This window comes from Streptomyces sp. NPDC039424 (genome assembly GCF_055639495.1).
The window spans coordinates 56,283-113,359 of the sequence record NZ_JBVKAI010000014.1 but is presented as its reverse complement, the minus strand read 5'-3'; the positions used below and the strand labels follow the sequence as shown (position 1 = coordinate 113,359).

Annotated in this window: 52 protein-coding genes (1 of these 52 only partly in view); 16 read left to right on the top strand and 36 right to left on the bottom strand. The window is 71.5% G+C overall.

The genetic code is table 11. From position 1 onward, the window contains the following. The 5 genes in view from ACZ7L0_RS30100 to ACZ7L0_RS30080 are tightly spaced (at most 28 nt apart) and all read left to right on the top strand, a layout consistent with a single transcriptional unit that may run on beyond the window. Positions 1-398, top strand: partial view of an AAA family ATPase gene (locus ACZ7L0_RS30100; RefSeq protein ID WP_471245659.1) — the end only. The gene continues 571 nt to the left of window position 1, outside the view; only the last 398 of its 969 coding nucleotides appear in the window; its start codon lies off the left edge, out of view; it ends in the stop codon at positions 396-398. Beyond that, positions 395-1,579 (top strand): DUF58 domain-containing protein, encoded by a 1,185-nt coding sequence (locus ACZ7L0_RS30095; protein ID WP_471245658.1) that lies wholly within the window; start codon positions 395-397, stop codon positions 1,577-1,579. Before ACZ7L0_RS30100 ends, ACZ7L0_RS30095 begins: the two co-directional genes overlap by 4 nt. Beyond that, complete coding sequence (locus ACZ7L0_RS30090) at positions 1,576-3,786, top strand: transglutaminaseTgpA domain-containing protein (protein WP_471245657.1); 2,211 nt, start codon at positions 1,576-1,578, stop codon at positions 3,784-3,786. The genes ACZ7L0_RS30095 and ACZ7L0_RS30090 overlap by 4 nt, the downstream gene beginning before the upstream one ends. Beyond that, positions 3,783-8,024 (top strand): nSTAND1 domain-containing NTPase, encoded by a 4,242-nt coding sequence (locus ACZ7L0_RS30085; protein WP_471245656.1) that lies wholly within the window; start codon positions 3,783-3,785, stop codon positions 8,022-8,024. The genes ACZ7L0_RS30090 and ACZ7L0_RS30085 overlap by 4 nt, the downstream gene beginning before the upstream one ends. A 28-nt stretch (positions 8,025-8,052) precedes the next feature. Next, a complete protein-coding gene (locus ACZ7L0_RS30080) occupies positions 8,053-8,469 on the top strand; it encodes an effector-associated constant component EACC1 (RefSeq protein ID WP_471245655.1) in 417 nt (138 codons plus the stop codon). A gap of 9 nt (positions 8,470-8,478) precedes the next feature. On the opposite strand, the gene ACZ7L0_RS30075 is transcribed toward ACZ7L0_RS30080, so the two are convergent. Together ACZ7L0_RS30075 and ACZ7L0_RS30070 are read right to left on the bottom strand one after the other, a co-directional pair. Next, positions 8,479-9,672 (bottom strand): polyamine ABC transporter substrate-binding protein, encoded by a 1,194-nt coding sequence (locus tag ACZ7L0_RS30075; protein WP_471245654.1) that lies wholly within the window; start codon positions 9,670-9,672, stop codon positions 8,479-8,481. 159 nt (positions 9,673-9,831) lie between these two features. Further along, on the bottom strand, positions 9,832-11,271 hold the full coding sequence (locus tag ACZ7L0_RS30070) for a gamma-aminobutyraldehyde dehydrogenase (protein ID WP_471245653.1): 1,440 nt from the start codon (positions 11,269-11,271) through the stop codon (positions 9,832-9,834). 166 nt (positions 11,272-11,437) lie between these two features. Here ACZ7L0_RS30070 and ACZ7L0_RS30065 point away from each other — a divergent pair, with 166 nt between their 5' ends. The 7 genes from ACZ7L0_RS30065 to ACZ7L0_RS30035 all read left to right on the top strand — a co-directional run bounded on the left by ACZ7L0_RS30065 (position 11,438) and on the right by ACZ7L0_RS30035 (position 18,047). Continuing rightward, entirely contained in the window at positions 11,438-11,953 is a 516-nt protein-coding gene (locus tag ACZ7L0_RS30065) for an Lrp/AsnC family transcriptional regulator (RefSeq protein ID WP_471245652.1), read from the top strand. Beyond that, positions 11,938-13,320: an aspartate aminotransferase family protein gene (locus ACZ7L0_RS30060; RefSeq protein WP_471245651.1), complete on the top strand. Its 1,383-nt coding sequence runs from the start codon at positions 11,938-11,940 to the stop codon at positions 13,318-13,320. Before ACZ7L0_RS30065 ends, ACZ7L0_RS30060 begins: the two co-directional genes overlap by 16 nt. 296 nt (positions 13,321-13,616) lie before the next feature. Beyond that, positions 13,617-14,357, top strand: a complete 741-nt coding sequence (locus ACZ7L0_RS30055) for an ABC transporter ATP-binding protein (RefSeq protein ID WP_471245650.1) — start codon at positions 13,617-13,619, stop codon at positions 14,355-14,357. Beyond that, positions 14,339-15,559, top strand: a complete 1,221-nt coding sequence (locus ACZ7L0_RS30050; protein WP_471245649.1) for a hypothetical protein — start codon at positions 14,339-14,341, stop codon at positions 15,557-15,559. The genes ACZ7L0_RS30055 and ACZ7L0_RS30050 overlap by 19 nt, the downstream gene beginning before the upstream one ends. A gap of 87 nt (positions 15,560-15,646) precedes the next feature. After that, positions 15,647-16,054, top strand: a complete 408-nt coding sequence (locus tag ACZ7L0_RS30045; protein WP_471245648.1) for a VOC family protein — start codon at positions 15,647-15,649, stop codon at positions 16,052-16,054. 36 nt (positions 16,055-16,090) lie between these two features. Next, the gene (locus ACZ7L0_RS30040) at positions 16,091-17,215 is read left to right on the top strand and encodes an LOG family protein (RefSeq protein ID WP_471245647.1); all 1,125 of its coding nucleotides are present in this window, start codon (positions 16,091-16,093) and stop codon (positions 17,213-17,215) included. Positions 17,216-17,330: 115 nt separating this feature from the next. Continuing rightward, the gene (locus tag ACZ7L0_RS30035) at positions 17,331-18,047 is read left to right on the top strand and encodes an LAETG motif-containing sortase-dependent surface protein (RefSeq protein WP_471245646.1); all 717 of its coding nucleotides are present in this window, start codon (positions 17,331-17,333) and stop codon (positions 18,045-18,047) included. A gap of 4 nt (positions 18,048-18,051) precedes the next feature. On the opposite strand, the gene ACZ7L0_RS30030 is transcribed toward ACZ7L0_RS30035, so the two are convergent. The 4 genes from ACZ7L0_RS30030 to rlmN all read right to left on the bottom strand — a co-directional run bounded on the left by ACZ7L0_RS30030 (position 18,052) and on the right by rlmN (position 23,184). Next, positions 18,052-19,140, bottom strand: a complete 1,089-nt coding sequence (locus tag ACZ7L0_RS30030) for an ABC transporter ATP-binding protein (RefSeq protein WP_471245645.1) — start codon at positions 19,138-19,140, stop codon at positions 18,052-18,054. Beyond that, positions 19,140-20,741, bottom strand: a complete 1,602-nt coding sequence (locus ACZ7L0_RS30025; RefSeq protein WP_471245644.1) for an ABC transporter permease — start codon at positions 20,739-20,741, stop codon at positions 19,140-19,142. Before ACZ7L0_RS30025 ends, ACZ7L0_RS30030 begins: the two co-directional genes overlap by 1 nt. A 44-nt stretch (positions 20,742-20,785) precedes the next feature. Beyond that, entirely contained in the window at positions 20,786-21,865 is a 1,080-nt protein-coding gene (locus tag ACZ7L0_RS30020; protein WP_471245643.1) for a thiamine ABC transporter substrate-binding protein, read from the bottom strand. A 212-nt stretch (positions 21,866-22,077) separates the two neighbouring features. Next, positions 22,078-23,184, bottom strand: coding sequence for a dual-specificity RNA methyltransferase RlmN (rlmN, locus tag ACZ7L0_RS30015; RefSeq protein WP_471245642.1), 1,107 nt, complete (start codon positions 23,182-23,184; stop codon positions 22,078-22,080). 270 nt (positions 23,185-23,454) lie between these two features. Between rlmN and ACZ7L0_RS30010 the strand changes: the two genes are divergently transcribed. Together ACZ7L0_RS30010 and ACZ7L0_RS30005 are read left to right on the top strand one after the other, a co-directional pair. Then, positions 23,455-23,628 (top strand): hypothetical protein, encoded by a 174-nt coding sequence (locus ACZ7L0_RS30010; RefSeq protein WP_471245641.1) that lies wholly within the window; start codon positions 23,455-23,457, stop codon positions 23,626-23,628. A gap of 64 nt (positions 23,629-23,692) precedes the next feature. Beyond that, positions 23,693-24,103 carry a VOC family protein gene (locus ACZ7L0_RS30005; RefSeq protein WP_471245640.1) on the top strand — a complete coding sequence of 137 codons (411 nt, stop codon included), beginning with the start codon at positions 23,693-23,695 and terminating at the stop codon, positions 24,101-24,103. A gap of 319 nt (positions 24,104-24,422) precedes the next feature. On the opposite strand, the gene ACZ7L0_RS30000 is transcribed toward ACZ7L0_RS30005, so the two are convergent. The 6 genes from ACZ7L0_RS30000 to rpsB form a co-directional block, all read right to left on the bottom strand. Further along, the gene (locus ACZ7L0_RS30000; RefSeq protein ID WP_471245639.1) at positions 24,423-25,649 is read right to left on the bottom strand and encodes a cytochrome P450; all 1,227 of its coding nucleotides are present in this window, start codon (positions 25,647-25,649) and stop codon (positions 24,423-24,425) included. Between the two features lie 163 nt (positions 25,650-25,812). Next, positions 25,813-26,982 carry a phosphatidate cytidylyltransferase gene (locus ACZ7L0_RS29995; protein ID WP_471245638.1) on the bottom strand — a complete coding sequence of 390 codons (1,170 nt, stop codon included), beginning with the start codon at positions 26,980-26,982 and terminating at the stop codon, positions 25,813-25,815. Beyond that, a complete protein-coding gene (gene frr / locus ACZ7L0_RS29990; protein WP_014675285.1) occupies positions 26,982-27,539 on the bottom strand; it encodes a ribosome recycling factor in 558 nt (185 codons plus the stop codon). Before frr ends, ACZ7L0_RS29995 begins: the two co-directional genes overlap by 1 nt. A gap of 141 nt (positions 27,540-27,680) precedes the next feature. Beyond that, positions 27,681-28,439: a UMP kinase gene (pyrH, locus tag ACZ7L0_RS29985; protein WP_471245637.1), complete on the bottom strand. Its 759-nt coding sequence runs from the start codon at positions 28,437-28,439 to the stop codon at positions 27,681-27,683. Positions 28,440-28,643: 204 nt separating this feature from the next. After that, a complete protein-coding gene (gene tsf / locus ACZ7L0_RS29980) occupies positions 28,644-29,480 on the bottom strand; it encodes a translation elongation factor Ts (protein WP_471245636.1) in 837 nt (278 codons plus the stop codon). 154 nt (positions 29,481-29,634) lie between these two features. Then, positions 29,635-30,558 carry a 30S ribosomal protein S2 gene (gene rpsB / locus ACZ7L0_RS29975; RefSeq protein ID WP_471245635.1) on the bottom strand — a complete coding sequence of 308 codons (924 nt, stop codon included), beginning with the start codon at positions 30,556-30,558 and terminating at the stop codon, positions 29,635-29,637. A gap of 283 nt (positions 30,559-30,841) precedes the next feature. Here rpsB and ACZ7L0_RS29970 point away from each other — a divergent pair, with 283 nt between their 5' ends. Then, positions 30,842-31,420: a peptidoglycan DD-metalloendopeptidase family protein gene (locus ACZ7L0_RS29970; RefSeq protein ID WP_471245634.1), complete on the top strand. Its 579-nt coding sequence runs from the start codon at positions 30,842-30,844 to the stop codon at positions 31,418-31,420. 20 nt (positions 31,421-31,440) lie between these two features. On the opposite strand, the gene ACZ7L0_RS29965 is transcribed toward ACZ7L0_RS29970, so the two are convergent. The 18 genes from ACZ7L0_RS29965 to proS all read right to left on the bottom strand — a co-directional run bounded on the left by ACZ7L0_RS29965 (position 31,441) and on the right by proS (position 46,050). Next, positions 31,441-31,998, bottom strand: a complete 558-nt coding sequence (locus ACZ7L0_RS29965) for a TetR/AcrR family transcriptional regulator (RefSeq protein ID WP_471245744.1) — start codon at positions 31,996-31,998, stop codon at positions 31,441-31,443. A 75-nt stretch (positions 31,999-32,073) separates the two neighbouring features. Further along, positions 32,074-32,916: an RNA polymerase sigma factor WhiG gene (whiG, locus tag ACZ7L0_RS29960; RefSeq protein ID WP_471245633.1), complete on the bottom strand. Its 843-nt coding sequence runs from the start codon at positions 32,914-32,916 to the stop codon at positions 32,074-32,076. A gap of 313 nt (positions 32,917-33,229) precedes the next feature. Continuing rightward, positions 33,230-34,390, bottom strand: a complete 1,161-nt coding sequence (gene dprA / locus ACZ7L0_RS29955; RefSeq protein WP_471245632.1) for a DNA-processing protein DprA — start codon at positions 34,388-34,390, stop codon at positions 33,230-33,232. Beyond that, on the bottom strand, positions 34,387-36,012 hold the full coding sequence (locus ACZ7L0_RS29950) for a YifB family Mg chelatase-like AAA ATPase (protein WP_471245631.1): 1,626 nt from the start codon (positions 36,010-36,012) through the stop codon (positions 34,387-34,389). The genes dprA and ACZ7L0_RS29950 overlap by 4 nt, the downstream gene beginning before the upstream one ends. Continuing rightward, positions 36,012-36,356 carry a YraN family protein gene (locus ACZ7L0_RS29945; RefSeq protein WP_471245743.1) on the bottom strand — a complete coding sequence of 115 codons (345 nt, stop codon included), beginning with the start codon at positions 36,354-36,356 and terminating at the stop codon, positions 36,012-36,014. The genes ACZ7L0_RS29950 and ACZ7L0_RS29945 overlap by 1 nt, the downstream gene beginning before the upstream one ends. Before the next feature lie 118 nt (positions 36,357-36,474). Further along, complete coding sequence (locus tag ACZ7L0_RS29940; RefSeq protein ID WP_003965949.1) at positions 36,475-36,783, bottom strand: DUF2469 domain-containing protein; 309 nt, start codon at positions 36,781-36,783, stop codon at positions 36,475-36,477. Between the two features lie 56 nt (positions 36,784-36,839). Next, positions 36,840-37,364, bottom strand: a complete 525-nt coding sequence (locus ACZ7L0_RS29935) for an NUDIX hydrolase (RefSeq protein WP_471245630.1) — start codon at positions 37,362-37,364, stop codon at positions 36,840-36,842. Continuing rightward, positions 37,354-38,136: a signal peptidase I gene (gene lepB / locus ACZ7L0_RS29930; protein ID WP_471245629.1), complete on the bottom strand. Its 783-nt coding sequence runs from the start codon at positions 38,134-38,136 to the stop codon at positions 37,354-37,356. Before lepB (ACZ7L0_RS29930) ends, ACZ7L0_RS29935 begins: the two co-directional genes overlap by 11 nt. Positions 38,137-38,194: 58 nt before the next feature. Continuing rightward, a complete protein-coding gene (gene lepB / locus ACZ7L0_RS29925; RefSeq protein WP_471245628.1) occupies positions 38,195-39,160 on the bottom strand; it encodes a signal peptidase I in 966 nt (321 codons plus the stop codon). Beyond that, positions 39,051-40,145 (bottom strand): signal peptidase I, encoded by a 1,095-nt coding sequence (gene lepB, locus ACZ7L0_RS29920; RefSeq protein WP_471245627.1) that lies wholly within the window; start codon positions 40,143-40,145, stop codon positions 39,051-39,053. Before lepB (ACZ7L0_RS29920) ends, lepB (ACZ7L0_RS29925) begins: the two co-directional genes overlap by 110 nt. Beyond that, the gene (gene lepB / locus ACZ7L0_RS29915) at positions 40,138-40,836 is read right to left on the bottom strand and encodes a signal peptidase I (RefSeq protein ID WP_471245626.1); all 699 of its coding nucleotides are present in this window, start codon (positions 40,834-40,836) and stop codon (positions 40,138-40,140) included. Before lepB (ACZ7L0_RS29915) ends, lepB (ACZ7L0_RS29920) begins: the two co-directional genes overlap by 8 nt. A 45-nt stretch (positions 40,837-40,881) precedes the next feature. Then, positions 40,882-41,232, bottom strand: coding sequence for a 50S ribosomal protein L19 (gene rplS / locus ACZ7L0_RS29910; protein WP_030612790.1), 351 nt, complete (start codon positions 41,230-41,232; stop codon positions 40,882-40,884). A 135-nt stretch (positions 41,233-41,367) separates the two neighbouring features. Beyond that, positions 41,368-42,201 (bottom strand): tRNA (guanosine(37)-N1)-methyltransferase TrmD, encoded by an 834-nt coding sequence (gene trmD / locus ACZ7L0_RS29905; protein ID WP_471245625.1) that lies wholly within the window; start codon positions 42,199-42,201, stop codon positions 41,368-41,370. Beyond that, positions 42,201-42,752 (bottom strand): ribosome maturation factor RimM, encoded by a 552-nt coding sequence (rimM, locus tag ACZ7L0_RS29900; protein ID WP_471245624.1) that lies wholly within the window; start codon positions 42,750-42,752, stop codon positions 42,201-42,203. The genes trmD and rimM overlap by 1 nt, the downstream gene beginning before the upstream one ends. Positions 42,753-42,833: 81 nt before the next feature. Then, complete coding sequence (locus tag ACZ7L0_RS29895) at positions 42,834-43,073, bottom strand: RNA-binding protein (RefSeq protein ID WP_005479813.1); 240 nt, start codon at positions 43,071-43,073, stop codon at positions 42,834-42,836. A gap of 5 nt (positions 43,074-43,078) precedes the next feature. Continuing rightward, on the bottom strand, positions 43,079-43,498 hold the full coding sequence (gene rpsP, locus ACZ7L0_RS29890; protein ID WP_171152431.1) for a 30S ribosomal protein S16: 420 nt from the start codon (positions 43,496-43,498) through the stop codon (positions 43,079-43,081). Between the two features lie 275 nt (positions 43,499-43,773). After that, positions 43,774-44,376 carry a hypothetical protein gene (locus ACZ7L0_RS29885; protein ID WP_471245623.1) on the bottom strand — a complete coding sequence of 201 codons (603 nt, stop codon included), beginning with the start codon at positions 44,374-44,376 and terminating at the stop codon, positions 43,774-43,776. Positions 44,377-44,634: 258 nt separating this feature from the next. After that, a complete protein-coding gene (gene proS, locus ACZ7L0_RS29880) occupies positions 44,635-46,050 on the bottom strand; it encodes a proline--tRNA ligase (RefSeq protein WP_471245622.1) in 1,416 nt (471 codons plus the stop codon). Positions 46,051-46,249: 199 nt separating this feature from the next. Here proS and ACZ7L0_RS29875 point away from each other — a divergent pair, with 199 nt between their 5' ends. Further along, a complete protein-coding gene (locus ACZ7L0_RS29875) occupies positions 46,250-47,089 on the top strand; it encodes an SAM-dependent methyltransferase (RefSeq protein WP_471245621.1) in 840 nt (279 codons plus the stop codon). Here the strand turns inward: ACZ7L0_RS29875 and ftsH are convergent. From ftsH to nsdA, 6 genes are all read right to left on the bottom strand, one after another. After that, the gene (ftsH, locus tag ACZ7L0_RS29870; RefSeq protein ID WP_471245620.1) at positions 47,086-49,023 is read right to left on the bottom strand and encodes an ATP-dependent zinc metalloprotease FtsH; all 1,938 of its coding nucleotides are present in this window, start codon (positions 49,021-49,023) and stop codon (positions 47,086-47,088) included. The two genes, ACZ7L0_RS29875 and ftsH, sit on opposite strands and share 4 nt — an antisense overlap. Before the next feature lie 95 nt (positions 49,024-49,118). Beyond that, a complete protein-coding gene (gene ffh, locus ACZ7L0_RS29865) occupies positions 49,119-50,669 on the bottom strand; it encodes a signal recognition particle protein (protein ID WP_471245619.1) in 1,551 nt (516 codons plus the stop codon). A 135-nt stretch (positions 50,670-50,804) separates the two neighbouring features. Next, a complete protein-coding gene (locus ACZ7L0_RS29860) occupies positions 50,805-53,252 on the bottom strand; it encodes a [protein-PII] uridylyltransferase (RefSeq protein WP_471245618.1) in 2,448 nt (815 codons plus the stop codon). Between the two features lie 35 nt (positions 53,253-53,287). Then, positions 53,288-53,626, bottom strand: coding sequence for a P-II family nitrogen regulator (locus ACZ7L0_RS29855; protein WP_030750857.1), 339 nt, complete (start codon positions 53,624-53,626; stop codon positions 53,288-53,290). Beyond that, complete coding sequence (locus ACZ7L0_RS29850; RefSeq protein ID WP_471245617.1) at positions 53,623-54,963, bottom strand: ammonium transporter; 1,341 nt, start codon at positions 54,961-54,963, stop codon at positions 53,623-53,625. The genes ACZ7L0_RS29855 and ACZ7L0_RS29850 overlap by 4 nt, the downstream gene beginning before the upstream one ends. Before the next feature lie 323 nt (positions 54,964-55,286). Beyond that, the gene (nsdA, locus tag ACZ7L0_RS29845) at positions 55,287-56,765 is read right to left on the bottom strand and encodes a transcriptional repressor NsdA (protein ID WP_471245616.1); all 1,479 of its coding nucleotides are present in this window, start codon (positions 56,763-56,765) and stop codon (positions 55,287-55,289) included. Positions 56,766-57,077: the final 312 nt, after the last annotated feature.

Sequence of the window (57,077 nt, the reverse complement as noted above, 5' to 3'; positions counted from 1 at the left end):
AACGGGACATCCTGCGGCAGGAGAGCGCCGGCCGGTCGGCCCCCGAGCTGCAGCGCAGCCTGCTCGCCCGCCGGCTGACGCAAATGATCGAAACGGCCCGGCAGGTGATGGTCAAGGAGGAGATCTACGACTTCGTGGTGCGCGTGCTCAACCGGACCCGCGCCGACGGCGACGTACGCCTGGGAGCCAGCCCGCGGGCCGGGATCGGCCTGATCCGCGCGGCCCGGGTACGCGCGGCGAGCAAAGAACGGCACTTCGTCGTGCCGGCGGACGTCGAGGCGCTCGCCGTCCCCGTCCTGGCGCACCGTCTCGTGCTGGACAACAGCGCGGAGTTCAACGGTGTGACGGCCGCGCAGGTCGTCCAGCGCGCCGTGAGCGACGTCAGGCCGAGCAGGTGAACCTCACTCCCACCGGCTTCGGCACCCTCGCCACCGCCCTGGCCACCGGTGTCGCCGCGGTCGTGCTCGCCTCTCCGGCCCTCGGCGTCGTCGCCGTCTCCGGGGTCCTCGCACCGGCCCTGGCCGCGCTCCTGGTGGCGACGGCACCGCGCACCTCGGTGTCGCTGCGCCTCGACGCGAGCGTGGTGCGCCGGGGCGACCACTTCACCGCAAGCGTCGAAACCGCGGCGGCCGGCCCCTTCCTGTACGGGCGACTGGAGCTGGGCCCCGCGGCCCTGGGTCCCGCGATCGAGGTGACCGGACCGCCCGAGCGGCACGAACGGCACAGGTGGAGTCTTCCGCTGCGGGCGATCCGGCACGGCGCGTTCTCCGTGGCACCCCCCACGCTGGTCCGAACCGACCCTTTCGGGCTCTGCCGGCAGCGTGTGCCCGTAACCTCGGCCTGCCGGCTCCTCGTACGGCCGGCCGACGTCCGCCTCGCCCGTAGCGCCGTCAACGGCCGTACGCGGTCCGCCTCGTCAGGCCGGGGACCGCTGGGGGACCACGGCGAGTTCGACACCCTGCGCCGGTACGAACCGGGCGACGACGTCCGGCTGATCCACTGGCCCAACAGCGCCCGCACGGGGGAGGTCCTGGTCCGCCGGCACGTCGACCCTCCGGCACGGGAGCTGGTCGTCCTGCACGACACGGCGGCGTCCTCGTACGGGGACGAGGAGTACTTCGAACGTGCCGTGGACTTCGCCGCCTCGCTCGTGCGGGCCGCGGGAGAGCAGGGCACGGGGGTACGCCTGGTCACCACGACCGGCGATCGCACGATGCCGTTCCCGGAGGGTGAGCGGCACTCCCCGTACGAGATCGCCCAGGCGTTCGCGACCGTCACGCTCGGGGCCGCCCGGCCGTCCGTCACCGGCCGACGCGGTGGGCTCGGCCGGGCCGCTCGCGAGAGCATCGGCCCGGCACGCGCGGCCGTCCTGGTCACCGGCGAACCCGCGCCGGAACTCCTGGACGCCCTGGCCGGACCGGCACTGCCGCCCGCTCTCCGCATGGTCTGTCTGGGCCCGCGGAAGCCGGGCCCGGAGGTCACCGGATGGGCCCGGCGCTGGGGGGTCGTCCTCATCGACGGTGTCGACGCTCGCGGGGCGGCGGCCCAGTGGTCGCCGCGGGGCGGAGCATGTCGATGAGCACGAGCGGGGTGCGGAAGGTGCTCTGGATCACCGTCGCCACCGCGGCGGCCGGATTCTCCTTCGGCAACGCCTTCGCCTACGAGGGGTTGTTCGTCCCCGTCGTCGCCGCGGCGGCCGGCGCGGCGACGACGGTGGCGGTGCTGCGCCGTACGCGACCCGGCTGGGGGCCCGAGGCGGACCTGCCGGTGCTCGCCGCGCTCGGACTCGCCCTGTGCGCGGTCCTGCTCTTCCACGAGACCCTGACGGCACACGGACCGTGGCAGGCGCTGCGCGCCGCCCTGTCCGCGGTGACGCACGTGTGGTCGCGGCTGGGAGTGAGCCTGCCGGCCTCCGCCGGCCCGGAGGCGCTGACCGCTCCGTTCGCCCTGACCTGGGCGGCGACGGTCACGGCCGCCGAGCTGCGGCTGCGTGCCGGGGTGGGGGCGGCGGCACTCCTGCCGGCGGCGGGAGCGATGACCGTGGCGGTCCTGCTGTGTGCGCCGCAGACCGAGGGGGCGGTCGGACCGGCGTGCGTGTTCACCGCCGCCGCCGCGGCCGACCTGACGGCCCGGGGGACGAGCGCCACCCGCCCGGCCCCGTGGCAGCGCACCGGCCCGGCCCTCCTCGCCCTCACGAGCGTCGGCCTCGCGGTGCTGACCACGGCGGTCCCGCCCTGGCTCAGCGGACGGCTGCCGTACGAGGTGCGCGGTGACGGCGGGGCCGACCGGACCAGTGGCCTCGATCCGCTGGCACAGGCGTCGGTGTGGGCCGGGCAGCCGGGCCGGACGCTGTTCCGCGCCACGGGTGAGGCGCCGTCCGGCTGGGTCGTGGCCCGCCTCGACGCCTACGACGGCGTCCGATGGCAGCCGTCGGGCCGCTTCCGGCCGGCCGCCCTGGTCGTCTACCTGTCGTCCGGCCGGCCCGCGAGGAGCGATGTCGCCGAGACCCGGGTCCGCGTCGAGTCGATGACGGGGCCGTACGTCCCGCTGCCGGAGCACGCCGTCTTTGTCGCCGGAGTACCGGTCCGCGTCGGCCGCCACGACGGGCTGGTGCTCGCCCAGCGAGCTCTGCGCCGCGGCACCACCTACCGGGCGCAGTCGCCACGCCACCCACGCCCCGCCGGGGCACCACGAGGGGAACTGGTCCCGGACCTGTCCTCGCCCGGCCCGTCGGCCCTTCCGGAGAGTCTTCCGGCCGGTCTCACCCCCTGGCTGAACACGGCGACGGCCGGACTGCCGTCCTCCGCGACCCCCTTCCAGCGGGCCACCGCACTCGCCCGGCATCTGCGGGCCCACTACGCGTACCGGCCCGCCGAGGCCGGCGGCCAGTCCCTCGGCGCCGTCCAGCGGTTCCTGACCACGAAACAGGGACCCGCCGCCGCCTTCGCCACCACCTTCGCCCTGGGAACACGGGAGTTGGGCCTGCCGAGCCGGGTGGCCGTCGGCTTCTCCGCCGGCACCCGCCGCCCGGACGGCTCACGCGCCGTGACCGGCGAGGACGTCCGGGTGTGGGCAGAGGTGCGCTTCCGGGACGTCGGCTGGCTCGCCTTCGACATCCTCCCGCGAGCCACCGCGGGGCCCGAGGCGGGACTGGCCCCGCCGACGGCCGGCCCGGCCCGCCCCACGCCGACCGCGTCCGCGACGGCCGCCCCGGCCCCGACACTGCGGCCCTCCGCCCTGCCCGCCCCGCCACCGCCCACGCCCGGCGGCTCCACGGGCGGCATCGCCACCCGGCGGTTCCCCCTCGTGATCCTGCTCGCCCTGCCGGCCATTGCGCTCCTGGCCGCCGTCCGGGTGCTCCTCGTCGGTCCACGGCTGCGCCGCCGCCGGGCCCGGCGGCGCCCCACGGCCGCCGGCCGCGTCACCGGAGCCTGGGAGGCCGCCGCGGCCCGACTCGTGCGCCGCCGGCTGCTGTCCCGCCGCTCCTCCCGCAGCCCCGACCAACTCGTCGACGCCCTGCCACCGCACACCCGCAGCACCCTGGCCCCGCCGCTGCAGGCACTGGGCGCACTGGCCACCCGGGCCCGGTACGGCGACCCCGACGAACAGGAAGCCCTCCTCCACCCCTCATGGCCCAGGATCACCGACGCCGACGCGGAACGCGCCTGGCACTTGGAGGCCGAGATCGCCAACCGCTGCCGGACCGTCTCCAAGCACCCCGGAACACGCCGGCCCGGCCTGCCCTTCCGGCCGCCGCGCACCCTGCCGCGAGGAGGCCGCCCATGACCGGTACCGAGGGCGTGCTGGCCGCCGGACGGGCGCAGGCCCTGCTGATCGGCTCCGGCGCCTATGACGAACCCGACGACCGCTTCGGGCCGGACGCCGAGGGCTGGCCTCCGGTGTCGTCGGCCCGGGCCACCGTGGAACGGATGCGCAGCGTACTGATCGAGCGGTGCGGTATGCCCCCGGACGCCGTCACCACGCTCCACGATCCCGCCGTCCCCGCGGACCTGCTCGCCGAGGTGGACGCGGCGGCGACGAGAGCCGACGGGGGCCTGCTGCTCCTGCACTTCGTCGGGCACGGGGCGCCCGACTACGACCGCCGGGGACTGCGGCTGATGACCCGGCGGTCGGCACCACCGTCCGCACCGGACGCGCTCGCGGGCTACACCCAGGTCAGCTTCCGCAACGTCGTGGAGATCATCCGCCGGGGCAAGGACCGCCGGCCCGAACCCGGCTGTGTGGTGGCCGTCCTCGACTGCTGCCAGGCCGACCGGGGCGCCCCCGACATCACGCAGCTGAAGTCCTACTACTTCCTCGCGGCAGCCACCAGTGACCGGAGCGCCCTGGCCCTGCCGGGCGACGACCTCACTCTCTTCAGCGGCCGGATCATCGAACTCCTTGAGGAGGGCGTACCGGAGTTCGGGCCCGACATCAGGCTGGGTCACTTCGGCGACGTGCTGTGCCGGACGATGCCCGAAGGCGCGCCCGCTCCCAAGGCCTCCGGGCCGGCCGGGCACCTGGTGCTGGCGCCGAACCCGCACCGCGACGCGTTCGACCGGGAGCGGCCGCAGGGTGTCCGCAGGGTGCCGACCGGCCGATGCCCCTATCCCGGCCTGGCCGCCTTCACCGAGGAGCAGCACCGATGGTTCCGCGGCCGTGAGGACGACGCCGACGCCCTCGTCTTCAGCCTCACGCCGGCGCACTCCCCACGCCTGCCGGTGATCCTGAACGGGGTCAGCGGTGCGGGGAAGACCTCGTTCGTGCACGCCGCCCTGCTGCCGCGGCTCGCCGCGGTGGACCCGGAGGGCCCCGCGACACACCGCTTCACCACAGTGCTGCGGCCCAGGCCGCCCCGGCTCCTGCGAGGCCTGGCCGAGGACCTGGCCGCGCTCGTGCCGGGCGCCGACGCCACCGCGTTCGAGGCACGGCTGAGGGAGGGCGAGCAGGGTGTGCGGTCGGTGGCCCGCGCGGTGCAGGCGGCCAAGGCCAGAGACGGCATGCCGCCCGAACTCCTACTGATCATCGACCAGTTCGAGCAGGTGTACAGCCCCGGCACCGCCCCCGCCGAGCGGGCCGCGTTCCAGGCGGCCGTCTGCGCCCTGGCCACCGCCGACTCGCCCGCCCCCTGGCGTCCGGTCGAGCGGCATCGCGCGGAGGAGACGATCCGGGTACGTGTCCTGCTGGCCGTGCAGTCGGAGTTCTCCGGCCTCCTCGCCGGGTCCGACGACGCCCTGCGCCGTGCCCTGACCACGACGCAGCACATCCTGCCGCCGCTGAACGACGAGCAGGTACGCCGAGCGATCGTGGAACCTGCGCTCGCGGAAGGCATCGTCCCCGACGACGACTTCGTCGCCCGCGTCTGCGTCGACTTCGGCGCGGAAGCCGGTCCGGGCCACGGCGGCGCCGATGGCGACCGGCCTCCCGCGCGGCTTCTGCCGTATCTGGCCGAGGCACTGCGCGTCACCTGTGAGCGGTCGCCGCGCGGCCGACTGACACTGCGGGCCTATCTGGACAGCGGCGGGCTGACGGGCGCCGTCAGACAGACCGCCGACACGTGCCTGCTGGGCCTCGACCCCGCCGACCAGGAGATCGCCAAGGCCCTGCTGCTGAGTCTGGTGACATACGACGGCCAACGGCTGCCCGACGAGCTGAAGGCGGTTCCCAGGCAGACGCTCCTGCACGACGTGGCCGGTCTGAGTGATCCGCCCGACGAGGAACGGGCGACCCGGGTACTGGACGAGCTCGGCCGGCACCGGCTGGTGGTCGACACCTCCTCCGGCGTCACGCTGGTGCACCTGACGCTGCTCCGGGCATGGCCGCTGCTGGCCGAGTGGGTGCGGAGCGACCGCGAGTGGCTGGTCGTCCGCGAGCGCGTCCAGAGGGAGGCCCGGCGCTGGGAGGAAGGCGGCCGCGACCGGCGCCGCACTCCCCCGAACGCCTTCCTCCCCGACGACTTCGCGGCGGCGGCCCGGCGAGCCGGCGAGAGCGGCCTCACCGCGCGGGACTGGGACTACCTCGACGCCACCATGACGTGGCACACCCGGCAGGCGGGCCGACGGCGGTGGAACAGGCGGCTGCGGTGGCTCAGTGCCGCCACCGCCGTGGCCGCGAGCCTGGCCTGTGTGGTGGCCGTCCGGTTCGGCGCCGATCAGCGTGACGCGGCGGCCTCGGCACGGGACGAACGCACCGCCGCCAGGCTGGCGTCCGCGGCCCGGGCGATGAGCACGAGCCACCCCGACCTCGCGGCCAGACTCGCGGTGGCCGCGTACCGCGCGGCTCCCACCCCGACCGCCTGGACCGCACTGCTGGAGAACGCGGCACAGGTCCGCCCCACCGCGGTCTCCGACGCCGTGACCAGTCGGCTGACCGGCGCCCCGCTCACCGTCGCCGCGGGGATGATCGCGACAGTGACACCGAAGGGCGTCGCCCTCGACGCCACGGCCGACGGGCACCGGGTGGCGCTCCTGCCCGACAGCGCCGGATGCACCGAGGTCGCCTTCGGCCGCCGAGGACGGCTCCTGGCCGGGTTCGACGCCCACGGCTCCGTACGGATCTGGGACGTCACGCACCCTCGCCGGCCACCGCGCGCGTTCTCCGCCCAGGTGCCGAGCGGCCCCCGGGGCGCGGTGTCCGTCACGCTGACTTTCAGCTCCGACGACGCGCTGCTCGCCGTCGGGGCCGCCGACACGGGGAGCACCGACGGCGGCTTCGTGTCCGGCAGCGAGATCTGGCGGGTGCCGGCTGCCGCGGAGCCGGCGCGTGCGAAGCGGCTGCCCGGCGGATACGCCGTGTTCACGGGGGCCGGCACGACCCTCGCCGTGGCCGACGCGGACGGCGACTGGAGCCTGCGTGACGTCGGGCGTTCCGCGGCGGCCGGGGCGCCCGTCGGGCTGCCGCTGTCCCGGATGTCCCCGGACGCCACCTGCTTCGGCCCCGACGGCACGACGGCCGCGCAGGTGGGTGAACCGCCCCGGCTGTGGCGGCTGACGGGGCGAACCGCCCGCCCGCTGGGCGGATTCGCGCCGCAAGGCGGTTCGTGCGCCTTCTCCGACGACTCCGGTGCGCTCGCCGTCTTCGGACGGTCCACCGAGTTGTGGCGCCTGCGGGACGGTCGGCCACCTGTCCGGGCAGCCGTCGTCGACGGGCCCTCCGACGGCTCCCCCACCGGAAGCGGCCGGTTCGATCCGGACGGCGGGCTGCTGGCGGTGCCCGGCAACCCGCCGCACCTGTGGAACGTCGCCGGACTGCGGCAGCCGGGGCTGCTGGCCACGCTCCGCCCGGCCGGCGCGGCCGGCCCGACCGCGGTCGACTCCTCCGGCACCGTCGCCGCCGTCGCACTGGACGACGGGGCCCTGGCCGTGTGGCATCTGCGCGACGGCGCCCGGCCGCGGCGCCTGCCCGACGTGCCCGGGCCGGCCGACGGGCGGCCCGCGACACGGCTGGACTTCGCCCCCGGAACGAAGCGGCTCACCGTCGGCCACCTGGGCGGCGCGCGCGGCACCTGGGACCTCGGCCGGTCGAAGGCCGTGCCCGCGGCCGACCCTCCCGCCCAGCTCCTCTCGGGTCCTCCCGCTGCGACATCCGCTCACGGAGGCATCCGCGCGACCGGCGACGGCGCCGCGGTGACGCTCACCCGGGGCTCCGGGAGCGCCCGGGACGAGACCTCGGTGGTCCCGACCCCCGGTGGCGCGGCCGTGACGGCATTGGCGTTCAACGCGGACGGCACCCTGCTGGCCGTCGGTGACGAGCAGGGGAACATCACGCTCCTGAAACTCGCCGACGACGCCTCCGTCCCGGCCACCGCCGTGCTGCCCGCCCGTCCGGCGGGCGTCGGAAGTCTCGCGTTCGGCGACGACGACCGGCTCGCCGTGGCCGCGGCGGACGGCGGCGTCCTGCTGTCCACGGTGAGTCCGGCCGCGCTCACCGACCAGATCTGTGCCGCCCCGCTGAGTCCGCGGTCCGCCGCCCTGTGGCCCGCGGACCTGACCGACCGGGCGAAGTCCGCCTGCCCCGACGACTGATCACCCATCGAACGCAAGGAGCCCGCCCATGGAATTCCTCATCGAGCAACTGACGGACGAATCAGACGACTTGCGCGACCTGCGGGCAGCCCTCGACATGGAGTCGTACGTCACGGGCCTCGCGGAAGTCCGGTCACGGGTACCGGCGGGCGCGCTCGGCGGGGAACTCGCCGCCCTGCTCGTCGAGATCGCCCCGGAATTCTGCACCGCGCTGGCGGGCGTTCTGGTGGCCTGGGTGCAGGCCCGGCGGGGCCGGCTGCGCCTCACCCTCAAGACGCACGGCAACGAGGACGTGGAGATCGTGGTCGACAGCTACAACAGCCCGAAGGAATCGGCCGCGGCCATCGAGACGTTCCTCGACGCCGCCCGCAAGGCCACCGGGACACAGGCGATCCCCCCTTCGGACGGCGACACGGAGCGGCCGGCTCCGGGGCACACGAACTGACCCGGCCCCCTACAGCCCCACGATCCCGTTCCACCGCCCGGCGAACTCCACCCGCTCCGTGGACGTGATGTCCCGCGCGATGGCGAGCCGGTCGCGCATGGTGGTGTCGGGGAAGATCAGCAGGTTGCCGGCGAGGGCGGCCGTGTCCTTGTCCTTGGACGCGGCCAGGACCTCCTGGGCGGCGGGGACGGGGCAGACGTAGTTGACCCAGGCGGCGAGTCCGGCGGCGACCTCGGGGTCGTAGTAGTAGTCGACGAGCCGTTCGGCGTTGGCCTTGTGGCGGGCGCGGTCGGGGATCATCAGGGAGTCCGACCAGAGTTCGGCGCCCTCCTCGGGGACGACGAAACGGATGTCGGGGTTGTCCGCCTGGAGCTGGATGACGTCGCCGGAGTAGGCCTGGCAGGCCAGGACGTCGCCGCTGACCAGGTCCTTGGTGTAGTCGTTGCCGGTGAAGCGGCGTATCTGGCCCCGCCGGACCTCCTTCTCGACCTGGTCGCAGACGGTGTGGAAGTCGTCGGGAGTCCACCGGGTGACGTCCACCCCGTTGCCCTGCATCAGCAGTGCGAACGCCTCGTCCAGGCCGGACAGGAGGGTCACCCGGCCCTTGAGGTCGCTCGCCCAGAGGTCCTTCACCTGCCGTATCTCGCGGCCGAGTTTGCGGCGGTTGTACGCGATGCCGGTGATGCCCGACTGCCACGGCACCGTGGACTTCCGTCCCGGGTCGAAGGCGGGCGAGCGCAGCAGCGGGTCCAGGTACTTCGTCACGTTCGGCTGCCGGGCGCGGTCCATCTCCTGGACCCAGCCCAGGCGCACGAACCGGGCGCACATCCAGTCGCTGACGACGATCAGGTCGCGGCCCGTGGACTGGTGGTTCATCAGCGCGGGGCTGATCTTGCCGAAGAACTCGTCGTTGTCGTTGATCTCCTCGACGTAGTCCACGGAGATCCCGGTGCGCTTCTCGAACGCCCCCAGGGTGGGCCGCTTGTTCGGGTCGTCGTCGTCGGTGTCGATGTACAGCGGCCAGTTCGCCCAGGCCAGCCGTCTGTCGGTGGCGGACGAGTCGGCGACGGCGCGGTCACCGGGCTTCACGTAAGCGGCGGGCACACCGCAGCCCGCGAGGGCGCCGAGCACGGCGGTGCCGCCGAGGGCGCGCAGCAGGGAGCGACGGGACGACGCGGTGTTCTGCGAAGGAGTTCGAGCCACCCCGGCAGCATGCCGTCCCTGGCTGTGCACGGACAATCGACGCTGCGTCGACCGGGCCCGGTGCGACCCGACACCTTGTCGACCGGCGGGTGCTTTTCGCCGGGGTACGCCGCGGCCCCGGACGGGCTGTCCTCCGTCCGGGGCCGCGAGTTCGGTGCGTCAGCCGTCCAGCGACGTCATGACGTGCTTGATCCGCGTGTAGTCGTCGAAGCCGTACGCCGACAGGTCCTTGCCGTAGCCGGACTTCTTGAAGCCGCCGTGCGGCATCTCGGCGACCAGCGGGATGTGGGTGTTGATCCACACGCAGCCGAAGTCGAGCTTCTTGGACATCCGCATGGCGCGGCCGTGGTCCTTGGTCCACACCGAGGAGGCGAGGGCGTACTCGACGCCGTTGGCCCACTCCACGGCCTGCTCCTCGTCGGAGAAGGACTGGACGGTGATGACCGGGCCGAAGACCTCCTGCTGGACGATCTCGTCGTCCTGCTTCAGGCCGGAGACGACGGTCGGGGCGTAGAAGTAGCCCTTGTCGCCGACCTGCTGGCCGCCGGCCTCGACCTTGGCGTGGGCCGGGAGGCGCTCGATGAAGCCGGTGACCTGCTTGAGCTGGTTGGGGTTGTTCAGCGGACCGTAGAGGACGTCCTCGTCGTCCGGCTGACCCGTCTTCGTCTCGGCGGCGGCCTTGGCGAGCGCGGCCACGAACTCGTCGTGGATGGACTCCTGGACCAGGACACGGGTGGCGGCCGTACAGTCCTGGCCGGCGTTGAAGAAGCCCGCGACCGAGATGTCCTCGACGGCCTTGGCGATGTCGGTGTCCGCGAAGACGACGACCGGCGCCTTGCCGCCCAGCTCCAGGTGGACGCGCTTGAGGTCCTTGGAGGCGGACTCGGCGACGGACATGCCCGCGCGCACCGAGCCGGTGATGGAGGCCATCGCCGGAATCGGGTGCTCGACCATCAGGCGGCCGGTGTCGCGGTCGCCGGTGATGACGTTGAAGACGCCCTTGGGCAGGATCGCGCCGATGATGTCGGCGATCAGGACCGTCGACGCCGGGGTGGTGTCCGACGGCTTCAGGACGACCGTGTTGCCGGCCGCGATCGCCGGGGCGAACTTCCACACGGCCATCATCATCGGGTAGTTCCACGGCGCGACCTGCGCGCAGACGCCGACCGGCTCGCGGCGGATGATCGAGGTCATCCCCTCCATGTACTCACCGGCCGAGCGGCCCTCCAGCATCCGCGCCGCGCCCGCGAAGAAGCGGATCTGGTCGATCATCGGCGGGATCTCCTCGGAGCGGGTGAGCCCGATCGGCTTGCCCGTGTTCTCCACCTCGGCCGCGATCAGTTCCTCGGCGCGCTCCTCGAACGCGTCCGCGATCTTCAGAAGGGCCTTCTGGCGCTCCGCCGGGGTGGTGTCGCGCCAGCCCGGGAAGGCCGCGGCCGCGGCGGCCATGGCGGCGTCCACGTCCGCCTGCCCGGACAGCGGCGCGGTCGCGTACGCCTCGCCCGTCGCGGGGTTGACCACCTCGGTGGTCCGTCCGTCGGCGGCATCCCTGAACTCACCGTCGATGTAATTGCGCAGACGACGCAGCTCGGTGCTCACTGCCGGCCCTCCAAGTTCGGGGTGTCCATTGACTGAGACACCCACACTAATCCGAGAGCCGACGTTTTCAACACCCCCACTCGCGTGTTCGGTGCGGAATCCGCAGGCTTCAGGCACGTAAACAACGAATTTCATCGATCCGGCCTTGCGGAACTGTCGAGACGTCGTGCACAGTGACGTCGTGGCCAGTCGAAGCGCAGACCAGAGGGACTCCCGCGAGTCCAGGAACGGCAGTCCCCAGCTGGATGCCGTCTCCCTCGCCATCATCGAGCAGCTCCAGGAGGACGGCCGCCGGCCGTACGCCGCGATCGGCAAGGCCGTGGGCCTGTCCGAGGCGGCCGTGCGCCAGCGCGTGCAGAAGCTGCTCGACCAGGGCGTGATGCAGATCGTCGCCGTCACGGACCCGCTCACCGTGGGCTTCCGCCGGCAGGCGATGGTCGGGATCAACGTCGAGGGCGACGTCGAGGCCATCGCGGACGCGCTGTCCGACATGTCGGAAGTCGAGTACGTGGTGATGACCGCGGGCTCGTTCGACATCCTCGCCGAGATCGTCTGCGAGGACGACGACCACCTGCTGGACGTCATCAACAAACGCATCCGGGCCCTGCCCGGCGTGCGCTCCACCGAGAGCTTCGTCTACCTCAAGCTCAAGAAGCAGACCTACATGTGGGGAACCCGATAACCGTGAGCCAGAAGGACCTCAGCCGAACCGCGTACGACCACCTGTGGATGCACTTCACCCGCATGTCCTCGTACGAGAACGCCCCCGTGCCGACGATCGTGCGCGGCGAGGGCACCTACATCTACGACGACAAGGGCAAGCGCTACCTCGACGGTCTCGCGGGTCTGTTCGTGGTCCAGGCCGGTCACGGCCGCACCGAGCTCGCCGAGACCGCTTCCAAGCAGGCCCAGGAGCTGGCCTTCTTCCCGGTGTGGTCCTACGCCCACCCCAAGGCCGTGGAGCTGGCGGAGCGCCTCGCGGACTACGCGCCGGGCGACCTGAACAAGGTCTTCTTCACCACCGGCGGCGGCGAGGCGGTCGAGACCGCCTGGAAGCTCGCCAAGCAGTACTTCAAGCTCATCGGCAAGCCGACCAAGTACAAGGTCATCTCGCGCGCGGTCGCCTACCACGGCACCCCGCAGGGCGCCCTGTCGATCACCGGCCTGCCGGGCCTGAAGGCCCCGTTCGAGCCTCTCGTCCCGGGCGCGCACAAGGTCCCGAACACCAACATCTACCGCGCCCCGATCTTCGGCGACGACCCGGAGGCCTTCGGCCGCTGGGCCGCCGACCAGATAGAGCAGCAGATCCTCTTCGAGGGCCCGGAGACGGTCGCCGCGGTCTTCCTGGAGCCGGTGCAGAACGCCGGCGGCTGCTTCCCGCCGCCGCCCGGCTACTTCCAGCGGGTCCGCGAGATCTGCGACAAGTACGACGTCCTGCTCGTCTCGGACGAGGTCATCTGCGCCTTCGGCCGCGTGGGCACGATGTTCGCCTGCGACAAGTTCGGCTACGTACCGGACATGATCACCTGCGCCAAGGGCATGACCTCGGGCTACTCCCCGATCGGCGCCTGCATCATCTCCGACCGCCTGGCCGAGCCGTTCTACAAGGGCGACAACACCTTCCTGCACGGCTACACCTTCGGCGGGCACCCGGTGTCGGCCGCGGTGGGCCTCGCCAACCTCGACCTCTTCGAGCGGGAGAACCTCAACCAGCACGTGCTGGACAACGAGGCCGGGTTCCTGCGGACGCTGCAGAAGCTGCACGACCTGCCGATCGTCGGCGACGTCCGCGGCAACGGCTTCTTCTACGGCATCGAGCTGGTGAAGGACAAGGCGACGAAGGAGTCCTTCAACGAGGAGGAGACCGAGCGCGTCCTGTACGGCTTCCTCTCCAAGGCCCTCTTCGACAACGGCCTGTACTGCCGTGCCGACGACCGCGGCGACCCGGTCGTCCAGCTCGCCCCGCCGCTGATCTCCGACCAGGGGACCTTCGACGAGATCGAGCAGATCCTGCGCGCGACGCTGACGGAGGCGTGGACGAAGCTGTGATCAGCTGACGCTGTGATCAACCACGGCCCCGGGCCGCCCATTCGAGTGAGAAAGGGCGGCCCGGGGCCGTGTGCTGTCCAGCCTCCCCCGGTCCACTGCCTAGCGTGCCGAGTGACCGATCGGCCCTGTTTTCGTTCCCCCGCACGAGGGACTTGGACCTGTCCGGCCGAGCAGGTCGCAGGAAAGCGACGGTGCCTGGCCGCCGCAGATGCGCGTGCCAGACCCCGCGTCTGCGGCATGCTCGGCCGGACAGGTCCTAGGCACGGGAATTACGGATCAGAACGAGGTGTACGCCCATGGAGGCCCCGCCGGACAACGACGTGCTCTGGGCACGTTCCCTGCACTTCCGGCATCCGGACGGCTCGCCGGCGCTGGCCGGCGTCTCGCTCGGCGTGCGGGAGGGCGAGATCCTCGCCGTCAGCGGGCCGCGCGGCAGCGGCAAGACGAGCCTGCTGCGCTGTCTGTCCGGACAGGTGCCGGCGCAGCACGGCGAGGTCTGGTTCAACAGCGCGCCCGTCCACACCATGGGCCCCCTCCGCCGCGAACGCCTGCGCCGGGACCGGTTCGGCTGGATCGACCCGGCACCGGCGCTGGTCCCCGAGCTGAACGTCTGGGAGAACACGGCCCTCCCCCTGATGCTGCGCGGCACCAGCCGCCGCCGGGCCAAGGTGGCCGCCCTGGAGTGGCTGGAGCGCCTCGACGTCGGCGACAAGGCCCGCGACCGCCCGCACGAGCTGGTGCAGTCCGAACGCCAGCGCGTCTGCATCGCCCGGGCGCTGGCCCCGGCTCCCACGGTCCTCTTCGCGGACGAGCCGACGGCTCCGCTGCACCGGGCCGACCGCGGTCACGTCCTGCGGACGCTGACCACCGCGGCCCGCTCGCACGGCATCACGGTGGTGCTGGCCACCCACGACGCGGAGACCGCGGCCCTCGCCGACCGCACGGTGGCACTGCTGGACGGGCGCCGCGTGCGCACCGTGCACCTGCCCGAGGCCCCCGAGGCGGAAGGCCGGGCCGCGTGCTCGCTCTCCGCCTGACCCGCCTCGCCCAGCCCGCCGTCCAGCTGCGCCGCCTCCTGGTGGCGACGGCCGCGGCGGGCACCGGCTTCCTCCTGCTGTGCGCCCTCGGCCACGCGCTGGGCCACCCGGACGCGCCGCCCGCCTCCCTCCTCCTGCGCCTGGCCTGGTGCGCGCTCCCGCTGGCCGCCACCGTCCAGTTCGCGGTGGCCGTCGCCCGCACGGACCCCGGCACCCGGCCCCGCCCCGGTCTGTCCGCGGTGGGCCTGGGCCCGGCCCGTCTGATGGCCATCTCGGCCCTGACGACGGCCCTGTCCTGCACGCTCGGCTCGTTGACGGCGCTCCTGCTCTTCCTGCACCTGCGCGGCGACCTGACGGGCATGCCCTTCGACGGCGCCGCCGCCGATCTCCTCGCCGCCGGCCGGCCCCTGCCCGTCCCGGCCGCCCTCACCCTCCTGACCCTGGTCCCGGCCACCGCCTCGGCGACGGTGGCGCTGGTGCTGCGGCCCCGGGACGGCCGCCCCTGGAGCCTGCGCCTGCGCACACCGGCGGCCGGCGGCCGGCCGACCCCGGACCAGGACACCGACGCCGAGGCGCCCCTCGCGGAGACCGACTGGACCGAGGCCCTCACCGGCCCGCCGCCGAGCGGCGAGGCGTCCGGGCTCCCGTGGGGCATCGCCGTACTCGCCGCGGGCCTCGCCGTGGAGGCCTACGCCGCCCGCCCCACCCCCGGCCCGGCCCCCGCCGCGGTACTCGTCGGCTGGACCCTCACCGCCCTGGGCCTGATCCTCGCCGCCCCCGGCCTCGCCCACCTCTGCGGCCGCGTGCTGCAAGCCGTCCGCCCGGGCGCGCTGCGGCTCCTCGCCGGCCGCGTCCTGATGGGAGAGGCCGGCCGCATCGGCCGCCCCCTCGGCGTCGTCTGCGCGGTCGCGTCCGGCACGTACGCCTTGACGGAGCCGTACGACGCCGCCACCGCGCCCTTCGGCCCGCTGACCGCCCTCGGTGCCCTGCTGGTCGCCGGCTGCGCCGTGGCCACCCTTCTCACGGCGGCCGTGGAGGCACGGCAGTCCCGCGCCGACACCACCGCCGCGCTGCTGCGCCTCGGCGCCCCCGCCACGATGCTGCGCAGTGCCGCCGCCCTCCGCGCCGCCGCGCTGCTGGCCCTGTTCGGCCCGCTCACGCTCGTGGTCGCCGACCTCGCCGCACTCCCCCTGGGCCGCTGAAAAAAGTCACCGGACGCCGATGAGTTTCCGGGCGGCCGCCGGTCCAACCCCCGTAACGACGCACCGCACCCCGACGGGAGACCCGGCATGTACCAGCAGATGATCTTCGTGAACCTTCCCGTGAACGACCTCGACGCCTCGAAGAAGTTCTTCACGGAGCTGGGCTACACGATCAACCCGCAGTTCAGCGACGACAACGCGGCCTCCATCGTGATCAGCGACACCATCGTGGCGATGCTGCTCACCAAGCCGTTCTACGCGACCTTCACCAAGAAGGAGATCGCCGACGCGACGACGACCAGCGAGGTGCTGGTGTGTCTGAGCGCCGAGAGCCGCGAGAAGGTCGACGAACTGGTGGAGCGGGCGATCGCGGCCGGCGGCACCGCCAGCGGCCCGACCCAGGACCACGGCTTCATGTACGGCCGGGCCTTCGACGACCTCGACGGCCACACCTGGGAGATCGTGTGGATGGACCCGGCGGCCATCCAGGGATGACCCCGCAGGGGTGAACTGCTGTGCCAGCATGGGCGGGTGCATCCGACACCCGCCCAGCCCAACCGAGCCGCCCACGACCACGAGATAGAGTCGCTCGCCGAGTTCGACGAGGTCGTCGCCGAGCACGGCACACTCGCCCGGTACCGCGTCCAGGCCGTCGACCTGACGGACCGTACGAGTCCGCTGCTCTCCCTCGACACCTCGGGCGCCGTCTTCCTCGGCTGCCCGATGGACCCCGAGGCCGCCGCCCGGGTACGCGCCGCCGGAGCGCTGGTCTTCCCGCCCGTCCCTGGACTGCCCTTCGACCCGTACCGGGGTTTCGTCTACACCCCGGACGAACTGTTCGAGTCGCTCGACGAGGGGTACGAGGCCACACCGGACGCTCGGGCGTACGCCTGGTTCCAGGAGACGAAGGCCGACGGGGACGTCTACTCGTCCATGCTGCGCGCGGTCCATGACGACGCCGTCTCCGACGCGCTCGACGAACTCCTCGCCGGGACGCGGGTGGTGGGCGTCATGGGCGGCCACGCGATGGCGCGCGGCACCGAGGCGTACGCCGGTGCGGCGCGGCTGGGCCGCGAGCTGACCCGCGCCGGGTTCACGGTGGCCACCGGCGGCGGACCGGGCGCCATGGAGGCGGCCAACCTCGGTGCGTACGCGGCCCCGTTCGACGACGGCATGCTGCGGGAGGCGCTGCTGCTGCTCGCCAAGGCCCCCTCGTTCCGCCCGTCGGTGTCCGACTGGGCGCGCGCGGCCTTCGAGGTGCGCGAACGCTGGCCGGGCGGCGGCGCGTCGGTGGGCATCCCGACCTGGTTCTACGGTCACGAGCCGCCGAACGCCTTCGCCGCGCACATCGCCAAGTACTTCGCCAACGCCACCCGCGAGGACGGCCTGCTGGCCCGCTCGACCGCGGGCGTGGTGTTCCTGCCGGGCGCCGCCGGGACCGTACAGGAGGTCTTCGACAACGCGACCCCGAACTACTACGAGTCGCGGGGCGAGCCCACGCCGATGGTGCTCGTGGACCGGGAGCACTGGACGCGGCGGCTGCCGGTGTGGCCGCTGTTGCAGGCGCTCGCCCGGGAGCGGCCGATGGAGGCCCGAATCGCCCTGGTTGACCGGATCGAGGAGGCTCCGGAGGCGTTGAAACGTCTCAGGGGTTAATAAGCGGGCAAAGCCAACGCGTGTAGGCTGATTGTGCGTTGACACTTCTTATGGAGCGCTTATAAACCTATGAGCCTCCTCGCCCCCCGCAGCTAAGCACTCGTAAAGGACAAACGTGTCCCCAACTCGCCGCAGCGCACGCCGTTCCGTGCGCGTCCTGGGTGTCGCCTCCGCTTCCGCCGCACTGGCGCTGGGTGTCGCGGGCACCGCGCTCGCCTGCGAAATCGGTGACTTCTCCGCCGAAGCCACGTGCGTCGGCGGCAAGGGCGTCATCGTCGTCACCGACAAGGACGCCGGCGGCACCCCGGCCGTCATCACCGTGTTCCTGGAGAACAACGGAGCCGACGTCAAGAAGGTCGGCAAGCCCCAGGAGATCAAGGGGTCCGGCGAAGGCACCACGGTCACCTTCGCAGAGGACTGGAAGCCGAACGCGACGTACCGCATCCACGTCAAGGCCGGCAACAAGGTCGACGAGGACATCACCCCCAACCTGACCACCCCCTCCACGGCCTGTAAGACCGAGGAGTCCGCGACCCCGACCCCGTCCGCCACCAAGACCCCGTCGCCGTCGAAGACCGCCTCGACCGCCCCGGCCGAGTCCACGACCCCGGCGCCGTCGGAGTCGGAGTCGAAGTCGGAGAGCGGCACCACCGCCCCGGCGGGCACCTCGAGCAACGCGCCGTCCCCCGCGGCCGGTGACTCGAACCTCGCCGAGACCGGTGCGAACTCCAACACCGGTCTGATCGCCGGCATCGCGGCCGCCCTGGTCGCCATCGGCGGCGGCGCGGTGTTCTACGGCATGCGCCGCCGCGGCGCGAACAACGGCCGCTGACGCATCACTTCCGCACACCGCCGTGGCCCGTCCCCGTATCCCGGGGGCGGGCCACGGCCGTTCGGCCCGACGCCTCCTGGAGTACGACGACTTCGGCGGCGTCGAACTCCACGCCGACCTCGCCGCCGACCTCCGGGGCCTCCCTGAGCGCGCACGCCGCTTCCAGGCGCGGGGCGTCCTCGGGCTGGAGGTGGACGGCGACATGGGTGCCCTTGAAGGTACGGGCGGTCACGGTGCAGCGCAGCCCCTCGTCGGCCGGCACGAGCCGTACTCCGGCGGGCCGTACGAGCAGCGTGCGCGCCCCCTGCGGCGCGCCCTCGGGCACCGGCAGCTTGCCCCACGGGGTGTCCGCGGCCTCCCCGGCGACCGTCGCCCCCACCACGTTGTCGAAGCCGAGGAAGCGGGCCACGAACTCGTCCGCCGGCCGCTGCCAGACCTCAAGGGGCGTTCCGGACTGGGCGATCCGCCCGTCCCGCATCACCACCACCCGGTCGGCCAGCGCGAAGGCCTCGCCCTGGTCGTGCGTCACGGCGAGCACGGTGGTCCCCAACCCCCCGAACAGCTCCCGCAGTTCGACCACCAGCCGCTCCCGCAGCGAGCGGTCGAGCTGCCCGAGCGGCTCGTCCAGCATCAGCAGCCGGGGCCGCGGCGCGAGGGCCCGGGCCAGCGCGACGCGCTGCTGCTCTCCCCCGGACAGCCCGGCGACGGCCCGGCGACCGGCACCCGGCAGGCCCACCAGGTCCAGCAACTCCCGTACCCGGGCGTCCTGCTCCGCCTTAGCGGCCCCGTGCATCCGCAGCCCGAAGGCCACGTTGCCGCCCACGTCGCGCTGCGGGAAGAGCTGATGGTCCTGGAACATCAGCCCCACCCCGCGCCGGTGCGCGGGCACACCCTTCTGGTCCCGTCCGTCGAGCACCACCCGCCCGGCGTCCAGGGGCTGCAGCCCGGCCACCGCCCGCAGCAGGGTCGACTTGCCGCTGCCGCTGGGCCCGAGCACGCACACGATCTCGTGCTCGGCGACCTCCAGGTCGACGGCGTCGAGCACCGCCCGCCCGCCGAATCGCACGGTCGCGGCCTGAAGGCTCAGCAGCATCAGAACTCCCCGGTCCGGTCCGTGCGCAGCCGCTCCAGGACGAGCAGCGCCGCCGCGCACACCAGCATCAGAATCGTGGACAGGGCCATCGCCTGCCCGTAGTTGAGGTCACCGGGCCGTCCGAGGAGCCGCGCGACGGCGACCGGAAGCGTCGGGTTGTCGGGCCGCGCGATGAACACGGTCGCCCCGAACTCCCCGAGCGACACCGCGAAGGCGAACCCGGCCGCGATCAAGAGCGCCCGCCGCACCATCGGCAGGTCGACCTCCCGCCACACCCGCCAGGGCGACGCCCCGAGCACGGCCGCCGCCTCCCTCAGCCGCCCGTCCACGGCCCGCAGCACGGGCAGCATGGTCCGTACGACGAAGGGCACGCCGACCAGCGCCTGTGCGAGCGGCACGAGGATCCAGGACTGCCTGAGGTCCAGCGGCGGCTCGTCCAGCGCGATCAGGAACCCGAAGCCGACGGTCACCGCGGACACGCCGAGCGGCAGCATCAGCAGCGCGTCGAAGCCGCGCACGACCCGGCCCGTGTCCCGGCGGGCGAGCGCGGCGGCGGCGAGGCCGCCGATCAGCACGGCGATGCCGGTGGCGGCGACGGCGTACTGGAGGGAGTTGCTGATCGCCTGGATCGGCGCCACCAGGAACATGCCGCCGTCCTCGCTGGTCAGCGCCCGGTAGTAACCGAAGCCGGGCGCGTCGAGCGACCGCCGCACCAGCACGGCGAGCGGCAGCACGAGGAGTACGGCGACGGTGGCGAGGACACCGGCCAGCAGCGCCCACTGGCCCGCCCCGCGCGGCCGGCGCGCGGTCACGGAGGCGTCCACCAGGCGCAGGGCGGTCTCCCGCCGCCGTACCGTCCCGGCGTGCACGGCGAGGATCATGCCCACGGCGGCGAACTGGACGAGTGTGAGGACGGCGGCCGTCGCCAGGTCGAAGATCTCGGAGGTCTGCCGGTAGATCTCGACCTCCAGCGTGGCGAAGGTGGGGCCGCCGAGGATCTGCACCACGCCGAAGGAGGTGAAGGTGAACAGGAAGACCATCAGCGCGGCGGCGGCCACGGCGGGCGCCAGCGCCGGGAGCGTGACCTTGCGCCAGGCGCCCAGCGGCGAGGCGCCGAGCATCCGTGCCGCCTCCTCCTGGCGCGGGTCGAGCTGCGCCCACAGCCCGCCCACCGTCCGTACGACGACCGCGTAGTTGAAGAAGACGTGCGCGAGCAGGATCGCCCACACGGTGGTGTCCAGCCGTACGCCCCACAGCTCGTCGAGCAGTCCGCCGCGTCCGACCAGCGCCAGGAAGGCCGTACCGACGACGACCGTGGGCAGCACGAAGGGGACCGTGACCACCGCCCGCAGGAGCTGCTTGCCGGGGAAGTCGAGACGGGCGAAGACATACGCGGCGGGCAGGGCTACGAGCAGGGTGAGCGCGGTGGAGGCGAGGGCCTGCCAGGTGGTGAACCACAGCACGTGCCGGATGCCGGACTGCGCGAGCACGTCCGGGATCCGCCCGAACCGCCACACGCCGTCGATCTTCAGACCGCGCGCCACGATCGCGGCGACGGGCCAGGCGAAGAACACGGCGAAGAACGCGACGGGCCCGGCCATGAGGGCGAGCCGCGCCGCGTTCCCCGAGCGCCCCTTGCGCGGGGCTACTTCAGTACGAGCGACGTCCACGTCTTGACCCACTGGTCACGGTTGGCGGCGATCCTGTCGGGCGCCATGGTCTCGGGGTTCTTGGCCTGCGGACCGTACTTCACGAACTCCGGCGGCACCTGGGCGCCCTCCCGCACCGGGTAGACGAACATGTTGAGCGGCATGTCGTCCTGGAACTCCTTGGTGAGCAGGAAGTCGATCAGCGCCTTGCCGCCCTCGGTGTTCCGCGCGTTGCTCAGCAGGCCCGCGTACTCGGTCTGCCGGAAGCAGGTGCCGTCCGCGACCCCGGTGGGCGCGGTGGTGGGCTTCGGGCGGGCGTAGATCACCTCGGCGGGCGGCGAGGAGGCGTAGGACACGACGAGCGGCCGGTCGCCCTTGGCCTTCTTGCCGCCGGAGGACCCGGAGAACTCCTCGGTGTACGCCTGCTCCCAGCCGTCGACGACCTTGACGCCGTTGGCCTTCAGCTTCTTCCAGTAGCCCTGCCAGCCGCCGTCGCCGTACTTCGCGGCGGTGCCGAGCAGGAAGCCCAGGCCCGGCGACGAGGTGGACGCGTTCTCGGTGACGAGGAGGTTCTTGTACGCGGGCTTGACCAGGTCGTCGAAGGACCGCGGCGGGGCCAGCTCGTGCTTGCTGAAGTACGCCTTGTCGTAGTTGACGCAGATGTCGCCGGTGTCGATCGGGGTGACCCGGTGCTTGTCCTGGTCGACGCGGTACTTCGGCAGGATCAGGTCGGAGCCCTTGGCCTGGTACGGCTGGAACAGCCTGTTGTCGAGGGCCCGGGACAGCAGGGTGTTGTCGACGCCGAAGAAGACGTCGCCCTGCGGGTTGTCCTTGGTCAGGATCGCCTTGTTGACGGCCTGTCCGGCGTCGCCGTCCATGAGGACCTTCACCTTGTAGCCGGAGGCCTTCTCGAAGTCCTTGACGACCTTCTTGGAGACGGCCCACGAGTTGTGGCTGACCAGGGTGACGGTCTTGGACCCGGACTCCGCCGAGCCCTTGTCGTTCGACGACCCGCACGCGGACAGCGTGACCAGGCCGAGCCCGACGGCGACGGCCACGAAGGTCTTGGTGTGCACTGGATTCCTCCTGGGGTTGACCAGGAAGAGACGCGGCCCTGCCCGGGAGTCCTTCACGGATTCCCGGGCAGGGCGCAACAGCTCGAGTGATGACCGAACTCCCTACCCAGAATGACCTGGGCGAGGTTCAGAGGGTCTGCGGCCCTGTGCCGCACTCTCAGCGCTGTGGCGCTCCCCTGTCGGAATATGAAGATGTACCTACGGCCCACAGACTACCGCTCGGTGGCCGCCAGCTGACCACAGGCTCCGTCGATCTCCTGTCCCCGGGTGTCCCGGACGGTGACGGGCACACCGTGCGCGGCGATCGCCTCGACGAAGGCCTTCTCGTCCTCCGGCCGGGAGGCGGTCCACTTGGAGCCGGGCGTCGGGTTCAGCGGGATCAGGTTGACGTGCACGGGCTTGCCCCTGAGCAGCCGTCCGAGCCGGTCACCGCGCCAGGCCTGGTCGTTGATGTCCCGGATCAGCGCGTACTCGATGGAGAGCCGGCGCCCGGACTTCTCCACGTACTCGAACCCGGCGTCCAGCACCTCGCGCACCTTCCACCGCGTGTTCACGGGGACGAGGGTGTCGCGCAGCTCGTCGTCGGGCGCGTGCAGCGAGATGGCGAGGCGGCACTTGAAGCCCTCGTCGGCGAACCGGTGGATCGCCGGGACCAGGCCGACGGTGGACACGGTGATCCCGCGCTGCGACAGCCCGAGTCCGTCCGGCTCCGGGTCGGTCAGGGCACGGATGGCGCCGACGACCCGCTTGTAATTGGCGAGGGGCTCGCCCATGCCCATGAAGACGATGTTGGACAGCCGTGCCGGACCGCCGGGCACCTCGCCGTCCCTGAGCGCCCGCATGCCGTCCACGATCTGGTGCACGATCTCGGCGGTGGACAGGTTCCGGTCCAGCCCCGCCTGCCCGGTCGCGCAGAACGGGCAGTTCATACCGCACCCCGCCTGCGAGCTGATGCACATCGTCACCCGGTCCGGGTACCGCATCAGTACCGACTCGACGAGCGTCCCGTCGAACAGCCGCCACAGCGTCTTGCGGGTGGTCCCCTGGTCGGTGGCCAGATGCCGCACGACCGTCATCAGCTCCGGCAGCAGGGCTTCCCGCAACCGGCCGCGCGACGCGGCCGGGATGTCGGTCCACTGCTCCGGGTCGTGCGCGTACCGCGCGAAGTAGTGCTGCGAGAGCTGCTTGGCACGAAACGGCTTCTCACCGACCGCGGCGACGGCTTCCTTACGCTCGGCGGGCGTGAGGTCGGCGAGGTGCCGCGGGGGCTGCTTGGCTCCGCGGGGGGCAACGAAAGTGAGTTCTCCGGGCTTAGGCATGGCTGTACCAGTGTCGCAGATCCAATTGGGTGACCTGGGGCGGTCGCACCCTACGACTGTCGTTAGTAGTGGCTACCAGTCGTGACTGAGCGGCGTCGGACGGCCCAGAGACGGCCCAGCCGAGGGGGCTGCGCGCCTCGACCGAGCTGCCACTGTCATCGTTGCGGTCCACCTGCGCGGAGCGGACCGTCCCGCATTCACGTCCCACAGCGGTTTTCGCCGCTTGTTCCAAGGGGCACACGGCCAGTGAGACCCCACGGAGGTACCGAGATGAGCGCCGGAGAACGGGCCAAGGCAAAGGCCGAGCAGATCGTCGGAAAGACCGTGCGGAAGGCGGCCCACGCGGTGCACAAGGAATCTCTCGCAGCGAAAGGCGCCGCTCTCGAATCACGGGGCAAGATGCGGGGCGCGAAAGAACAGACCAGGGGCTCCTTCAAGCGCTGAGCGCGCTACCGAAGGCCTTGAACCGTCCCGAAAGTCGGGTATGAGCTTGTGACAAGATCGCGGGATGCTGCGACTCACCGATTTCATCATCGACTGCCCGGACACGATGAAGCTGGCGGCTTTCTACTCCGAGGTGACGGGCCGTCCGATCAAGGAAGGCAGCTCCGAGGACTGGGCTGGCATCCAGTTCGGCGAGATCGAGCTGGCATTCATCCGGGTGGACGACTACCGCCCTCCGCAGTGGCCCGACAGCGAGCACCCCAAGCAGTTCCACCTCGACTTCGAAGTGGACGGGATCGAGTCCGAGCAGCGCCGCGTCCTCGACCTCGGCGCGACGTTGAGGCAGGACTTCATCGGCCCCGACGGCTACGGCTGGCAGGTCTACACCGACCCGATCGGCCACCCCTTCTGCCTGTGCCGCAACAAGGGCGTCGTCTGGACCGACCAGGGCCCGATCTGGCCCAAGCGCGACTAATTGGCCGCCCACTTCCTCACCCACCACTCTCCCCAGCTCCCATCCCGGTGCCGGCCGATCCCCCGCCGGAGGCATGTTCGCCGAACGATCGGGTCTTCCCTGGGCGAAAAGCTCACGCGCCGAAGATATTGCCGGTCGCTGCTCATCGCGAGGCGGTGTCGCAGCTTGCCTCAGCCTCCCTCAGCCTCAGTGGTATCGCCGGCGGTACGGCCCAAGTCGGCCCTGCGGGTGGTGCGACGGCCCAGGGACGGCCAGGCCGCCCAACCCTGCAACCCGCCCAGCAAGAGGCCTGCTGGTGAGAGGCCAAGTCACGTCCGGGCTACCAGGTGACGGGGAGGGTTCTCGGGCCGCGGATCAGGCCCTGGCGCTGGAACTCGACCTCGGTGGGGGGCACGGCGAGGCGGATGGCGGGGAAGCGGCCGAGTACGGCGGCGATCATCACCTCCGCCTCCATGCGGGCCAGGATGGCGGCCAGGCAGTGGTGGGGGCCGTGGCCGAAGGCGAGGTGGGGGGCGTCTGCGCGGTCGAAGTCGAGGGTGTCGGGGTCGGGGAAGACGGCCGGGTCGCGGTTGGCGGCGACATAGGCGTTGTAGATCACGTCGCCGGCCCGGATCAACTGGCCGCCGACCTCGACGTCCTCGGTGGCGACGCGTGGGATGCCGACGCCGTTGCGGTGGGGGACGTAGCGGAACAGTTCGTCGACGGCCTTCGGGAGGAGTTCCGGTTCGCGGCGCAGGCGGTCGAGCTGCTCGGGGTGGGTGAGCAGCGCGTACATCATGGAGCCGCTGTTGTTGCGCACCGCGTGACCGCCGCTGACCTGGACGGCGGTGGCGAGGGAGATCGCCTCGTCGTCGGTGAGCTCGCCGGTGGCGACGGCCTGGGCCAGCACTCCGGCGAGGTCGTCGCGGGGTTCGGCGCGGCGGCGCCGGAGGAGTTCGGCGATGCGGGCCCGGGTGGTCTCACCGGCCGGCCGGCTGCGCTCCTTCGAATCGGTGCCCGCGGACAGCAGGGCCTCGCCCGTCTGAGCCCAGTGGTGCCAGTCGCTCTCGTCCACGCCGAGCAGGTCGCGGACCATGGCGATCGGGAACGGGCCGTGCAGGTGTTCCATCAGGTCGGCGGGCGCGCCCGCCTGTTCCATCCCGTCGAGCAGCTCCGCGGCCCTGCGCTCCGCCTGCGGGCGCAGCCGCTGCATGCTCTTCCCGGTGAAGGCCCGGGCGACGACCCTGCGCAGCCGGTTGTGCCGGGGCGGGTCGATGTACTGCAGTCCGGCCGTCCGGGACGCCACCGGCTCCGGCCGCATGCTGGTCACGGAGCGGCCGATGAGCTGTTCGCGGGAGAAGCGCGGGTCGGAGGTGACGAAACGGACATCCTCGTACCGGGTGACGAGCCACGCCTCCCCGTCACCGTGCGGCAGCTTGATCCGGGTGACCGGCTCCTCGCGCAGCACCTCGTCCAGGAACGGGTCGGGGTCGAGGGCGGGCAGATCCTCGACGGGCCAGAACCTCACCGGTGGCAGAGGCGGGGCAGAGGCTGGGTCCGACGTCATCGCGCACCACTCCCGGGTGTCCCTCATGGACGGGCATCGTTCTGTCGGGAGTCTGCCGCCGGGTCACCCCGCCCGGCCATTTATGTTGCGGCATCCGGGTGGCGGTACGGCAACGGGCCCCCGTCCGGTCCGGGGCGGGAGCCCGTTCGACGTACCGCCGTGCTCACGCGGACCCGACGAACACCACCATCAGCAGCCACACCACCGGAGCGGTCGGCAGCAGGGAGTCCAGCCGGTCCATGATGCCGCCGTGCCCGGGGAGCAGGGTGCCCATGTCCTTGATGCCCAGGTCCCGTTTGATCATCGACTCGCCGAGGTCGCCGAGCGTGGCGCTGGCCGCGACCGCGAGGCCGAGCAGCAGGCCCTGCCACCAGGCGCCGTCGTCGATCAGGAACTGCATGCACAGCGCGCCCGCGACCATGGCGAACAGCACCGCGCCGAGCAGGCCCTCGCGGGTCTTGCCGGGGCTGATGCGCGGGGCGAGCTTGTGCTTGCCGAAGCGCCAGCCGACGGCGTACGCACCGGTGTCGCTGACCACCGTCAGGAGCAGGAAGGTCAGCACGCGGAACGAGCCGTCGTCGGCGGTGAGCATCATCGCGACGAACGTGGCCAGGAACGGGACGTAGAAGGCCGCGAAGACGCCCGCCGTGACGTCCTTGAGGTAGCCCTCGGGCGGTTCGGTCATCCGCCAGACCAGCGCGGCCAGCGCGGTCAGCGCCATGGCCACCCAGGCACCCTCGGCACCCCGGACGTATCCGGCGACGACCATCGCGGCGCCGCCGAGCGCCAGCGGGACCAGGGGCGCCTTGATGCCCTTGCGCTCCTGGAGCCGGCTGGTCAGTTCCCACAGGCCCACGACGACGGCGACCGCTATGACGCCGACGAACACGGCCTTGACGATGAACAGCGACGCGACGATCACCACGCCGAGCCCGACACCGACGCCTATGGCCGCGCTCAGGTCCCGGCCCGCACTCTTCTTCTGCGGGGCGGGCGCCGGCTGCGGGGCGTCGGGCATGGGCTCCGGATTCTCAGGCGCCGCCCCGTGGGGCCGCGCCTGCGGCGTGTCATAAGGGCCGTAGGACTGGGCCTGCGGCGGTTGGTCGCGGAACAAGGGGCCGCTCGGCCGAGCAGCCCCCCGGTCGCCATCCTGGTCTCCGCCGTACGCGGGTACGCCGGGCGAGGTGGGCATGGGGCGAGTCTGCTGCGCGTCACGCGCATCGTATGCGGGACCCGCCGGGGCAGCCCCCTGGACAGGCCTCTGGTCAGTGGGCCCCCAGTACCCCGCCTGTGACCCGGGTTGTGGCGGAGCGCCCCAGGAAGAGTCGTTCATCAGACCTCGAGCAGCTCCGCTTCCTTGTGCTTGAGGAGCTCGTCCACCTGGGCGACGTACTTCGCGGTGGTGTCGTCGAGCTCCTTCTCCGCACGGCGGCCCTCGTCCTCGCCGACCTCGCCGTCCTTGATCAGCTTGTCGATGGCGTCCTTGGCCTTGCGGCGGACGGAGCGGATGGACACCTTGGCGTCCTCGCCCTTGCCCTTGGCGACCTTGATGTACTCGCGGCGGCGCTCCTCGGTGAGCTCGGGGAACACCACGCGGATGATGTTGCCGTCGTTGCTCGGGTTGACGCCCAGGTCGGAGTCGCGGATCGCCTGCTCGATGTTGCGCAGCGCGCTCTTGTCGAACGGGGTCACGACCGCCATGCGCGGCTCCGGCACGGAGAACGAAGCCAGCTGGTTGATCGGCGTCGGCGCGCCGTAGTAGTCGGCCACGATCTTGTTGAACATCGCCGGGTGCGCACGGCCGGTGCGGATCGCGGCGAAGTCCTCCTTGGCGACCACGACGGCCTTCTCCATCTTCTCCTCGGCCTCGAGGAGGGTCTCTTCGATCACCACTTGCTCCTGCGTGTCTTGAGTAGGCCCGGCTGCGGTTCCTTGTCGGCGGCGGCCGGCTGCGTCGCGTCTTCTTCCTGCACGGTTCCCGACCGGCAGGACATTGTCCATCCCCCGGTCAGGGTCCGGGGGGCAGCCCGGTCAGGCCTGGCTGCCCTGGTCACCCACAAGCGTGCCGATCTTCTCACCCTTGACGGCCCGCGCGATATTCCCCTCGACCAGAAGCTCGAACACGAGGATCGGCAGCTTGTTGTCGCGGCACAGGGTGATCGCGGTGGCGTCGGCGACCTTGAGGTCGCGGGTGATGACCTCGCCGTAGCCGAGGGAGTCGAACTTGACGGCGTCGGGGTTGGTCTTCGGGTCGGAGTCGTAGACCCCGTCCACGCCGTTCTTGCCCATGAGCAGTGCCTCGGCGTCGATCTCCAGGGCGCGCTGGGCGGCGGTGGTGTCGGTGGAGAAGTACGGCATGCCCATACCGGCGCCGAAGATGACCACGCGGCCCTTCTCCAGGTGGCGCACGGCGCGCAGCGGGATGTACGGCTCGGCGACCTGGCCCATGGTGATGGCGGTCTGGACCCGGCTGTCGATGCCCTCGTTCTCCAGGAAGTCCTGGAGGGCGAGGCAGTTCATCACGGTGCCGAGCATGCCCATGTAGTCCGAGCGGGCGCGGTCCATGCCGCGCTGCTGGAGTTCGGCGCCGCGGAAGAAGTTTCCGCCGCCGATGACGACCGCGACCTGCGCGCCGTCGCGCACGACGGCCGCGATCTCGCGGGCGATCTTGTGCACCACGTCGGGATCGACGCCGAGGCCCCCGCCACCGGAGAAGGCCTCTCCGGACAGCTTCAGCAGAAACCGGCCGCGTACTTTGCCGTCGTCGCTCTTCTGGGCCTTGGTGGTCATCGGGATCCCGCCTCTGTTACGTGGTGCACATACGAAGAAGGCCACTGCCGGTTGGGGTCGCTTTTCGCTCCCATGCGCGGCAATGGCCTCCTCGTCAGATCTGCTGTCGTCCGCCACGTGCCCGGGTGTGGCGGCGTACACGGACGACTGCTGTCGACCCTATCGAGATTTCTCCGTGGGTCGCGCGTCGATCGCGGTACGGACTCAGATGCCGACCTTGATGCGCGAGAAGCGCTTCAGGGTGACACCGGCCTCGTCCAGAACCTTCTGGACCGACTTCTTGTTGTCCAGCGCGTACGGCTGGCCGAGCAGCGTGGCGTCCTTGAAGAAGCCGTTCACGCGACCCTCGACGATCTTGGCGATCGCGGCCTCGGGCTTGCCCTCGGCGCGGGTGGTCTCCTCGGCGATGCGACGCTCGGACTCGACGACCTCGGCCGGGACGTCCTCCTTGGAGAGGTACTTCGGCGCGAAGGCGGCGATGTGCTGGGCGATGCCCTTGGCGACCTCGGCGTTCGGCTTGTCCAGTTCGACGAGGACACCGATCTGCGGGGGCAGGTCGGGCATCGTGCGGTGCATGTAGGCGGTGACGTAACCGTCGGCGAACTGCGCGAAGCGGTCCAGGACGATCTTCTCGCCGAGGTTGGCGTTGGCCTCGTCCACGAACGCCTGGACGGTCTTGCCGGCCTCGATCTCGGAGGCGAGCAGGGCCTCGAGGTCGGCCGGGGAGGTCTTGGCGACGTGCTCGGCGATCGCGTTGGCGACGGCCTGGAACTTGTCACCCTTGGCGACGAAGTCCGTCTCGCACTTCAGCTCGACCAGGACGCCGGAGGAGTTGTCGTCGGCGATGATGGAGACCACGGCGCCGTTCTCGGCGGAGCGGCCCTCGCGCTTGGCGACGCCCTTCTGGCCCTTGATGCGAAGCGCCTCGACGGCCTTCTCGACGCTGCCCTCGGCCTCGTCCAGCGCCTTCTTGCAGTCCATCATGCCGGCGCCGGTGAGCTCACGGAGCTTCTTGACGTCGGCGGCGGTGTAATTCGCCATGAGTCTGTGAGTCTTTCTCGAAGTCTTGGGAGATCGACAGGTCAGTACGATCCGGGATCCACATGGAGTAACGCGGATCGCCGACTCGCTGCTGGCCTACGGGTGAACAGCGGGGGCGGACTTCATGTCGCCGCCCCCGCCGTCAACGCTGGCGTCAGGCCTGCTCGCCCTCGGCGGCCGGCGCCTCGGCGGCCGACGCCTCGGCAGCGGGGGCCTCCGCGGCGGGGGCCTCCGCGGCGGGAGCCTCGGCGGCGGGGGCCTCGGCAGCAGCCGGAGCCTCGGCAGCCGGAGCCTCCTCGGCCTTCTTCTCGCCCTCGAGCAGGTCGCGCTCCCACTCGGCGAGCGGCTCGCCCGCGGCCTTCTCGCCCTTGTCACCGGTGGCGACACGGGAGCGGGAGATGAGGCCCTCGGCGACCGCGTCGGCGATCACACGGGTGAGCAGGGTGACGGAGCGGATCGCGTCGTCGTTGCCCGGGATCTTGTAGTCGACCTCGTCGGGGTCGCAGTTGGTGTCGAGGATGGCGACGACCGGGATGTTGAGCTTGCGGGCCTCGCCGACCGCGATGTGCTCCTTCTTGGTGTCCACGATCCAGACGGCGCTGGGCACCTTCTGCATCTCGCGGATACCGCCGAGGGTCTTCTCCAGCTTGGCCTTCTCACGCGAGAGGACCAGGAGCTCCTTCTTGGTGAGGCCGGAGGCGGCCACGTCCTCGAAGTCGATCTGCTCGAGTTCCTTCAGGCGCTGCAGGCGCTTGTAGACGGTCGAGAAGTTGGTGAGCATGCCGCCCAGCCAGCGCTGGTTGACGTAGGGCATGCCGACGCGGGTGGCCTGCTCGGCGATGGCCTCCTGCGCCTGCTTCTTCGTGCCGACGAACATGACCGTGCCGCCGTGGGCGACGGTCTCCTTGACGAACTCGTAGGCGCGGTCGATGTACGACAGCGACTGGAGCAGGTCGATGATGTAGATGCCGTTGCGCTCGGTGAAGATGAAGCGCTTCATCTTCGGGTTCCAGCGACGGGTCTGGTGACCGAAGTGGACGCCGCTTTCCAGCAGCTCCCGCATCGTGACGACGGCCATGGCCGTATCTCCTTGAATTTCTCGGTTGTGCCGCGGATGCCGGACGGCTCCCGCGCCTGACGCCCGCGATGCGCCGTTGCCACAAATGGACCGAGGGGCGCTGATACGAACGGACCGTCGCCGGCCGCGCCTCGTATCGGGGCGTGCGAAGTCGACCCGGTGACCCGGATCGCCACAAGAAGTGTACGGGACCGGCGAGGCACCGGGTGACGCCGCTGTCCACAACTCGGGAGTTGTCCACAGATCCCGGCCCCTGCCGACGGGGGTGCGGGACGGTTCTCGTATGCGAGCGAAACGATCCGCGGCCGCGTGGCTCGGCCTGCTGCTGAGCCTGACGGTGACCGTCCTGACGTCCCTGGCCTGGGCCGACGCCCCGCCTCCAGCACCCCCGGAATCACCCGCTCCACCGGTTCCACCGATCGGCCGCGCCTGGCCGGTGGGCATGCGCCCGACGGTGGTACGCGGCTGGGAGCCCCCGGCGACGGTCTACGGCCCCGGCCACCGGGGCGTGGACCTGGCGGCGCCTCCCGGGACTCCGGTACGGGCGGTGGCGGCGGGCCGGGTGTCGTTCGCCGGGCGGGTGGCGGGCAGGGGCGTGGTGTCGGTGCGGCTGTCGGGAACGGCGCTGCGGACGACGTTCGAACCGGTGACGCCCTCGGTACGGAAGGGGGACGAGGTGGCGGCGGGCGCGGTGGTGGGCGCGGTGGAGGCGGTGGGCGCCCACTGCGGGGGCGGCTGCCTGCACTGGGGCCTGCTCAGCGGGGAGACCTACCTGGACCCGCTGTCACTGCTCCCCCCGTGGCTGCTGCACAGGGGCCCGCCGAGACTGCTGCCGGTGCTGGGTGTGCCGCTCACGGCGTAGCCGCGACCACCGCGGCCGGGTCAGCCCCGCACACCCCGCAGCGCCATGCCCACCGCGGCGTCCGTGATCGCGGAGGGCTCCTCGGCGGCGCCCAGCTCGATCCGCCGCACCGCCGCGTCCACGACGCCCTGAAGCAGCATCGCCGCCAGCCGGGGCTGCTGGTGTCCCAGCTCCCCGAGCGCCTCGACGATCATCGCGACGAGCCCGCCGTGCGCCGCGCGGATCTTCTCCCGCGCCCCCGCGTCCAGCTCGCTCGCCGAGATCGCCACGACAGCCCGGTGCCGCCGGTCCCCGACCAGCGCGAGCTGCCGCCGCACATACGCCTCGACCTTGGCCTCGGGCGTGTCCGCCCGCTCCATCGCCGCCGACACCTCGGCCGCCCACACCGGGAAGTCGACCTCGCACAGCTCCTCGACCACGGCGGCCCGCGACCGGAAGTACTCGTAGACGGACGACCGGGCCAACCCCGTCCGCTCGGCGAGGGCCGGGAAGGTCAGCGCCTCCGTCCCGCCCTCGGACAGCAGGGAGCGTGCCGCGTCCAGCAGGGCGGCTCGCTGCATCGACCGGTGCTCGGCCACGGAGGCCGCTCGAATCCTTGGCACGTCAACCACTTTACGGACGCGACACCCCGGACGGGAGCCGTGTTCACTCGGTCAGCGCCCGAAGCTCGCCAGCTTCGCCCGCAGTTGCAGCACCGACTTGGTGTGGATCTGGCTGACCCGGCTCTCCGTGACGCCGAGCACGTTGCCGATCTCGGCGAGCGTGAGCCCCTCGTAGTAGTAGAGCGTCACGACGGTCTTCTCCCGCTCCGGCAGGGTGTTGATCGCCCGCGCCAGGAACCGTCTGAGCTCCCGGTCCTCGGCCACCTCCACCGGATCGTCGGCGGCGGTGTCCTCCAGCGTGTCCATGAAGCTCAGGCCGTCCCCGCCCTCACCCCCGACGTGCAGCAGCTCCTCCAGCGCCACCACGTTGGCCAGCGACAACTGGCTGAAGACCGCGTGCAGCTCGTCCACCTGGATACCCAGCTCGGCGGCCACCTCCGTCTCCGAGGGCGTACGTCTGAGCCGCGCCTCCAGCGTCGCGTACGCCCGCTCGACGTTCCGCGCCTTCTGCCGCACCGACCTGGGGATCCAGTCCAGCGCCCGCAGCTCGTCGATCATGGCGCCCCGGATCCGGGTGATCGCGTACGTCTCGAACTTGATCTCCCGGTCGATGTCGAACTTCTCGATCGCGTCGATGAGTCCGAAGACGCCCGAGGACACGAAGTCGGCCTGCTCCACATTGGGCGGCAGTCCGACACTCACCCGCCCCGCCACGTATTTCACCAGCGGCGAGTAGTGCAGGATCAGCTGCTCGCGCAGCCGCTCGTCCCCCGTCGCCTTGTAGGACCGCCACAGCTCGTCGAGCGTCGAGGGAGCGGGCGGCCGCACGCTGCCACCGTCGCGGGCGGCTGGGGGGATCGCCGCCCGGTCGGACCCGGAGGTGTGCTGGGGCATTCGTCGCCTTGTGCCGTTCTGCCGTGAAGTGCCGTGAACTGCCGTGAACCGAGAAGGAGTGAGCCGATAGGGGATGCCTGGGTGAGCTGTCGGTCTGGTGTCGAGTTGCAGTGGTTCGTGTGGGGGTCTTCGTGAGCGTAGCGTGACTAAGGAGTCGCGGTGTGCGAACAGCGAGCCTCACTCTTTGCGGGGACGCCCGCGCCGACGCGTTCCGGGGTGCCCCGCGCGTCGCTCTGCGTGATCGACCGGAGGTGCCAACTCCGGGAAAACCCAGGCGTGTCGGGGGTTCCCTCGGACGGCCGAACACGCTCGGTCAGCATCGACTCCGATCGTCCCCGACCGGAATCGTCGCCTGGCGTGTCAACTTCCAGCCATCGCCGTGTCGTTCGACGTATCCAAGTGCTCGGAGTTCGTACAGTCTCGCGATCGCCTCGTCCGGCGTGGTCTGCGCGCCGCGCGCGATCTCCCCCGGCGGGGACGGCAGGTGCGCGGGCAGGGCGGCCAGGACGCGCCGGGCGTCGGGGTCGAGCAGGTCGCGCGGGAGCACCGGACCACGCCGGGCCGGGGCCAGCTCGCCGATGTCCCCGACCAGCTCGACGACCTCCGCGGCGTCGGTGACGAGCACCGCCTCCCCGCGCAGCAGTTCGTGCACGCCCGCCGAGAGGCCGCTGGTGACGGGCCCGGGCACGCCCATCGTGAACCGGCCCAGCCGCTGCGCCGCCCGGGCCGTGACCAGGGAGCCGCTGCGGCAGGCGGCCTCCACGACCACGGTCCCCCCGGTCAGCGCGGCGATCACCCGGTTGCGGAGGATGAACCTGCTCGGCGTCGGGTGGTCCCCGGGCGGCAACTCCCCCACCACGAGACCCTGTTCCGCGATCCTGCTGATCAGCTGGGTGTGTCCGCGCGGGTAGGGCCGGTCGACGCCGCAGGCCAGGACGGCGACGGTGGCGCCGCCCGCGCCGAGGGCGCCCCGGTGGGCGGCGCCGTCGATGCCGTAGGCGCCGCCGGAGACCACCACCCAGCCGCGTTCGGCGAGCCCGGCGGCGAGCGCGGTCGCGGTGTGGGCGCCGTACTCGGTGCAGGCCCGGGCGCCCACGACGGCGACCGATCTGAGCGCCCACATCCGCAGACTGGGCCGCCCGCGCACCCACAGTCCCAGGGGCCGGGCGTCCCCGAGGTCGTCGAGCTGGGCCGGCCACTCGGTGTCCCCGGGGCACATGAACCGCACCCCGGCCGCCCGGGCGGCCTCCAGGTCTTCCCCGGGCTCGGCCCGCCCAGCCCGTGCCCGCAGCCCCGCCCACCGCGTCCCGCTCACCCCGGGCAGCGGCTCACCCGGCTCCCGCAGCCGCCGGGCTACCTCCCGCACCCCGTACTCCCGCACCCAGCGCCCGCCGGTCTCGTCGCCGGGTTCGAGGACCCGGGTGAGGAAGACCCGGCAGAGCCGTTCACCGTGCGGATCACCGGCCGCGGTCACGTGAGCGCTCCGATGGCCATCGGCACGCCCCGGGGGACGCCGGTGCGCAGATGCAGGGCGAGGGCGACGTCCGTGGCGTCGGGCCGGTCGTGGCCGACGAGATCCGCGACCGTCCAGGCGACCCGCAGCACGCGGTCGATGCCGCGGGCGGTCAGCACGCCCCGCTCCAGGTTCCGCTCCGCCTCGTCCATCGCACCGCTCACGGCGTGCCAGCGGCTGCGCAGCTCCCTGCCCGGGACTTCGCTGTTGGTCCGCCACGGGGTTTTGGCCAGCCGTGCGGCGGCCCGTTCCCTGGCCGCCCGGACCCGGTCGGCGACCGTCGCGGTGGACTCGCCGCGCGCGCCGGGCTCGGTGAGCTCCGCCCGGGTGACGGGGTCGACCTCGACGCGCAGGTCGACCCGGTCGAGCAGGGGGCCGGACAGCCGGGCCTGGTAGCGGCGGATCGCCGAGGGCGGGCACTCGCACAGCGTGTCGCGCTGCGAGAAGCGTCCGCAGGGGCACGGGTTGGCGGCGAGCACCATCAGGAACCTCGCCGGGAAGCGCACCACGCCGGCGCTGCGCGCGATCACGACGTGCCCCGACTCCAGGGGCTGCCGCAGGGCGTCGAGGGTCTGGCCGTGGAACTCCGGGGCCTCGTCCAGGAAGAGCACTCCCCGGTGGGCGAGCGAGACGGCACCGGGCCGGGCGATGCCCGGGCCGCCGCCGACGAGGGACTGCATGGTGGCCGAGTGGTGCGGGGCGCAGTAGGGGGCGACGTCGATGAGGGGTTTACCCGGCGGCAGGAGGCCGGCCACCGAGTGGACGGCCGTCACCTCCAGCGAGTCCTCCCGGGTGAGCCGGGGCAGGACGGCGGGCAGCCGCTCCGCGAGCATGGTCTTGCCCGCACCCGGTGGTCCCTCCAGGAACAGGTGGTGTCCGCCGGCCGCGGCCACCTCCACCGCCGTGCGCGCCGAGGTCTGGCCCACCACGTCGGCGAGGTCGTGGTCATGCTCGTGCTGCGCGGCGCCCATGCAGTGCATGCCCGTGGCCGCGCCCGTGCCGGGCACGCGCAGACCGGCCAGGAGCGGGTCGGGGCGTCCCAGGTCGTCGGGTTCCTCCTCGGGTGCGGGCTCGTCCGTCAGGACGGCGATCAGCTGCCGCAGGCTGCGGACGCCGAGCACCGAGACACCGGGCACCAGAGCGGCCTCGGCGGCGGCGCACTCCGGGACGACCACCTGTTCGTACCCGGCGTCGGCCGCGGCCAGCACGGCGGGCAGGATGCCCCGGACCGGGCGGACCCGGCCGTCCAGCCCGAGTTCCCCGATCATCACGATGTCGGCGAGGACCCGGGGGTCGATCCGTTCGGCGGCGCCGAGCACCGCGCAGGCCACGGCCAGGTCGAAGCCGCTGCCGGCCTTCGGCACCGAGGCCGGGCTGAGGCCCACCGTGAGTTTCTTCTGCGGCCACTCGCCGCCCGAGTTCACGACGGCGGCCCGTACCCGGTCCCGGCTCTCCGTCAAGCTCTTGTCCGGCAGGCCCACCAGGGTGAAGGCGGCCACGCCCGGTTCCAGGTCGGCCTGGACCTCGACCACCACGCCCTCGACGCCCACCAGCGCCACCGCACACGTACGCGCGAATCCCATCAGGCCACCCCCCGCGCGTGCTCGACCACGGGTGCGCCGCGGTCGGGGAGCAGGACGCCGATCAGGTCGATGCGGACGCCTCCCGGTGGGGCGCCGCCGTGTTCCTGCGCCCAGCGCGCCGCCAGGCCGCGCAGACGGTCCGCCTTGGCGGGCGTGACCGCGGCCATGGGGTGCTGGAAGAAGCCCGCCCGGCGGGTCTTGACCTCGCAGATCACCAGGACGTCGCCGTCCCGGGCCACGATGTCGACCTCACCCGTCCTGCCGCAGCGCCAGTTGCGCTTCAGGACGGTCATCCCGGCCTCGCCCAGCCGTCGCACGGCCAGGTTTTCGCCGTACCTGCCCATCGCACTGCGTTGTGCGTTGCGTGTGCTCACGTCGGCACCACCTCCGGCGCCAACGATGAGGGCGGCTCAGCGAGCTATTGGATCTTGGTGGACAAGTCCGCGGCTGTGGATAACTCCGTCACCCGCCCGGAAGCTCCAGGTCGCTCTTGTTCAGCTCCTCGATGTTCACGTCCTTGAAGGTGAGCACGCGGACCTGCTTCACGAAGCGGGCCGGCCGGTACATGTCCCAGACCCAGGCGTCCGCCATGGACACCTCGAAGAACACCTCGCCCTGGACCGAGTGCACCTGCATCTCGTAGTCGTTGGTGAGGTAGAAGCGCCGTTCGGTCTCGATCACGTATTTGAACAGACCGACGACATCGCGGTACTCCCGGTAGAGCTTGAGCTCCATCTCGGTCTCGTACTTCTCGAGGTCCTCGGCGCTCATGGCATGTTCCCCTTCAGCCGTGCGATCCCACCATTGTGCGCCAGTCCCGCGGGCCCCTAGACGATTTCCGGGTCAAGGGTCACGGGCCTGGCCGGGGGACCTTCGTCGAGCAGCCTGGTCAGGAGCTCGGCGAGTCTGGTCGGATACACCGTCTCATGTGCCCGGGTCAGTTCCCGACACGTCCACCAGCGCGCTCCGGCGACACTGCGCCGCTCCAGCTCGGTGAGGGCCGTCGCCCGGGTCGCGGTCTGGGTCGTACGCGCCAGGTAGTACCACTCGTCCTGGTCCCAGCGGCGGCCGGCGAACGGGAAGGAGCACACGCGCCGCCACAGCACCGGGCCGAGTTCCACCTCGGTGATGCCGGTCTCCTCGGCGAGTTCCCGCAACGCGGCCTCTTCGCGCGTCTCGTCGCCCTCCAGCCCGCCGTCGGGGGTGAACCACCAGTCGTCGGCCGGGTCGTCCGGTTCGTGGCCGTGCAGGAGCAGGATGCGGTCGTCGGGGTCGAGCAGCACCACCCGCGCGACCTTGCGCAGTCCGCCCACATAGGTGTCCGCGCCCGCCTCGGTCGCGTCAGCGGGCACCGACGGGCTCCGTGCGGGCGCCGGAGCGGTTGCCGCCCAGCCGCTTGGCGATCGGGCCGTAGGCCCCGCCGCCCAGGATGAGGACGGCGCCGCCGACGATCAGCAGGACGATCGTGCGCAGCGGCCCGGGCTGGGAGAGGGAACCGAGGGCCTCGAAGCCGGTGGGGCGCTCCAGCATGCCGTTCATGGGCCAGACCACGGCGTCGACACGGGCGCTCACAGCGCTGCGGGCCACCGTGCCGCCGGCGGCGTCGGTGAGGTGGGCGCTGGAGTCCAGGGAGCTGTGGCGCTCGTCGCCGAGGAGGAAGAGCCGGCCCTTGGGCACGGTCACCGTCGGGATCTTCTTGCTCTCGGCCGGGCTGCCCTTGGGCAGGTAGGGCTCGTCGATCTGCTTGCCGTTGACGGTCAGCTTGCCGTCGGTGCAGCAGGAGACGGTGTCACCGCCGACCGCCACCACGCGCTTGACCACGTTGGCGTTCGTCACCCAGCTCTTGTCGCGGAAGATGACGACGTCACCACGTCGTACCTCGCTGCCGTCGATGCGCTGGGCCAGCACCCGGTCGCCCGCGTCGATCGTCGGCGCCATCGAACTGGTGGGCACGGTGTACGGCCGGTAGAGCACCGCTGCCCACGCGAACCCTCCGAGGAACAGCAGCAGACCCAGTCCCACGGCCAGTCCGGACAGCCGCTGTCCGAGTCGGCTGCCCACCTGCGCCGCGCCTGTGCTCCCGCCGCTGCGCGGGGCCGTACGTGTCGTGCTCTCGCCACCCATGGACCCGCACCCTACCCGGCGGTACCGACGGGCGGCAGCCCCTCTTTGCCGACCTTGGTCAGGCCTTTCGCCTGCGCCGCCACACCGCCACCGGCAGCACGGCCGTCAGGGCGATGCCCTGGGGGGCCACCGAGAGGACGGCGGCGGCCGACGACTTCTGGTCGAGACCCTGATCGAAGGTGTCGGGCACCGGCAGCGTGCCCCAGCGGTTGATCGGCCAGGCCTTCACGATGGCCCGCCCGACGACGTCGTCGACCGGGACCATGCCGTGGTACTTGTCGTCCTGGTTGTAGCGGGAGTCACGCGAGTTCTGGCGGTGGTCGCCCATGACCCACACGTAGCCCTTGGGCACCTTGACCTTGAACTGGCCGCCCTGGTCGTCGTTGGTGCAGGGCGTGTTGCCGGGGTAGACGTACGGCTCGTTCAGCGCCTTGCCGTTGACCTTCAGCGGGCCGGTCCCCTTGCACTCGACCGTGTCGCCGCCGACTCCGACCACACGCTTGATCAGGTCCTTCTCCTCCGCCGAGGGCATCAGGCCGATCCAGCTGAGGACCTTCTGCATGGCGTTCGGCTCGGGCGTCGGCTCACCGGCCAGCCACTTGCTGGGATCGTGGAAGACGACGACCTCACCGCGCTCGGGCTCGGAGCCGAACCACGGGGTGAGCTTGTCGACGAGGACCCGGTCACCCTCTTGCAGGGTGTTCTGCATCGAGTCGGAGGGGATCGAGAACGCCTGCACCAGGAACGTCTTGATCAACAGCGCCAGCACGAGCGCGATGCCGACCAGGATCGGCAGCTCCTTCCAGAAGGAGCGCGGCTTCTTCGGAGCCGGCGTCGAGTCACCCGGACCCCGGTCGCCGCCGAGGGGCTGCCGGTCGCCCGGCGCCGCACCCTCGTCCTCGACCGCCGCGGAGTCATTCCCGGAGGTCACGGCGTCGTCCGCGCCGGGGGTCGCGTCCACGGGGCGTCCGCGGTGCTCCTCGCCGTCGTGTCCGGACCGTGCGCCAACCGCCACATCCCCCACGCCAACTCCTTACTCTGTGCCGCCGCCTGCCCCATACGCGGTGCAGGCCCACCACTCCCATAACGAGCGGAAGTTCCGCAGGGCTCGGGAGTTGGATCGTTCCGTTCGGATCGTCGGGAACAACCCTATGCGACGGCTGGGGGGACAAGGCCGCTCCGGACACCGCGTCGGTCACCGAAGAAAACGTTTGCGGTTCTTCGAGGGTGGTCCAGTGGCCCATCGGCCATCCGATGATCATGGCGCGTCCGACCACCGAGTCCTCGGAGACCGTGCCGCCATAGCCGGTGTTCTGGTGGGCGCGGGAGTCCGCGGAGTTGGCCCGGTGGTCGCCCATCACCCACAGCCGCCCCTGGGGGACGGTGATGTCGAACGGCGACGCGGACGGAGCGTTGCCCGGATACAGGTAGTCCGTCTCGCTCAGGGGCACGCCGTTGACGGTCACCCGCCCCTGGGAGTCGCAGCACTTGACGTGGTCACCACCGACGCCGACGACCCGCTTGATGAGGTCCTTCTCGTTGTCGGAGGGCAGCAGGCCGATGAACTGGAGCCCCTCCTTGACCTGCTTGACCACGACGGGGTCGTTCTTCTTGGTGGTCTTCTCGTCGTTGAGCCAGCCGCCCGGATCGTGGAACACGACGACGTCCCCGCGCTGCGGCTTGGAGCCGAACCACGGAGTGAACTTGTCGACCAGGACGCGGTCGCCGATCTGGATCGTCTGCTCCATGGAGCCCGAGGGGATCACGAACGCCTGGACGAGGAAGGTCTTCAGCACGAGCGCGATCAGGACGGCCACGCCGACCAGGAGGGGTATCTCCCGGACCGCGCCGCGCCTGCGCTTGCGCTTGACCTTACGCTGGAGCTTGCGCCGCTCCGCGCGGCTGCGTCCGCCCGCGACCGGAGCGGCGGAGGTGCGGCGGGACCCGGTGGGCAGCAGGTTGTCGGCGGCGCTGGTGGACACACCGCGCGGCTTGCCGCGGTTACCCATGGGCGCCCTCCGCGGCCGGCACACGCGCGTAGGCGGCGGGGCGACGCAGGTGCGTCCAGTGGCCGTACGGCCAGGCGATCCAGTCGGCCCGCCCGATCACGTCCCCGACGGGAATCATGCCGCCGCCCGGGGAGCCAAGGTGATCGCGGGAGTCGCTGGAGTCGCTGCGGTGGTCGCCGAGGACGAAGAGCCTGCCGTCGGGCACGACGACGTCGAAGGGCACGGCGGACGGACTGTCCCCGGGGTAGAGGAACGCCGTCTCGTCGACCGATCGGCCGTTCACTTCGATCCTCCCCTCCTCGTCGCAGCAGACCACGTTGTCTCCCCCCACACCCACAACGCGTTTGACGTAGTCGGCGTGCCCGAAATAGCCGGTGCCGTCGAACACGACCACGTCGCCGCGCCGCGGCTGGGCACCGAAACGGTACGCCAACTTATTTACGAGAACACGGTCCCCGATCCTCAATCCCTGTTCCATGGATCCGCTCGGAATCTGGAACGGTTGCACCACGAGCGTGTTGAGGAACAGCAAAAACCCCAGGCAGGTGAAGAGAGTCAGGGTGATCCGCCCGCCGGGCAGCCGGTCGGTGATCCACGACACCAACGCGAAACGCGACCGTCCCTCCGGCCCCGGGGTGTCGGGGCGGGAGGAGCGGTCGCGCTCCGTCGTCGGCTGTGCTTCGGTGTCCATCGAGGCCAGATGCTATCCGGCCTCGCTGTGACTCCCGAGAGGCGCTCAGCTCTCGCGCTTCTCCTTGATCTTCGCGGCCTTGCCACGGAGCTCGCGCAGGTAGTACAGCTTGGCGCGGCGCACGTCACCACGGGTGACGAGCTCGATCTTCTCCACGATCGGGGTGTGCACCGGGAAGGTGCGCTCGACGCCGACGGAGAAGGAGACCTTGCGGACCGTGAAGGTCTCGCGGACACCGGAGCCCTGGCGGCGGATCACAACGCCCTTGAACTGCTGCACACGGGAGCGGTTGCCCTCGATGACGCGGACGTGGACGTTGACGGTGTCACCCGGGCGGAAGGCCGGGATGTCGCTGCGCAGCGATGCGGAGTCGACGGAGTCGAGCAGGTGAGACATTTCGTCTGCTTTCTTCGCTGATGCCACAGGTCATCAACGGGAACTAGGTTTCCAGGAGGACTGCCGTGCGGGTCGGGGCGGGCGTCGTGTCCCCCTGTGGCAGGGGCGCACGCCGGACCTCCGCACAACAGCGGCCTATTCTTCCACGCCCTCGGTCCTGCGCCAAAATCGGCCGTACGGCTCGCCCTCCGGGTCCGGCGACCAGCCCAGGATGGACAGCATCTCGCGGTCCTTCTTGTCGAACGCCTTGGGGTCGCAGCGCTCGATGAGGTCGGGCCGGTTGGCCGTCGTACGCCTCAGGGCCTCGTCCCGGCGCCAGCGGGCGATCTTCCCATGGTGGCCGCTGAGCAGCACGTCCGGGATGTCCCGCCCGCGCCAGACGGGCGGCTTGGTGTACACGGGACCTTCCAGGAGGCTCGCCATCGCGCCGGGCGCGAAGGAGTCGTCCCGGTGGGACTCGGCGTTGCCGAGGACACCGGGCAGCAGCCGCGCCACGGCCTCCGTGACGACCAGTACGGCCGCCTCGCCGCCGGCCAGGACGTAGTCGCCGATGGACACCTCGTAGACCGGCATCCGGGTGGCGTACTCGTCGATGACGCGCCGGTCGATGCCCTCGTAGCGGGCCGGCGTGAAGACCAGCCAGGGGCGCTCGGAGAGCTCGACGGCCAGTTCCTGGGTGAAGGGGCGGCCGCTGGGGGTGGGCACGATCAGCGCGGGCGCGTGGGAGCCCGTCTCGTAGCCGTCGGCGAGGACGGAGTCGAGGGCGTCGCCCCAGGGGTCGGTCTTCATGACCATGCCCGGGCCGCCGCCGTACGGCGTGTCGTCGACCGTGTTGTGGCGGTCGTACGTCCACGCGCGCAGGTCGTGCACGTGGACGTTCAGCTGTCTACGCGCGCGTGCCTTGCCGACGAGGGAGACGTTCAGCGGTTCCAGGTACTCGGGGAAGATCGTGACGACGTCGAGGCGCATCAGGCGTCGTCCTCGGAGTCACGTGCGGACGCGATCTCCGCGCGGTCGTCGATCAGACCCGGCGGCGGCGCGATGACCGCCTTCTGCTCCTCCAGGTCGATCTCGGTGACGATCTCCTCGACGAACGGGATCATGACCTCGGTCCCGTCCGGGCGCTCCACGATGAACAGGTCCTGCGTGGGCAGGTGCGAGATCTCGGTGATCCGGCCGACCTCCACGCCGTCCTCGGTCACCACGTCGAGGTCGATGAGCTGGTGGTCGTAGTACTCGTCCTCGCCCTCGGGCAGTTCCTCGGGATCGACGTCGGCGATGAGGAGGGTGTTGCGCAGCGCCTCGGCGGCGTTGCGGTCGGCGACGCCCTCGAAACGCAGGAGGAGCCGGCCGCTGTGCACCCGGCCGGTCGCGATGGTGAGCGGCCCCGCCGAGGCGGGGTCCGTGGTCAGTACGGCACCGGGCCCGAGCCTGAGTTCCGGCTCGTCGGTGCGGACCTCGACGGTGACTTCGCCCTTGATGCCGTGGGCGCGGCCGATCCGTGCGACTACCAGCTGCACTGTGCTTGTTCTCCTGTCATACGACTGCGGGCCGGGGACGGCCCAGTGGCCCTCCCCGGCCCGAGCCGGTGCTGCGAAACGTCAGCGGACGTGGTCCACGTCGACGAGGTCGACACGGACGCCACGGCCGCCGATGGCGCCCACGACGGTGCGCAGGGCGCGCGCGGTGCGGCCGTTGCGGCCGATCACCTTGCCGAGGTCGTCGGGGTGTACCCGGACCTCGAGCACGCGTCCGCGGCGCAGGTCGCGCGAGGCGACCTGCACATCGTCAGGGTTGTCGACGATGCCCTTCACGAGGTGCTCAAGCGCCTCTTCGAGCATGGTGCTCAGGCCTCGGTCGACTCGGACTCAGCCGCGGCCTCGTCCTTCTTCTCAGCCTTCTTCTTCTGGGTGATCGCCTCACCCTTGCCCTCGTCGTCACCGCCGAGAGCCTCGAACGACGGACGCGCGGCCTTCGGCTCGGCGACGAGCAGCGGCGCCGGGGCGGGCTCGCCCTTGAACTTCTGCCAGTCGCCGGTCTTCTTCAGGATGGCGAGCACGGGCTCGGTCGGCTGCGCGCCGACACCCAGCCAGTACGCCACACGCTCGGCGTCCACCTCGATGACCGACGGGTTGTAGGTCGGGTGGTACTTGCCGATCTCCTCGATGGCCCGGCCGTCACGGCGGGTACGGGAGTCGGCGACGACGATGCGGTAGTGAGGCGAACGGATCTTGCCCAGACGCTTCAGCTTGATCTTGACTGCCACGGGAGTGGGTTCTCCTGGAATTGACGTGGTTGGGCACGGCGAGATGGCCGCGTGGGGTTGCGGTACCCGAGTGCCCGATGGACGCGTCAGCCGGAGGAGAGAGGGGTCCTGTGCGGCTGTCGAGTACAGCTAGCCATTGTGCCACACGCTGCGGGTCGCTTCGGTACGGGGGCGTGCCCGGGCATGCCTGAGGGACACCCGGCGCGGAGGTGAGGTACGTCGGGTGCTCGCCCGGCGGGAGAGCCGGGTTACGGCTGCCACGAGCAGCCGTACCCTCAGCTCGCCGCCGCGCCCACGATCTCCGGGATCCGGAACGGCTTGCCGCAGCCGCCGCAGACGATCGGGGCCTGCGCCAGGACCGACGGAACCACCCGGACGTTGCGGCCGCAGTCGCAGACCGCCTTGACCCGGACGCCGCCGCCGGAGGAGCCGTGGCGGGCGGCCGGGCCGCGGAACGTGCGGGAGGTGTCGGCGGACGTGGCCGCGGTGTGTGCCTTCAGGGCCCGCTGGAGGCGCTCGATCGTCTGCCGGTAGCGCCGCTTCGCCTCGGGGTTGAGCGTGACCAGCGAGAAACCGCTGCTGGGGTGCGGCTCCTCGGGGTGGTCCAGGCCCAGTTCCTCGGCGATCGCGAGGAATCGACGGTTGTGGTAGCGCCCCGCGCGGGAGGTGTCGCGTACTCCGCGCGCGGCGGCGATGCCGTGGACTGCTTCGTGGAGCAGTCGTTCGAAGGAGAGCTCGTGACCGCAGGCGGACGACGACTCTCCGATCAGGGACTCTGGCGCGGCAAGGTCCGGCAGCTCGGGGTGGTACCGCTGAATGTCGGCCCACGCCTGTGCCAGCTCTGCGGCGAGAACAGGTGGTGTCTGTGTCGTGCTCACGTAATGACAACGAGCCGGGGTGCCGCTGTGTTCCGATTCCGGGGCATCCCAAATAATTTGCACGTACCAGTCAGTTGCGGCTGATGCGTGCTGACGAGGGCGGGTGCGCTGATCTGCGGAGAAGCCTCGCAGCTCGTAACAAGCTGGTGCGTAGCCGACGTACGTCCCGGCGCGTAGCTGACATCCGCCGCCGGGACCGATGTGGTCGGCGAGTACGCAAGAGGTGTTTCGGTCGCTCTCCCGCCGGAAGGGCTCTACTCAGTAAGCGCGCGCGACGACCGCGACGTTACCCGGCGCGTCCTGTGCGTCCGGCACCGACCCGTCCTCGGCGACCAGACACCGTACGGTCACCGCCTGCTCGGCCAGCCTGGCCTCGCCCTCCTCGCCGAGGGCGGCCCACGGTACGCGCGCCCAGTTGCCCGCGCCGACCGCCTCGACGGCCTCCTCGGCCGACGGCACGTCGACGGTGCGGGACTCGCGACGCTCACGGGACTGGCGCAGCAGCAGCGCCTGGTCCTCCTCCAGCATCGCGGGGAGCACGTCCGCGAGCGTGTCGATCGCCACCGGCTCCTTGCCTCCGGGGATCCGGCGGGCCAGCATCGCGGTGCCGTTCTCCAGGTCGCGGGGGCCGACCTCGACGCGCGCGGGCACGCCCTTGAGCTCCCAGTCGACGGCACGGCGGCCGAAGGGGGTGTCGGTGCGGTCGTCGACCCGGACCCGCAGGCCGGCCGCCTTCAGCCGGTCGCCGATCTCCCGGACCTTGGCCAGAACCGCCTCGTCGCCCTTGATCGCGAGGACGACGACCTGGACCTGCGCCAGGCGCGGCGGCACCCGGAGACCGTCGTCGTCGCCGTGCGTCATCACCAGCGCGCCGATCATGCGGGTGGTCGAACCCCAGGAGGTCTGCCAGACGTACTCCTGCGCACCGTCCTTGGACAGGTACCGGGTGTTGAACGCCTTGGCGAAGTTCTGGCCCAGCTCATGGCTGGTGACCATCTGCAGGGCCTTGCCGTCGCCCATCATGCTCTCCAGCGTGAGGGTGTTGACGGCGCCCGCGAACCGCTCCCTGGCCGTCTTGCGGCCGGAGACGAAGTCCATGGCGAGGATGTTCGTCAGGAAGTCCCCGTAGACGTCCCGCTGGATGTGCGCGGCGAAGTCGCGCGCCTCCTCGTACGTGGCGTGCGCGGTGTGCCCCTCCTGCCACAGGAACTCCGACGTCCGCAGGAAGAGGCGGGGCCGCAGCTCCCAACGCACCACGTTCGCCCACTGGTTGATCAGCAGGGGGAGGTCGCGGTAGCTCTGCACCCACTTGGAGAAGTACTCGTTGATGATGGTCTCGGAGGTCGGCCGGACCACCGCCGGCTCCTCCAGCTCCTTGCCGCCGCCGTGCGTGACCACCGCGAGTTCGGGCGCGAACCCCTCGACGTGGTCGGCCTCTTTGGTGAGGTACGACTGCGGGATCAGCAGCGGGAAGTACGCGTTCTGGGTGCCCGTCTCCTTGATGCGGGCGTCCATCTCCGCCTGCATCCGCTCCCACAGCCCGTATCCGTACGGCCGGATGACCATGGTGCCGCGCACCGGCCCGTTGTCGGCCAGTTCGGCCTTGTTGATCAGATCCTGGTACCAGCGCGGGAAGTCGTCCGCCCGCGGCGTGAGTACGGGTGCCTTGGCCATGGCGAGATGCTACGGGCTCACATTGCGGGGATGTGAATTCTCGCCACAGGCACCGGGAAGGCACAAGGAGGGCCCCACTAGCACTGGACGCGGTCGCGAGCCCGGAGTTACCTGACATACGTGGAAAGTGCGCGCGCACGGCACGGGGGCCACGGAACCGGGCACAGCGGCAACTCTCTGCGGATTGGGGCGCTTACCTATGACACCTACGCTCGTGCGGCAACGCCTGTCTCACACGGGACCGACCCCCCGGGTGAACCTGTGCGCACGCGCGCGTGACTGGTCCGAGATCCAGGAGCGGATGCTGGTGCCGCTCTACGAGGCCGTCTACGAGCGACTTGAAGTAGGCCCCGCCGCACGGCTGCTGGGCCTCGGCTGCGGCTCCGGACTCGCCCTGCTGATGGCGGCCTCCAGAGGGGCCGCGGTGACCGGTGTCGACTCCTCCTCCCCCGAACGGCTCGCCCTCGCACGGCAACGGCTGCAACCCGACGCGGGTGCGGGCACGCGCGCGCGTGCCCGCACCCGCGTCGTCGACGGCGCTCCCCCGGACGCGGCCGACGACCGGACGCCCGCGTACACCCTGGTGACCGCCTTCGAGCCGATCGGGTGCTTCGCGGGCGACTCCGAGGGGCTCGACGCGCTGCTCGCCTCCGCGGTGCCGCTCGCCGAGCGCGGGGCGCCCGTGGTGCTGGCCGGCTGGGGGCCGCCGGAGCGTTGCGCCACGTCGGCGGTGCTGCGGGTGGCCGGCCGGCCCGCGGAGTGGCGCCCCGCACCGCGCGACGACCTGGAGGAGGTCGCCCAGCGGGCCGGGCTGAAACCGGACGGCTCCGGCCGGGTGGCCTGCCCGTTCGGCTACGCCGACCTCGACAGCGCGGCGCGCGGCCTGCTGTCGACGGGCCTGCTCGACGCGGCGATGGCCGCGACCGACCAGGAGCACGTGGACAAGGAACTGACCGAGGCGCTGCACCCCTACCGGCGGCAGGACGGCACGGTCTGGATGCCCAACGTGTTCCGCTACCTCATCGCCCGTACGCCCTAGCCTTCCAAATCCTTGGACAGACGTGTGATGCCCGCGATCCGGTACGCGTCCGCCTCCTCCAGCGTCTCGTGCTCCAGCAGCGCACCGGCGAGGGCGTCCAGTTGTCCGCGGTGGTCGCGGAGTTTGCGGCACGCCTCCTCGTAGCACTCGTCGACGATCCGCCGCATCTCGCCGTCGATCACGTCGAGGGTGTTCGGGGCGGCGGCGAGCCCGTACGCCTGCTGGGCGTCGCTCGGGAGGGCGGAGAGGCGGCCGACGCGCTCGCTCATGCCCCAGCGGGCCACCATCCCGCGCGCGATGGCGGTGACCTGTTCGAGGTCGTTCTCCGCGCCCGTGGTGACGACCCCGTAGACCACCTGTTCCGCCGCCATGCCGCCCAGGGCGCCGATGATCCGGCCGCGCAGATACCCCTCCGAGTGCGCGTAGCGTTCCACCTCGGGGGTCGACATCGTCACCCCGAGCGCCCGGCCGCGCGGCACGATGGTGACCTTGCGGACGGGGTCGGCGCCGGTCTGCAGCATGCCGAGGAGGGCGTGCCCGCTCTCGTGGTACGCGGTGCGGCGGCGGTCCTCCTCGGGCATCACCAGGGTGCGCTCGGCGCCCAGCTGCACCTTCTCCAGGGCTTCCGACAGATCGGACGGGGTCACCTGATCCTGCTTGCGCTTGACCGCGAGCAGAGCGGCCTCGTTGGCGAGATTGGCCAGATCCGCACCTGTCATGCCCGGGGTGGTGCGGGCCACCTGGGTCAGGTCCACGTCCGGGGCGAGGGGGATCTCGCGGGTGTGGATCCGCAGGATCGCCTCGCGTCCGCCGCGGTCCGGCGGGGAGACGTTGACCACCCGGTCGAAGCGGCCCGGCCGGGTCAGCGCCGGGTCCAGGATGTCGGCCCGGTTGGTGGCCGCTATGACGACCACGCCCTCCGACCCGGAGAAGCCGTCCATCTCGGTGAGGATCTGGTTCAGCGTCTGCTCGCGCTCGTCGTGACCGCTCACCGACGCGCCGCCGCCGCGGGCCCGCCCGATCGTGTCGATCTCGTCGATGAAGATGATCGACGGGGCCACCTTGCGCGCCTCCCCGAACAGCTCGCGGACCCGGGAGGCGCCGACGCCCACGATCATCTCGATGAACTCCGAGGCCGAGGCGGAGAAGAACGGCACCCCCGCCTCGCCCGCCACCGCGCGCGCCAGCAGTGTCTTGCCGGTACCGGGCGGACCGGCGAGCAGCACGCCGCGGGGCATCTTCGCGCCCATCCTGCGGTAGAGGTCCGGGTGCTCCAGGAAGTCGACTACGTCGTCCAGCTCGCCCTTGACCTCGTCGATGCCGGCCACGTCGGCGAAGGTCGTGCGCCGGGTGCCGGGCGGCAGCCCGACCGGCTTGGGCGGCGCCTTGCGGCCGAGCATGCCACCCGCGCCGCCCAGACCCGTGCGCAGCCGCCGAGCGAAGAAGATCCACAGCGCCACCAGGAGCACCAGCGGCGCGAGGGAGAGCAGCAGGTTGGACAGCAGGCTGCGCTCCTGGACCACCGGCTGCGCGGTCACCGTGACGCCCCGCCTGCTCAGGTTCTGCCAGAGGTCGTCGTCCGCGAAGGCCGGACGCTGTGTCCGGAACCGGGTGTAGCCGCCACCGCCCTCGGGGTTGTCCCGGGCGCTCTTGAGCTGGCCCTGGATGGCGTCGCCCTTGGAGTAGATCTTGTCGACGTTGCCCTGGTCGACCTGTCTGCTGAACTCCGTGTACGAGATCGTCGGCTCGTCGCCCTTGCCGAGGTAGTTCAACCCCACGTAGGCCAGCAGGAAGACGATCACCGCGGTGACGACCAGCCCCCACCATCGACCGCGAATCCTTCTGCCGCCGGGCCGCCGAGGCACCTCGTCCGGGGTGCCCTCGGTGCGCCACGGCCGGTCAGGGGCCCTGGGGGGTGGCGCGGCATTGCTCATATCTGGACGTTACGGCACATGGCGGACCCTGGCACGCGCTGAGGGCGCCCTTCTCCGGAGAAGGACGCCCTCGGTGCCGTACGGCTCGGGGCCGGTCAGCCCATGAACTTCTTGAACTCGTCCGGCAGCTCGAAGTCCTTACCGCCCTGCTGCGGCAGGCCGAAGGCGTTGCCGCCCTGGGCCGCCGCCTCGCGGCGCTGGGCCGCCTCCAGCTCCTGCTGCTTGCGCTTCATCGGGTTGCCGGAGCGCTGCTTGCCCTTGGCCTGCTTGGGCTGCTTCTTCGTGCGGCCGGGACCGCCTCCCATGCCCGGCATCCCCGGCATACCGGGCATGCCGCCGCCCTGGGCCATGCGGGACATCATCTTGCGGGCCTCGAAGAACCGCTCGATCAGGCCCTTCACCGCGCTGACCTCGACGCCGGAACCCCTGGCGATACGGGCGCGGCGCGAGCCGTTGATGATCGTCGGGTCCTGGCGCTCGCCCGGGGTCATCGACTTGATGATCGCGGCCACGCGGTCGACGTCCCGCTCGTCGAGGTTGTTGATCTGGTCCTTGATCTGCCCCATGCCGGGGAGCATGCCGAGCAGCTTGCTGATGCTGCCCATCTTCCTGACCTGCTCCATCTGGGCCAGGAAGTCGTCGAGCGTGAACTCCTGGCCCTTCTTGGAAGCCAGCTTGGAGGCCATTTTCGCGGCCTCTTCCTCGCTGAACTCCTTCTGCGCCTTCTCGAACAGGGTGGCCAGGTCACCCAGGTCGAGGATGCGGGAGGCCATCCGGTCCGGGTGGAAGACGTCGAAGTCGTCCAGCTTCTCGCCGTTCGACGCGAACATGATCGGCTTGCCGGTCACCGAGGCGATCGACAGGGCCGCACCGCCGCGGGCGTCGCCGTCGAGCTTGGAGAGGACCACACCGTCGAAGCCGACGCCGTCGCGGAAGGCCTCCGCCGTGTTGACGGCGTCCTGACCGATCATCGCGTCGACGACGAAGAGGATCTCGTCCGGTGAGACCGCGTCCCGGATGTCCGCGGCCTGCTGCATCATCTCCTGGTCGATACCGAGGCGGCCGGCGGTGTCGACGATGACGATGTCGTGGAGCTTGGTCTTGGCGTGCTGGACGGAGTCCTCGGCGACCTTGACCGGGTCGCCCACGCCGTTGCCCGGCTCCGGGGCGAAGACGGCCACGCCCGCGCGGTCGGCGACGACACTCAGCTGGTTGACCGCGTTCGGCCGCTGGAGGTCGGCGGCGACCAGGAGCGGCGAGTGACCCTCCGCCTTGAGGTGCTTGGCGAGCTTGCCCGCGAGGGTCGTCTTGCCGGCGCCCTGCAGACCCGCGAGCATGATCACGGTCGGGGGCTGCTTGGCGAAGCGGAGGCGGCGGGTCTGGCCGCCGAGGATGGTGACCAGTTCCTCGTTGACGATGTCGAGGACCCGCTGGGCCGGGTAGCGCGAACCGGAGACCTCGTCGCCGAGCGCACGCTCCTTGACGTTCTTGATGAACGCGCGGACGACGGGGAGGGCCACGTCCGCTTCGAGGAGCGCGATGCGGATCTCGCGCGCCGTGGCGTCGATGTCCGCCTCGGAGAGCCGTCCCTTGCCGCGCAGGTTCTTGAAAGTCGCTGAGAGGCGATCGGAGAGAGTATCGAACACGGCGGCGTCGGTCCTCGGAGTCGGGGGCAGTCTGAGCGTCTTCCAGGGTATCCGGCCACGCAAGATACTCGCCCCCACCTGCCGTACTCGGCGGGCGGGGCTCACGACCGGCGAACGCGTACGGCGTCCGCCGGGTCACGCGCGCAGCGCTTCCTCCAGCGTCCGGGCCACGGACACCGCCTCCTCCGTCGGCAGCGGCGCCCCCTTGGGGGCCGTGACGTAGAAGGCGTCCACGGCGTTGGAGCCGAGGGTGGAGACATGCGCGCTGCGCACCCGTACCCCCGCCTCCTCCAGCGCATGCCCGATCCGGAACAGCAGGCCGGGCGCGTCCTGGGCGCGGACCTCGATCACCGTGGCGTGGTGGGAGGCGGCCGGGGCGACCGTGACGCGCGGCGGCGGGGCCACCCGGCCGCGGCGGCGGGGGTAGGCGGCGTCGCGTTCCGCGAGGCGGGCGGCGATGTCGAGGGTGCCGTCCAGTGCGCGTACGAGGTCGGCGCGCAGGCGGGCGGCCTGGGGCAGGGAGCCGTACTCCGCGGCGACCCGCCAGTCCAGGAGCAGGACCGAGCCCTCGTCGAAGCCGTCGGGCATGTCCAGTGCGCGCAGTTCCGCCGTGCGGACGGTCAGCCGGTGCATGGCGAGGACGCCGGCGACGGCGGGCAGGACGCCGGGCTGGTCCGGGACGGCGATGAGCAGCTCCACGCCGAGGGGCTCGGGTTCGCCCGAGGGTTCCTCGCTCGGCGGCTCGGTCTGGGCGCGCAGCGCGAGGACCGGCCCGCCCGTGCGGAACGCCTCGACGGCGAGCCGCTCCTGCTCGGCGGTGGGCGCGGCGGCCTCGGGCTCCTCGGGGGCGTCCCCGGCGAGCACGGCGGAGACCCGCTTGACCAGGTCGGCGACGAGGGAGCCGCGCCAGGAGGACCAGGCGGCCGGTCCGGTGGCCAGCGCGTCCGCCTCGGTGAGGGCGTGCAGCAGTTCGAGTGTGCTCTGGGTGCCGACGGCCTCGGCGACCGAGCGGACGGTGGCCGGGTCCTCCAGGTCGCGCCGGGTCGCGGTCTCGACGAGGAGGAGGTGGTGGCGTACGAGTGTGGAGAGCACGGCGACGTCCGCGCGGTCGAAGCCGATCCGTGCCGCGACGTCCTTGGCGATGATCTCGCCGGCCACGGAGTGGTCGCCCGGCCAGCCCTTGCCGATGTCGTGCAGCAGCGCGGAGACGAGCAGCAGGTCGGGGCGGCTGACGCGGCGGGTCAGCTCGGAGGCGCGGACGGCGGTTTCGATCAGGTGCCGGTCGACGGTCCAGATGTGCACGGCGTTGCGCTGCGGGCGGCAGCGGACCCGCTCCCAGTCGGGCAGGAGCCGGGTGATCAGGCCTTCCGCCTCCAGCGCCTCCCAGACGTCCACCGTCGGCTGGCCGGAGCCGAGCAGGGTGACGAGCTGCTCGCGGGCCTCGGCGGGCCAGGGCGTGGGCAGAGGGCGTACGCCGGCCGCCATGCGCCGTACGGCGTGCAGGGAGAGCGGGAGCCCGGCCTGCGCGGCGGCGGCAGCGGCGCGCAGCGGGAGTACGGGGTCACGGTCGGGGCGCGCGGCGCGGGCGAGCACCACCTCGCCGTCCTGTTCCACGACCCCCTCGGCCAGCGGAGACCTCTCGGCGCCCGGTTTGCCGCCGCCCAGCATGGCGCGCAGCCTCGGCCGCACGGCGCGCGACCGCAGCACGCGCCCCACTTCACGCCAGGTGACGTCACTGGCGTACGAGATGACCCGTGCGGCCTCGTACACCTGGCGCAGCAGGGTGTCGGCGTCGAGGAGGCCGAGTTCGGCGGCCACCTGGTCCTGCTCCTGCAACGCCAGCCGGTCGGTGGCCCGGCCGGTCGTCAGGTGCAGGGCGTCGCGGACGTCGAGCAGGCGCCGCCGGGCGTCGGCGAGACCCTCGCGGGGGGCGTCTGCGAGCCAGGACGCGGCGACCGCGCGCAGGGCGGTGGCGTCGCGCAGGCCGCCACGCGCCTCCTTGAGGTCGGGTTCCAGCAGGTACTGCAGCTCGCCCTGGCGTTCGGCGCGCTCGGCGCACAGCTCCTGGAGCTCGGGGAGACGTTTCGGCGCCTGGTTGCGCCAGTCGGCGAGGACCGCCGTCCGCAGCCCGGCCGTGAGGCCGAGGTCGCCGGCGAGGTGGCGGGCGTCGAGGAGGCCGAGCTGGACCTTGAGGTCCTCGCCGGCCGTCTTGCGGGCCTCGGCGGGGGTGCGCACGGAGTGGTCGAGGGCGAGACCGAGGTCCCAGACCGGATACCAGATGCGGTCGGCCAGGGCGGCGACCGCGCCGGTGTCGTTGCCGTCGTGCAGCAGCAGGAGATCGAGGTCGCTGCGCGGGGACAGCTCTCCGCGTCCGTATCCCCCGACGGCGACCAGGGAGACGCCCCGGATCCCGTCGGCCGCCGCGCCGAACAGCCCCGACAGCCAGTCGTCGGTCAGTTCGGCGAGGGCGGCACGGCGCGGCGGCCCGGACCGCGCCCCCTCGCTGAGGAGGCGCAGCCGGGCCGCCGCGTAACCGCTGGGTCCCGAGTCATCCGCTTCGTTCCGCACATCCGTACTCGACACCCAGCAGCTCCTGCCTGTATTCAGGTGGTTCTGTTCTACAGCGCGTCCGGGCCGCGCTCGCCGGTCCGCACGCGTACGGCCGTCTCGACCGGCAGGGACCAGACCTTGCCGTCACCGATCTTGCCGGTGCGGGCCGCCTTGACGATGACCTCGATCAGCTGTTCGGCGTCGTCGTCCTCGGCCAGCACCTCGATGCGGATCTTGGGGACCAGGTCGACCGTGTACTCGGCGCCGCGGTAGACCTCGGTGTGGCCCCGCTGACGACCGTAGCCGCTCGCTTCGGTGACCGTCAGTCCGTGGACGCCGAAGGCCTGGAGGGCCTCCTTGATCTCGTCGAGCCGGTGGGGCTTGACGACGGCGGTGATGAGCCTCATGCGTCCACCTTCTTGTTCTGCGCGCCGGCCAGGGCCGAAGCGGCGACGGTCCCGACGACGCCACCGCCGGCGCCGCTGAAGTCGTATGCGGTCTCGGCGTGCTCGGCCTGGTCGATGCCGGACACCTCTTCATCCTCGGTGACCCGCATGCCGATGGTCTTGTCGAGGAGGAAGGCGAGGACGGCGGAGGCGATCAGGGAGTAGGCGAGGACGGCGAAGACACCGGCGCACTGCTTCCACAGCTGGTCGAAGGAGTGGTCGCCGTAGAAGACGCCGGTCGCGGTCGACTGGCCCTTGCCGGTGGCGAAGAAGCCGATGAGCAGGGAGCCGATGATTCCGCCGACCATGTGGACGCCGACGACGTCGAGGGAGTCGTCGTAGCCGAAGCGGAACTTCAGGCCGACGGCCGCGGCGCAGGCGACACCGGCGATGGCGCCGACGGCGATCGCGCCGAGCGGGGAGACCGCGCCACCGGACGGGGTGATCGCGACCAGGCCGGCGACCGCGCCGGAGGCGGCGCCCAGAGTGGTGAACGCGCCGTGGCGGATCTTCTCGTAGGCGAGCCAGGCCAGCATGGCGGCGGCGGTGGCGACCTGCGTGTTGACGAACATCAGCGCGCCGACGCCGTCGTCGTTGCCGAGCCACGAGCCGGCGTTGAAGCCGAACCAGCCGAACCACAGCAGACCGGCACCGAGCATGACCAGCGGGAGGCTGTGCGGGCGCATCGGGTCCTTCTTGAAGCCGACGCGCTTGCCGATGACCAGGATCACGCCGAGGGCACCGGCACCGGCGTTGATGTGCACCGCCGTACCACCGGCGAAGTCGATCACACCGAGCTTGAAGGCCCAGCCGTCGGCGCCCCAGACCCAGTGGGCGACCGGGACGTAGACGACCGTGAGCCACAGGGCGACGAAGAGCGACCACGCCGAGAACTTGACGCGGTCCGCGAGGGCACCGCTTATCAGGGCCGGCGTGATCACCGCGAACATCAGCTGGAAGACCATGAAGACGAAGATCGGGATGGTGTAGCCGTCCCAGAGCTCCGTGAGCCCGATGTTGCTGAGGCCCAACCAGTCCTTGTTCCAGCCGAGGAGGCTGGAGCCCGTGCCGAAGGCGAGGGAGAAACCGTAGAGAACCCACAGGATGGTGACGATCCCGATGCTGATGAAACTCATCATCAGCATGTTCAGGGTGCTCTTGACGCGGACCATGCCTCCGTAGAAGAAGGCGAGGCCCGGTGTCATGAGCAGCACCAGGGCGGAACAGATGAGCATGAAGCCTGTGTTCGCGGAGGACAGCTTGGGTGCCTCCGCGGCAAGCGTGATGGCTGGTGCCATCGGCGTCTCCTCGTCGATTGGTACGGCCCCGTGCGGGCGAAGCCTGAGCGAGCGGTCCGGTCAGTGAGGGGTGAGCCGGTTATGCGCCATGAGATTGGCGCAGCGCGGTTTCGGTGGAAGCCCCTCGTTGTTTCGCCGGGGTGACGAAGACGCCCTGTGTGTTACGCGTCGATGAAGTGCGAGATGTTCGGCGGCCCGATCGTTATCGTGGCGCAACCTTCTCAGGAGGTATGGAACCGGCCACGGTCGGCCTTCCGATGACCTGGCATGGGGGAGCCGAGTCGGGCAGTTCGGGAGGGCCGGCCGCGGCCGGGGCTTGCGGGTCAGACCGCTTCGGCGGTCTCCGGGAGGTCGACGGCGAGCTGGTCGCCGAGCTCGACGATCTCGCTGAGGTCGCCGAAGTCGCGGACGGCGGTCGCGACCGTCTTTCGGATACGAGTGTTCACACGCTCGGAGCGGACCTTCTTGGCGACCTGCATGGCCTGCGAGGCCATGGTGGCGCTCTGCACGGGCTCGCGGCGCAGCAGGTGGACCGTGGCCATGCCGATGAGGTTCAGCGCGTACGACCGCTGGTGCTCGGAGTCCTTGGCGAACAGCTCCACGGCCCGCTGCATCAGGGGCTCGGCCAGGGAGGCGTAGGTGGGGCTGCGGCCCGCGATGTAGGCGAGGTCGCGGTAGGAGTGGGAGTTCTCCGCGTTCAGCTCGGCCTCGGAGAAGAAGCGGATCCAGTCGGGGTCGGGGTCGTCCCACTCGTCGGCCTCGGCGAAGGTGTCCTCGGCCATCCGCACCGCCCGCTTGCACTTGCCGGGCTGCCCCATGTTGGCGTAGGCGCGGGCCTCCATCGCATACAGCATGGACTGGATGCGCGGGCTCGCGCAGTCCCGGCTGCCGTACTGCGCGAGGTGGATCAGTTCCAGGGCGTCGTCGGGCCGGCCGAGGTGGATCATCTGCCGGCTCATGCTGGACAGGACGTAGGAGCCGAGCGGCTTGTCGCCGGCCTCCTTGGCGGCGTGCAGGGCGAGGACGAAGTACTTCTGCGCGGTGGGCTGGAGCCCGACGTCGTAGCTCATCCAGCCGGCCAGCTGGGCGAGCTCGGAGGCGACCTGGAAGAGCCTGCGGGCGGTGGACTCGGCCTGGGGTTCCTGGAGGAGGTCGGTGACCTCGTGCAGCTGGCCGACCACCGCCTTGCGGCGCAGGCCGCCGCCGCACTGGGCGTCCCACTGGCGGAACATCACCGTCGTGGTCTCCAGCAGATCCAGCTCGGGCTTGGACAGACGGCCGGGGCGGCGGGACTCGGCGAGGGACTCGGGCTCGCGCCGGGCCGGAGCGGACGGCGAGGGTACGAGCCAGCGCTGCATCGGCTCGATGAGGGACGGGCCCGCGGAAAGGGCCAGCGAGGTTCCGAGGAAGCCGCGCCGGGCCAGCATCAGGTCGCTGCGCGAGAACTCGCTGAGGAGGGCCACCGTCTGCGGGCCCGTCCAGGGCAGGTCCACGCCGGACACGGAGGGTGACTGGCGGGTGGCGCGCAGGCCGAGGTCCTCGACGGAGACGACGCAGCCGAACCGCTCGGAGAACAGCTCGGAGAGGATCCTGGGGATCGGCTCGCGCGGGTTCTCCCCGTCCAGCCAGCGGCGCACCCGGGAGGTGTCCGTGGAGATGTGGTTGGCCCCCAACTGGCGTGCCCGGCGGTTGACTTGGCGGGCGAGCTCGCCCTTGGACCAGCCGCTGCGCACGAACCACGAGCCGAGCAGCTCGTTGGGGCGCTTGTCAGCGTTCGTCCCGCTACCGCCGTTGCCGCCCACTGGAACGCCCCCATCCCTGAGACCACTTGTCGCCGAGTGCGCCAAGCCTTATCAGAATGCCGGTAAATACGGCCTCTCGTCCGGCAGTTGTCACCCTTGGAACAAGATGCCGACTTGCCTCCGGCATACCCACGAGTGCATGCGCCCCCAGGACTCGTGCACACACCGTAATCCTACGATCACTCGCGCAGCCATGGCGATCCGGGAATCGCCACCATTCGCCACCCCTTCGAATGAACTCACGGTCGGCCGGGCGCGATTCACTTGACACAGGACGGCCGGAAGCGGGTGAAGCGGTGCACTCGGGGGCGC

Excerpts from the sequence above, each read along its gene's own strand:
- ACZ7L0_RS30000 (WP_471245639.1), bottom strand. The coding sequence starts at position 25,649 with ATGACGTCGGACCCAGCCTCTGCCCCGCCTCTGCCACCGGTGAGGTTC.
- lepB (WP_471245626.1), bottom strand. The coding sequence starts at position 40,836 with ATGGACACCGAAGCACAGCCGACGACGGAGCGCGACCGCTCCTCCCGC.
- ACZ7L0_RS29950 (WP_471245631.1), bottom strand. The coding sequence starts at position 36,012 with ATGGGATTCGCGCGTACGTGTGCGGTGGCGCTGGTGGGCGTCGAGGGC.
- ACZ7L0_RS30045 (WP_471245648.1), top strand. The coding sequence starts at position 15,647 with ATGTACCAGCAGATGATCTTCGTGAACCTTCCCGTGAACGACCTCGAC.
- ACZ7L0_RS30005 (WP_471245640.1), top strand. The coding sequence starts at position 23,693 with ATGCTGCGACTCACCGATTTCATCATCGACTGCCCGGACACGATGAAG.
- rplS (WP_030612790.1), bottom strand. The coding sequence starts at position 41,232 with ATGTCTCACCTGCTCGACTCCGTCGACTCCGCATCGCTGCGCAGCGAC.
- ACZ7L0_RS30090 (WP_471245657.1), top strand. The coding sequence starts at position 1,576 with ATGAGCACGAGCGGGGTGCGGAAGGTGCTCTGGATCACCGTCGCCACC.
- ACZ7L0_RS29875 (WP_471245621.1), top strand. The coding sequence starts at position 46,250 with ATGACACCTACGCTCGTGCGGCAACGCCTGTCTCACACGGGACCGACC.
- rpsB (WP_471245635.1), bottom strand. The coding sequence starts at position 30,558 with ATGGCCGTCGTCACGATGCGGGAGCTGCTGGAAAGCGGCGTCCACTTC.
- ACZ7L0_RS29995 (WP_471245638.1), bottom strand. The coding sequence starts at position 26,982 with ATGAACGACTCTTCCTGGGGCGCTCCGCCACAACCCGGGTCACAGGCG.
- ACZ7L0_RS29945 (WP_471245743.1), bottom strand. The coding sequence starts at position 36,356 with ATGGGCAGGTACGGCGAAAACCTGGCCGTGCGACGGCTGGGCGAGGCC.
- ACZ7L0_RS29970 (WP_471245634.1), top strand. The coding sequence starts at position 30,842 with ATGCGAGCGAAACGATCCGCGGCCGCGTGGCTCGGCCTGCTGCTGAGC.
- lepB (WP_471245627.1), bottom strand. The coding sequence starts at position 40,145 with ATGGGTAACCGCGGCAAGCCGCGCGGTGTGTCCACCAGCGCCGCCGAC.
- proS (WP_471245622.1), bottom strand. The coding sequence starts at position 46,050 with ATGGCCAAGGCACCCGTACTCACGCCGCGGGCGGACGACTTCCCGCGC.
- tsf (WP_471245636.1), bottom strand. The coding sequence starts at position 29,480 with ATGGCGAATTACACCGCCGCCGACGTCAAGAAGCTCCGTGAGCTCACC.
- pyrH (WP_471245637.1), bottom strand. The coding sequence starts at position 28,439 with ATGACCACCAAGGCCCAGAAGAGCGACGACGGCAAAGTACGCGGCCGG.
- ACZ7L0_RS29940 (WP_003965949.1), bottom strand. The coding sequence starts at position 36,783 with ATGAGCGCCGAGGACCTCGAGAAGTACGAGACCGAGATGGAGCTCAAG.
- ftsH (WP_471245620.1), bottom strand. The coding sequence starts at position 49,023 with ATGAGCAATGCCGCGCCACCCCCCAGGGCCCCTGACCGGCCGTGGCGC.
- ACZ7L0_RS29895 (WP_005479813.1), bottom strand. The coding sequence starts at position 43,073 with ATGCTCGAAGAGGCGCTTGAGCACCTCGTGAAGGGCATCGTCGACAAC.
- ACZ7L0_RS30030 (WP_471245645.1), bottom strand. The coding sequence starts at position 19,140 with ATGCTGCTGAGCCTTCAGGCCGCGACCGTGCGATTCGGCGGGCGGGCG.
- lepB (WP_471245629.1), bottom strand. The coding sequence starts at position 38,136 with ATGGGTGGCGAGAGCACGACACGTACGGCCCCGCGCAGCGGCGGGAGC.
- ACZ7L0_RS29855 (WP_030750857.1), bottom strand. The coding sequence starts at position 53,626 with ATGAGGCTCATCACCGCCGTCGTCAAGCCCCACCGGCTCGACGAGATC.
- ACZ7L0_RS30055 (WP_471245650.1), top strand. The coding sequence starts at position 13,617 with ATGGAGGCCCCGCCGGACAACGACGTGCTCTGGGCACGTTCCCTGCAC.
- whiG (WP_471245633.1), bottom strand. The coding sequence starts at position 32,916 with ATGCCCCAGCACACCTCCGGGTCCGACCGGGCGGCGATCCCCCCAGCC.
- ACZ7L0_RS30085 (WP_471245656.1), top strand. The coding sequence starts at position 3,783 with ATGACCGGTACCGAGGGCGTGCTGGCCGCCGGACGGGCGCAGGCCCTG.
- ACZ7L0_RS30025 (WP_471245644.1), bottom strand. The coding sequence starts at position 20,741 with ATGGCCGGGCCCGTCGCGTTCTTCGCCGTGTTCTTCGCCTGGCCCGTC.
- ACZ7L0_RS30080 (WP_471245655.1), top strand. The coding sequence starts at position 8,053 with ATGGAATTCCTCATCGAGCAACTGACGGACGAATCAGACGACTTGCGC.
- rlmN (WP_471245642.1), bottom strand. The coding sequence starts at position 23,184 with ATGCCTAAGCCCGGAGAACTCACTTTCGTTGCCCCCCGCGGAGCCAAG.
- ACZ7L0_RS29850 (WP_471245617.1), bottom strand. The coding sequence starts at position 54,963 with ATGGCACCAGCCATCACGCTTGCCGCGGAGGCACCCAAGCTGTCCTCC.
- trmD (WP_471245625.1), bottom strand. The coding sequence starts at position 42,201 with ATGCGCCTCGACGTCGTCACGATCTTCCCCGAGTACCTGGAACCGCTG.
- ACZ7L0_RS30010 (WP_471245641.1), top strand. The coding sequence starts at position 23,455 with ATGAGCGCCGGAGAACGGGCCAAGGCAAAGGCCGAGCAGATCGTCGGA.